The 55,294-nt window shown below is 69.8% G+C and carries 61 protein-coding genes (1 of these 61 cut by a window edge); 24 read left to right on the forward strand and 37 right to left on the reverse strand.

Annotated elements, in window-relative coordinates:
* Positions 1-132: 132 nt before the first annotated feature.
* From ABD52_RS07660 to ABD52_RS07685, 6 genes are all read left to right on the forward strand, one after another.
* A complete protein-coding gene (locus ABD52_RS07660; protein ID WP_047891337.1) occupies positions 133-753 on the forward strand; it encodes an RNA polymerase sigma factor in 621 nt (206 codons plus the stop codon).
* Positions 754-908: 155 nt separating this feature from the next.
* Positions 909-1,463 (forward strand): hypothetical protein, encoded by a 555-nt coding sequence (locus tag ABD52_RS37395; RefSeq protein WP_053065323.1) that lies wholly within the window; start codon positions 909-911, stop codon positions 1,461-1,463.
* The gene (locus tag ABD52_RS07670) at positions 1,460-1,879 is read left to right on the forward strand and encodes a hypothetical protein (protein ID WP_047891338.1); all 420 of its coding nucleotides are present in this window, start codon (positions 1,460-1,462) and stop codon (positions 1,877-1,879) included. Before ABD52_RS37395 ends, ABD52_RS07670 begins: the two co-directional genes overlap by 4 nt.
* Positions 1,872-2,471, forward strand: coding sequence for a hypothetical protein (locus ABD52_RS07675; RefSeq protein WP_047891339.1), 600 nt, complete (start codon positions 1,872-1,874; stop codon positions 2,469-2,471). The genes ABD52_RS07670 and ABD52_RS07675 overlap by 8 nt, the downstream gene beginning before the upstream one ends.
* A 151-nt stretch (positions 2,472-2,622) precedes the next feature.
* Positions 2,623-3,345 carry a GGDEF domain-containing protein gene (locus ABD52_RS07680; protein WP_053065324.1) on the forward strand — a complete coding sequence of 241 codons (723 nt, stop codon included), beginning with the start codon at positions 2,623-2,625 and terminating at the stop codon, positions 3,343-3,345.
* Positions 3,342-4,634 carry a hypothetical protein gene (locus ABD52_RS07685; protein WP_152748215.1) on the forward strand — a complete coding sequence of 431 codons (1,293 nt, stop codon included), beginning with the start codon at positions 3,342-3,344 and terminating at the stop codon, positions 4,632-4,634. Before ABD52_RS07680 ends, ABD52_RS07685 begins: the two co-directional genes overlap by 4 nt.
* A 161-nt stretch (positions 4,635-4,795) precedes the next feature.
* Here the strand turns inward: ABD52_RS07685 and ABD52_RS07690 are convergent, their stop codons facing one another.
* The 22 genes from ABD52_RS07690 to ABD52_RS07795 all read right to left on the reverse strand — a co-directional run bounded on the left by ABD52_RS07690 (position 4,796) and on the right by ABD52_RS07795 (position 23,819).
* On the reverse strand, positions 4,796-5,383 hold the full coding sequence (locus ABD52_RS07690) for a PIG-L deacetylase family protein (protein WP_047891375.1): 588 nt from the start codon (positions 5,381-5,383) through the stop codon (positions 4,796-4,798).
* 26 nt (positions 5,384-5,409) lie between these two features.
* A complete protein-coding gene (locus ABD52_RS07695; protein WP_047891341.1) occupies positions 5,410-6,282 on the reverse strand; it encodes a 5'-3' exonuclease H3TH domain-containing protein in 873 nt (290 codons plus the stop codon).
* Positions 6,282-7,379: a glycosyltransferase family 4 protein gene (locus ABD52_RS07700; protein ID WP_047891342.1), complete on the reverse strand. Its 1,098-nt coding sequence runs from the start codon at positions 7,377-7,379 to the stop codon at positions 6,282-6,284. Before ABD52_RS07700 ends, ABD52_RS07695 begins: the two co-directional genes overlap by 1 nt.
* A complete protein-coding gene (locus ABD52_RS07705; RefSeq protein WP_047891343.1) occupies positions 7,376-7,963 on the reverse strand; it encodes a phosphoribosyltransferase in 588 nt (195 codons plus the stop codon). Before ABD52_RS07705 ends, ABD52_RS07700 begins: the two co-directional genes overlap by 4 nt.
* Positions 7,960-8,892, reverse strand: coding sequence for a radical SAM protein (locus tag ABD52_RS07710; RefSeq protein ID WP_047891344.1), 933 nt, complete (start codon positions 8,890-8,892; stop codon positions 7,960-7,962). The genes ABD52_RS07705 and ABD52_RS07710 overlap by 4 nt, the downstream gene beginning before the upstream one ends.
* Positions 8,889-9,923, reverse strand: a complete 1,035-nt coding sequence (locus ABD52_RS07715; protein ID WP_235437394.1) for a glycosyltransferase family 2 protein — start codon at positions 9,921-9,923, stop codon at positions 8,889-8,891. Before ABD52_RS07715 ends, ABD52_RS07710 begins: the two co-directional genes overlap by 4 nt.
* A gap of 2 nt (positions 9,924-9,925) precedes the next feature.
* Positions 9,926-10,438: a DUF6884 domain-containing protein gene (locus ABD52_RS07720; protein ID WP_053065326.1), complete on the reverse strand. Its 513-nt coding sequence runs from the start codon at positions 10,436-10,438 to the stop codon at positions 9,926-9,928.
* Complete coding sequence (locus ABD52_RS07725) at positions 10,435-10,917, reverse strand: SUMF1/EgtB/PvdO family nonheme iron enzyme (RefSeq protein WP_235437395.1); 483 nt, start codon at positions 10,915-10,917, stop codon at positions 10,435-10,437. Before ABD52_RS07725 ends, ABD52_RS07720 begins: the two co-directional genes overlap by 4 nt.
* A gap of 119 nt (positions 10,918-11,036) precedes the next feature.
* Complete coding sequence (locus ABD52_RS07730; RefSeq protein WP_235437396.1) at positions 11,037-11,918, reverse strand: RNA-directed DNA polymerase (Reverse transcriptase); 882 nt, start codon at positions 11,916-11,918, stop codon at positions 11,037-11,039.
* 85 nt (positions 11,919-12,003) lie between these two features.
* On the reverse strand, positions 12,004-12,750 hold the full coding sequence (locus tag ABD52_RS07735) for a 7-carboxy-7-deazaguanine synthase QueE (RefSeq protein ID WP_047891347.1): 747 nt from the start codon (positions 12,748-12,750) through the stop codon (positions 12,004-12,006).
* Positions 12,747-13,127, reverse strand: coding sequence for a 6-carboxytetrahydropterin synthase (locus ABD52_RS07740; protein WP_047891348.1), 381 nt, complete (start codon positions 13,125-13,127; stop codon positions 12,747-12,749). The genes ABD52_RS07735 and ABD52_RS07740 overlap by 4 nt, the downstream gene beginning before the upstream one ends.
* Complete coding sequence (queC, locus tag ABD52_RS07745; RefSeq protein ID WP_235437397.1) at positions 13,128-13,850, reverse strand: 7-cyano-7-deazaguanine synthase QueC; 723 nt, start codon at positions 13,848-13,850, stop codon at positions 13,128-13,130.
* Positions 13,847-14,455, reverse strand: a complete 609-nt coding sequence (gene folE / locus ABD52_RS07750) for a GTP cyclohydrolase I (RefSeq protein ID WP_047891349.1) — start codon at positions 14,453-14,455, stop codon at positions 13,847-13,849. Before folE ends, queC begins: the two co-directional genes overlap by 4 nt.
* A 343-nt stretch (positions 14,456-14,798) precedes the next feature.
* Positions 14,799-15,593: a class I SAM-dependent methyltransferase gene (locus ABD52_RS07755; protein ID WP_047891350.1), complete on the reverse strand. Its 795-nt coding sequence runs from the start codon at positions 15,591-15,593 to the stop codon at positions 14,799-14,801.
* A gap of 4 nt (positions 15,594-15,597) precedes the next feature.
* Positions 15,598-16,545 (reverse strand): hypothetical protein, encoded by a 948-nt coding sequence (locus ABD52_RS07760; RefSeq protein WP_152748216.1) that lies wholly within the window; start codon positions 16,543-16,545, stop codon positions 15,598-15,600.
* Positions 16,546-16,565: 20 nt separating this feature from the next.
* Positions 16,566-17,702: a class II histone deacetylase gene (locus tag ABD52_RS07765; protein ID WP_047891352.1), complete on the reverse strand. Its 1,137-nt coding sequence runs from the start codon at positions 17,700-17,702 to the stop codon at positions 16,566-16,568.
* 39 nt (positions 17,703-17,741) lie between these two features.
* Positions 17,742-18,950 (reverse strand): histidine decarboxylase, encoded by a 1,209-nt coding sequence (locus ABD52_RS07770; RefSeq protein WP_047891353.1) that lies wholly within the window; start codon positions 18,948-18,950, stop codon positions 17,742-17,744.
* A complete protein-coding gene (locus tag ABD52_RS07775) occupies positions 18,947-19,798 on the reverse strand; it encodes a hypothetical protein (protein WP_235437398.1) in 852 nt (283 codons plus the stop codon). The genes ABD52_RS07770 and ABD52_RS07775 overlap by 4 nt, the downstream gene beginning before the upstream one ends.
* 211 nt (positions 19,799-20,009) lie before the next feature.
* The gene (locus ABD52_RS07780) at positions 20,010-21,455 is read right to left on the reverse strand and encodes an APC family permease (RefSeq protein ID WP_047891354.1); all 1,446 of its coding nucleotides are present in this window, start codon (positions 21,453-21,455) and stop codon (positions 20,010-20,012) included.
* A gap of 11 nt (positions 21,456-21,466) precedes the next feature.
* Entirely contained in the window at positions 21,467-21,847 is a 381-nt protein-coding gene (locus ABD52_RS07785; protein ID WP_152748217.1) for a hypothetical protein, read from the reverse strand.
* A gap of 98 nt (positions 21,848-21,945) precedes the next feature.
* Positions 21,946-22,629: a hypothetical protein gene (locus ABD52_RS07790; RefSeq protein ID WP_047891356.1), complete on the reverse strand. Its 684-nt coding sequence runs from the start codon at positions 22,627-22,629 to the stop codon at positions 21,946-21,948.
* Positions 22,626-23,819: an FAD-binding oxidoreductase gene (locus tag ABD52_RS07795; RefSeq protein ID WP_082171243.1), complete on the reverse strand. Its 1,194-nt coding sequence runs from the start codon at positions 23,817-23,819 to the stop codon at positions 22,626-22,628. Before ABD52_RS07795 ends, ABD52_RS07790 begins: the two co-directional genes overlap by 4 nt.
* Positions 23,820-24,169: 350 nt before the next feature.
* Between ABD52_RS07795 and ABD52_RS07800 the strand changes: the two genes are divergently transcribed.
* Positions 24,170-25,021: a helix-turn-helix transcriptional regulator gene (locus ABD52_RS07800; RefSeq protein ID WP_255352838.1), complete on the forward strand. Its 852-nt coding sequence runs from the start codon at positions 24,170-24,172 to the stop codon at positions 25,019-25,021.
* Positions 25,018-25,221 carry a DUF397 domain-containing protein gene (locus tag ABD52_RS07805; RefSeq protein WP_047891357.1) on the forward strand — a complete coding sequence of 68 codons (204 nt, stop codon included), beginning with the start codon at positions 25,018-25,020 and terminating at the stop codon, positions 25,219-25,221. The genes ABD52_RS07800 and ABD52_RS07805 overlap by 4 nt, the downstream gene beginning before the upstream one ends.
* Before the next feature lie 92 nt (positions 25,222-25,313).
* Here ABD52_RS07805 and ABD52_RS07810 read toward each other — a convergent pair whose 3' ends face one another.
* Positions 25,314-25,514: a DUF397 domain-containing protein gene (locus ABD52_RS07810; RefSeq protein ID WP_047891358.1), complete on the reverse strand. Its 201-nt coding sequence runs from the start codon at positions 25,512-25,514 to the stop codon at positions 25,314-25,316.
* 112 nt (positions 25,515-25,626) lie between these two features.
* Between ABD52_RS07810 and ABD52_RS07815 the strand changes: the two genes are divergently transcribed.
* The 5 genes from ABD52_RS07815 (at position 25,627) to ABD52_RS07840 (ending at position 33,906) form a co-directional block, all read left to right on the forward strand.
* On the forward strand, positions 25,627-26,163 hold the full coding sequence (locus ABD52_RS07815; RefSeq protein ID WP_047891359.1) for a DUF6879 family protein: 537 nt from the start codon (positions 25,627-25,629) through the stop codon (positions 26,161-26,163).
* Complete coding sequence (locus tag ABD52_RS07820; protein WP_047891360.1) at positions 26,160-27,026, forward strand: helix-turn-helix transcriptional regulator; 867 nt, start codon at positions 26,160-26,162, stop codon at positions 27,024-27,026. The genes ABD52_RS07815 and ABD52_RS07820 overlap by 4 nt, the downstream gene beginning before the upstream one ends.
* 394 nt (positions 27,027-27,420) lie before the next feature.
* Complete coding sequence (locus ABD52_RS38985) at positions 27,421-28,923, forward strand: YozE family protein (RefSeq protein WP_152748218.1); 1,503 nt, start codon at positions 27,421-27,423, stop codon at positions 28,921-28,923.
* Positions 28,920-31,004 (forward strand): DNA methyltransferase, encoded by a 2,085-nt coding sequence (locus tag ABD52_RS07830; protein WP_047891361.1) that lies wholly within the window; start codon positions 28,920-28,922, stop codon positions 31,002-31,004. Before ABD52_RS38985 ends, ABD52_RS07830 begins: the two co-directional genes overlap by 4 nt.
* 862 nt (positions 31,005-31,866) lie before the next feature.
* Complete coding sequence (locus tag ABD52_RS07840) at positions 31,867-33,906, forward strand: ATP-binding protein (RefSeq protein ID WP_047891383.1); 2,040 nt, start codon at positions 31,867-31,869, stop codon at positions 33,904-33,906.
* Positions 33,907-34,013: 107 nt separating this feature from the next.
* On the opposite strand, the gene ABD52_RS39740 is transcribed toward ABD52_RS07840, so the two are convergent.
* From ABD52_RS39740 to ABD52_RS07855, 5 genes are all read right to left on the reverse strand, one after another.
* Positions 34,014-34,157 carry a hypothetical protein gene (locus ABD52_RS39740; RefSeq protein ID WP_161801612.1) on the reverse strand — a complete coding sequence of 48 codons (144 nt, stop codon included), beginning with the start codon at positions 34,155-34,157 and terminating at the stop codon, positions 34,014-34,016.
* A 98-nt stretch (positions 34,158-34,255) separates the two neighbouring features.
* Entirely contained in the window at positions 34,256-34,876 is a 621-nt protein-coding gene (locus tag ABD52_RS38180) for an endonuclease domain-containing protein (protein ID WP_161801613.1), read from the reverse strand.
* Between the two features lie 446 nt (positions 34,877-35,322).
* Positions 35,323-35,985, reverse strand: coding sequence for a DUF6882 domain-containing protein (locus ABD52_RS07850; RefSeq protein WP_047891363.1), 663 nt, complete (start codon positions 35,983-35,985; stop codon positions 35,323-35,325).
* A 72-nt stretch (positions 35,986-36,057) separates the two neighbouring features.
* On the reverse strand, positions 36,058-36,231 hold the full coding sequence (locus ABD52_RS40125; RefSeq protein WP_013283846.1) for a hypothetical protein: 174 nt from the start codon (positions 36,229-36,231) through the stop codon (positions 36,058-36,060).
* Between the two features lie 316 nt (positions 36,232-36,547).
* Positions 36,548-36,892 (reverse strand): hypothetical protein, encoded by a 345-nt coding sequence (locus ABD52_RS07855; protein WP_047891364.1) that lies wholly within the window; start codon positions 36,890-36,892, stop codon positions 36,548-36,550.
* Between the two features lie 222 nt (positions 36,893-37,114).
* Here ABD52_RS07855 and ABD52_RS07860 point away from each other — a divergent pair, with 222 nt between their 5' ends.
* Both ABD52_RS07860 and ABD52_RS07865 read left to right on the forward strand, forming a co-directional pair.
* Entirely contained in the window at positions 37,115-37,891 is a 777-nt protein-coding gene (locus ABD52_RS07860; protein WP_030273674.1) for an HAD-IIB family hydrolase, read from the forward strand.
* Positions 37,892-38,011: 120 nt separating this feature from the next.
* Positions 38,012-39,799, forward strand: coding sequence for an adenylyl cyclase (locus ABD52_RS07865; protein ID WP_047891365.1), 1,788 nt, complete (start codon positions 38,012-38,014; stop codon positions 39,797-39,799).
* 47 nt (positions 39,800-39,846) lie between these two features.
* Here the strand turns inward: ABD52_RS07865 and ABD52_RS07870 are convergent, their stop codons facing one another.
* The gene (locus tag ABD52_RS07870) at positions 39,847-40,437 is read right to left on the reverse strand and encodes an ATP-dependent Clp protease proteolytic subunit (protein WP_013283850.1); all 591 of its coding nucleotides are present in this window, start codon (positions 40,435-40,437) and stop codon (positions 39,847-39,849) included.
* A 125-nt stretch (positions 40,438-40,562) separates the two neighbouring features.
* The gene (locus ABD52_RS07875) at positions 40,563-41,204 is read right to left on the reverse strand and encodes a helix-turn-helix domain-containing protein (RefSeq protein WP_030273673.1); all 642 of its coding nucleotides are present in this window, start codon (positions 41,202-41,204) and stop codon (positions 40,563-40,565) included.
* Between the two features lie 159 nt (positions 41,205-41,363).
* Between ABD52_RS07875 and ABD52_RS07880 the strand changes: the two genes are divergently transcribed.
* Positions 41,364-42,377 (forward strand): TrkA family potassium uptake protein, encoded by a 1,014-nt coding sequence (locus tag ABD52_RS07880; RefSeq protein WP_013473883.1) that lies wholly within the window; start codon positions 41,364-41,366, stop codon positions 42,375-42,377.
* A gap of 24 nt (positions 42,378-42,401) precedes the next feature.
* On the opposite strand, the gene ABD52_RS07885 is transcribed toward ABD52_RS07880, so the two are convergent.
* The gene (locus ABD52_RS07885; RefSeq protein ID WP_174361689.1) at positions 42,402-42,884 is read right to left on the reverse strand and encodes a MarR family winged helix-turn-helix transcriptional regulator; all 483 of its coding nucleotides are present in this window, start codon (positions 42,882-42,884) and stop codon (positions 42,402-42,404) included.
* Positions 42,885-42,967: 83 nt separating this feature from the next.
* Here ABD52_RS07885 and ABD52_RS07890 point away from each other — a divergent pair, with 83 nt between their 5' ends.
* Positions 42,968-43,615: an FMN-dependent NADH-azoreductase gene (locus ABD52_RS07890; protein ID WP_047891366.1), complete on the forward strand. Its 648-nt coding sequence runs from the start codon at positions 42,968-42,970 to the stop codon at positions 43,613-43,615.
* Positions 43,616-43,694: 79 nt separating this feature from the next.
* Here the strand turns inward: ABD52_RS07890 and ABD52_RS07895 are convergent, their stop codons facing one another.
* The 3 genes from ABD52_RS07895 to ABD52_RS07905 form a co-directional block, all read right to left on the reverse strand.
* Positions 43,695-44,729, reverse strand: coding sequence for a 2-oxoacid:ferredoxin oxidoreductase subunit beta (locus ABD52_RS07895; protein WP_013473885.1), 1,035 nt, complete (start codon positions 44,727-44,729; stop codon positions 43,695-43,697).
* Entirely contained in the window at positions 44,722-46,569 is a 1,848-nt protein-coding gene (locus tag ABD52_RS07900) for a 2-oxoacid:acceptor oxidoreductase subunit alpha (protein WP_047891367.1), read from the reverse strand. The genes ABD52_RS07895 and ABD52_RS07900 overlap by 8 nt, the downstream gene beginning before the upstream one ends.
* 196 nt (positions 46,570-46,765) lie before the next feature.
* Positions 46,766-48,187: a hypothetical protein gene (locus ABD52_RS07905; protein ID WP_047891368.1), complete on the reverse strand. Its 1,422-nt coding sequence runs from the start codon at positions 48,185-48,187 to the stop codon at positions 46,766-46,768.
* Positions 48,188-48,312: 125 nt separating this feature from the next.
* Between ABD52_RS07905 and ABD52_RS07910 the strand changes: the two genes are divergently transcribed.
* Positions 48,313-48,690: an NADH-quinone oxidoreductase subunit A gene (locus tag ABD52_RS07910; RefSeq protein ID WP_030273665.1), complete on the forward strand. Its 378-nt coding sequence runs from the start codon at positions 48,313-48,315 to the stop codon at positions 48,688-48,690.
* 17 nt (positions 48,691-48,707) lie between these two features.
* Here ABD52_RS07910 and folP read toward each other — a convergent pair whose 3' ends face one another.
* Entirely contained in the window at positions 48,708-49,577 is an 870-nt protein-coding gene (gene folP / locus ABD52_RS07915) for a dihydropteroate synthase (RefSeq protein WP_047891385.1), read from the reverse strand.
* 152 nt (positions 49,578-49,729) lie between these two features.
* Here folP and ABD52_RS07920 point away from each other — a divergent pair, with 152 nt between their 5' ends.
* Genes ABD52_RS07920 through ABD52_RS07935 form a run of 4 tightly spaced genes read left to right on the forward strand, consistent with a single transcriptional unit; the run spans position 49,730 to position 52,167 of the window.
* A complete protein-coding gene (locus ABD52_RS07920; protein WP_047891369.1) occupies positions 49,730-50,371 on the forward strand; it encodes a DivIVA domain-containing protein in 642 nt (213 codons plus the stop codon).
* Positions 50,368-50,868, forward strand: a complete 501-nt coding sequence (locus ABD52_RS07925; protein ID WP_030273661.1) for an SRPBCC family protein — start codon at positions 50,368-50,370, stop codon at positions 50,866-50,868. The genes ABD52_RS07920 and ABD52_RS07925 overlap by 4 nt, the downstream gene beginning before the upstream one ends.
* A gap of 54 nt (positions 50,869-50,922) precedes the next feature.
* Complete coding sequence (locus ABD52_RS07930; protein WP_041784439.1) at positions 50,923-51,507, forward strand: DNA-3-methyladenine glycosylase I; 585 nt, start codon at positions 50,923-50,925, stop codon at positions 51,505-51,507.
* Positions 51,508-51,543: 36 nt separating this feature from the next.
* The gene (locus tag ABD52_RS07935) at positions 51,544-52,167 is read left to right on the forward strand and encodes a hypothetical protein (protein ID WP_013283863.1); all 624 of its coding nucleotides are present in this window, start codon (positions 51,544-51,546) and stop codon (positions 52,165-52,167) included.
* 22 nt (positions 52,168-52,189) lie between these two features.
* Here the strand turns inward: ABD52_RS07935 and ABD52_RS07940 are convergent, their stop codons facing one another.
* Entirely contained in the window at positions 52,190-52,981 is a 792-nt protein-coding gene (locus ABD52_RS07940; protein ID WP_047891370.1) for an enoyl-CoA hydratase/isomerase family protein, read from the reverse strand.
* A 3-nt stretch (positions 52,982-52,984) separates the two neighbouring features.
* Positions 52,985-53,803 (reverse strand): PaaX family transcriptional regulator C-terminal domain-containing protein, encoded by an 819-nt coding sequence (locus tag ABD52_RS07945; RefSeq protein ID WP_013283865.1) that lies wholly within the window; start codon positions 53,801-53,803, stop codon positions 52,985-52,987.
* Positions 53,804-53,993: 190 nt separating this feature from the next.
* Between ABD52_RS07945 and ABD52_RS38185 the strand changes: the two genes are divergently transcribed.
* Together ABD52_RS38185 and ABD52_RS07950 are read left to right on the forward strand one after the other, a co-directional pair.
* A complete protein-coding gene (locus ABD52_RS38185; RefSeq protein WP_013283866.1) occupies positions 53,994-54,161 on the forward strand; it encodes a DUF3117 domain-containing protein in 168 nt (55 codons plus the stop codon).
* Between the two features lie 145 nt (positions 54,162-54,306).
* Positions 54,307-55,294, forward strand: the 5' portion of a protein-coding gene (locus tag ABD52_RS07950) for a M17 family metallopeptidase (protein ID WP_047891371.1). It continues 518 nt past the right edge of the window; only the first 988 of its 1,506 coding nucleotides appear in the window; the start codon lies at positions 54,307-54,309; its stop codon lies off the right edge, out of view.

Consider the following 55,294-nt stretch of genomic DNA (forward strand, 5'->3'; position numbering starts at 1 on the left):
GCCACCTGACCTGACTGTTCCGCACCGCACCACCACGGCCGTCGCCCGGCCGACCGCGCGAACCCGCGCACCCCCGGGCACGGCCGCACGGCCGTGCCCGGAGACCACCAGCGATCCGCATTGGAGGACTCCATGCACCGCCACACGACTGCCGTCGAGCGCCCCCTCCGTCCGGCCACCCGCCGGCGGCCCGAAGTCGCCCCGCACATCCTCGCCCTGCTGCACCAGGCCCAGCAGGGCGACCGCGACGCCTTCGCCGCCCTCTACCTGACCTACCGCGAACCGGTCACCCGCTACGTCGCGGTGCGGCTGCGCGGCCGGGACCGCGACCTGATCGCCGACCTCGTCCAGGAGACGTTCACCAACGCGCTGGCCGACCTCGGCTCGGCCCTGGCCGACGTGCGCGGCTGGCTGATCTGGCAGGCCGCGAAGGCATGCAACCAGCACGACTGGTCGCGCCGCCGCTACCTGCGCGCCGCGTACGCCGTGCGCGAAGACGCCGACCGCAGCCCGGCCGCCCAGGTCACCGCCGAGCCCGCCCCGACCCGGCTCGGGCGGCTGCCGTTCGTGCACGCGATGGCCCGGCTCACCCCCGACCAGCGCCGCGCGATCCAGCTGCGCTACCTCGACGGGTACCCGCGCGACGCCGCCGCACGGCTCATGGGCCGCAGCGTCTGGGCCGTGGGCGACCTGGAGCGGCGCGCGCTGCGCCGTATGCAGATCACGCTGACCACCCCGCCGGTGACCGCGTAACCCGGGTAGCCGCCAGGCGCGACCGCCTGACCGCCCGCCACGCGGCACCCGCACCACAGACCCGGCCGATGCCCGGCCGACCGCGCGAACCCGCGCACCCCGGGCACGGCCGCACGGCCGTGCCCGGATACACCAATCCGAACAGGGAGAATCCGTTGCACCCCAACGACCCGAGCCCCGGCATCCCGCCCCGGCTCCTCCACCGCCCCACCGTGGGCGGACTCGTCGTTCCCTACACCACCCTGCAACTGCCGGACGGCCGGTGGCGCTTCGGCGCGGTCGACGTCGATCGCCAGACCAAGGCGCTCAACGACCGGCTGTGCCAGACCTGCGGCACCGGCCTGGAGCGCCGGATCGTGTTCGCCATGCGCGACATGGACCTGGACGCGATGTCCGCCGACGAGCCGGGCATGCACCCCGAGTGCGCCGCATACACGGCCGCCGCCTGCCCGATGCTGGCCGGGCGGATGAGCCACCACCACACCCACTCGGTCGAGACGCAGCTGTCCGCGCTCGGCGTCGCCTTCCACGGCGACCTCACCACGCAGGCGCGGCTCGGTCGGCCGGCAGCGGCGTGGAGCCTGGCCTGGACAAGCGGCTACGAGGTCTACCTGCACCCGCGCACCGGGCGGTTGGCCGCGCGGATCGCTGCGGTCCAACTGCTGCGGGTCCGGCCGATCGTCACGGCGACGGCGGAGGGCCGGTCATGAGCCGGCACGTCGTCGCGATCTACCACAACACCGAGTCACGGTTCTTCCCGTACGAGGATGGCCACGAGCTGCGACAGGTGATCTCCCACTGGCGGCAGTGGCCCACCGGCACCGACCCGATCGAGATCGTCGACTGGGCCTGGCAGGTGTTCAACGCCGACCTCGACATGCTGGAGGCGCGCCGCGGTATGCCGCAAGGCGAGGCCGACTTCCTCATCGCCGCCGCGTACCGGCTCATGCGCCGCCGCTCGCTATCGGTGGGCGACGTCGTCTCGGTCACCGCCGAAGGCGTCGTCACATGGCTGGCGTGCGAGAACGACGGCTGGCGGCAGATCGCCGCCCCGGCCGCGACGACCGGCGCACCGCTGACCGCCGAGGCCGTCTACGGCTACGTCCGAGGCGGCAGCGATGACTAGCACGCATCCCTGCCTGGCCCACCGCCCCGGCCACCACGACGACACGTGCCTGCAGGGGCCGTGCGGCTACTGCGGCACCGACCTGCGCACGACCGCCTCCGGCGAATGCCGCTCGTGCCTGAAGATCGTCTGCGAGCAGTGCGACGCCGGATACGACCCCGACGCCGGGCCGATCTGCGCCCGATGCGCACAACCAGGCGACGGGCCCGGCCCGGCCGACTCGCCACCGGACGGCTGGCAGCTGCACCGCCTCGTGGTGTTCCTGCTGTGGCTGTCCTGCGGGCACCAGGTCAGCCTGTTCGTCAACGGGTGGTACCCGGTCGCCGTCGCCTGCTGCGAACGGCTCGGCGGCACCATCCAGAACGGCGTCTACGTCGCCTACGCATCCGAGGTGAACTACGTGCGGGTGATCAGCGAACGGTATGAGCACCGGCCGCCCGGCACACCGCCTGAGCCGTCCGAGCTGCGCGGCCGGTGGCCTCGCACCGACGACCCGTACCGCTCGCCACACCCCGGCACGGGACGCTACCCCGCCCGCGTCGGCGCCGTCTGGAGCTTCGACGGCTCCATCGCGCCGGCCACACCGAGCTAACCCGCCTGCCAGCCACGCCGCCATCACCGGCGGCTGAAACACGAAAAGACGGCCCGCCAGAAGGCGGGCCCTCTTCAACACCCAGGACCCGGGACGCACCGCCTGGAAACGAACGCGTCCCGGGTTCTCCAACTTGCATTGGAGGAGTCCAGTGTTCACCACAATCCTGGTGGCCGCCATCATCTACACGGCAGTCACCATCCTCGCCGGGGCCTGCGTCGGCTTCGGCGTGGGCTGCCTGGCCGCCCGACCCGCCATCGCGCAGCTGCGCGACGAGCTGGCCGACGCCGCCTGGCAACTGGCCCACGACCCGCTGACCGGCCTCTACAACCGGCGCGGCCTGCGCACCGCGTACGCGGCGTTCGCGGCCACCTTCCCCGGACAGCCGGTCGTCGCCGTCCTGCTCGACCTCGACGGGTTCAAAGAGATCAACGACGACCATGGACACGACGTCGGCGACGAGGTCCTGATCGAGATCGCCGAACGGCTCGCTCACGTCGCCACCATGTACGGCGGTGAGATCGCCCGGCACTCGGGCGATGAGTTCGCCGGAATCTTCCCCGTCCGCGAGCACGGCATCAGCCAGATCGCCGATGCGCTGCTGGCCGCCGTCGCCGCGCCGATCGACGTCCAGGCCGCCACCGGCCCGGCCGCCGTCGCTCTCTCCGCCAGCATCGGCGTCGCCGTGGTCGACAGCAACGACCCGCTGGAGGACGCGGCCCTGCACCGCGCCGACATCGCCATGTACCACGCCAAGCACGGCGGCCGGAACCAGCATCTGCTCTACACCCCGGGCATGACCATGCCGCCCAGCGAGGCCCGCCGCGGGCGGCGCCTGCGCGACCTCCACCAGCAGCGGGGGGTGACCGCATGACCGGCCCTCGTGAGGAAATGGCCTGCGCCACCTGCCTGACCCCGCTCAACACCCTCGACGACCAGTACATCCACCCCCCGTACCGCGACAACGACGGGCACCCGCCGGTGCCCGTCCCAACCAGCCAGCTCGACACGGTCAACCGGACCTGCGACTTCTGCGGCGACCAGCACCCGATGTGGACATTGATCGGCGGCAACGTCAGAGTACTGGCGACCAGCAGCCAAACCGGCCTGATGCAGGACATGGGCGAGACCTGGGCCGCCTGCGTACCCTGCATGGCAGACCTCGACGCCGGACGAGCGACGAAGGTGGTCGACCGCGCGGTACGACGCATGCACGTGCACGACATACCCTTCGCCCACGTCGAGACCAACAAGCTCCACCAGGCATTCCTGCGCCAGCGGCGACCCGGCCGCGTCCTGCTCACCACGACCGCTTGGCCAGACCTCGACTTGCGTCCCCGCGACCTTCCGAAAGTCCGTGACAGGCTGGCGTCGTTCTACCGCGGCCCCCAGGAGCTACCGACAACTCTCCGCATCAGCTACATGCGAACCCATCTGGCAGACAGTCTCGACCGCGCCCGGCTCTACTGGATCGACGACAGTTTCACCGAGCTGGCCGAACACGCCGCCTCGCAGCTGCCGGCGGTCACCACCAGCAAAGACCTCGCACCCTGCGACGACGGGCTACTCGTCTGGGCTCGCCCGGCGACAACACATCGGATCACCGCCGTCTCCTGGTCAACAGGCGACAACGTGATCGAGGCTGTCGTCTACCGCGCCATCGGTAGTGGTCTCGAGGACCAACCACTACAACACCTGCGCGAAGAGGTGGGCTGGCTGGTACCCGTGCGAACCTTCCAGTTACGGCACAATCAGTCCGCCGACAGCCCGCCGGACGGCCGGTCCGCGATACTGCTGGCCACCTGGCTACTCATCGCCCAGAGGGCGGCCGAGGACGTACCGGCAGAGATCGACAAGGCGATACGCAAGAAGTACGCCCGCGCCCAGCGACCGTTGCCCGACGTACGGATCGTGCGCATCCGTACCCACGGCCAACGAGACGACGAGGCCAAGACCACTGGAACCGGCGGCAGCCGGACCTACACCAGCCGCGTCTGGGTTACCGGGCACTGGCGAAACCAGGCATACGGGCCAGGCCGAACCCTACGCCGCCCGGTCTACATCCATCCGTTCCTACGCGGCCCTGAGGACGCGCCGATCAAGCTGAGCACCACAGTGCGTATCCTGAATCAGCGCCACGGCAACAAGGCCCAAGGCAACTGACGATGTCCCTGCGTGTGGTGGCGGCATTCCGCCGCCACCACACGCAGGCGATCGCCCTTTTCGTGCTTGACGAACTCTCTGAGCCCTCATTCCGACGCTCTACGAAATCGCCTCGAGCGCTGGTGCTACCGGTCTGCCTGCGTCGGCAAGATAGGCACTAGTCAAAGGTGGGTTGCTGGTGGTAGCCGGCCGAGGATCGGCATCGGGCGGAATGCTTCCGCGTACGCAGAGCTAATCCGGCGGCCGTGGAGCCTTCCGAGGGCCTCGGCCATCGGGCCGAAGTGATCGAGGATCGGCTGGGATGTGTGTGCTCGAAGGGCGTCGATCTTGGTGGGCCAGTGGGCGCTGACGTCGATGATGGTGGGCAGGTCGAGTGGGCGGCCATTCTGGTCGAGGTTGTTGTAGCCATCACTGTGGTAGGCCCGTTGCGGGTGGCCGGTGCTGATGACGACGTCGGGTAGGGCGCGGAGGACCGTTTCGGCGCATTGGCGGTGTTCGGGGTGGATGTCGCTGGTCGGGTGGGTGATCAGCACATCGGGACGGACTTCCCTGAGCACAGTGGCGGCGGCGGAGACGGAGAGCTGGTCCATGAGGTAGAGATCGGCCCCGAGGAGGCGTGCGCCGGCTGTGGCCTCAGCGTCGCGGACTGCGTCGTGGTGTGGGACGGCGATGACGGCCGTGCCTCCGTCGCTGACGTGGCGTGCGATGGTGCCGCCTGCCCATAGCTCGGCGTCGTCTGGGTGTGCCATGACGGTGAGCAGGACGGGAGCTGGCGTCACCACAGGCCGAGTTTCTCAACGACCTCCGCCGGTGGCGGCAGGAGTTGGCTCTGCTGGCCGGTGGGGGCGATAGGGACGTCGAGGTGGCGGTTGAGGCGGATCATGTCTCGCCATTTGCGGGCGAGGTCGAGTTGCTCACGGACGGTGCGGCCACGTCCGGTGTCTAGCCGTCCGGTGCTGGGCAGCTCGTCAAGTGTGATGCCGTCGGCGAGGAGGGTGGCCGCGGTTTTGGCACCGATGCCGTGGATGCCGGGGATGTTGTCGGCGGGGTCGCCGGTCAGTGCGCGGAAATCGACCCATTGTGCGGGTGTGACGTGATGACGGGCGAAGACGTCGGCGGGGCCGATGTAGCGCTTGCCGGGGCGCATTTTGGTGTTGAGGACGCGGACGCGGTCGGTGATGAGTTGGTAGTAGTCGCGGTCGCGGGACATGATCACGATTGGGCGGGGCGGCGGGGTGGTGCGGACGAGCGTGGCGATGACGTCGTCGGCCTCGGCGTGGTCGAGTTCAGTCCAGGCGATGCGGTGCTGGTCGAGGCCGCGCTTGACGTCCGGGAGGAACTGGATCGGTGCCAGTGCGGCTTCGTCGGTGGGCCGTTGGGCCTTGTAGGTGGGGTCGAGTTCTTTGCGGTCGCTGCCGCCGTACTGGCCGTCGAACACGACGATGACCTCGGGTTGGTCGATGAGGTCTTCGCGGATGGCGACGCGGAGTAGGGCGAAGAACGCGAAGACGCCGGTGAGAAGGCGGGTCTTGTCGCGGGAGCGGATTTCGGCGGGGAAGCCGAAAGTGGCGCCCCAGAGCAGGTTGTGTCCGTCGACAAGCAGGAGCGGGCAGGGTCGGGGTGCGGATGGCAGGACGGAGCCGCCCATCAGCTCACCACCTTCAAGAGTTGGTTAGCGACAAGGGCGGGCCAATAGTCCCGCGAGCGGTAGTACGCGGCCCGTGATGCTGCCGCGTAGCCTACCGGGTCGGTCAGCAGGTGCTGGGCGGCGCGCCACAGGCCGTCGGGGCCGGACCGGTAGGGCGCAATGATGCCGCCGTCGCCGATCAGGTGGGGTAGGTTTCCGACGTCGTAGGCGACCACCGGGGTACTTGCGGCCAGGGCTTCCAGTGCGACGAGGCCGAATGTCTCGGCCCGCGACGGCACGATCACGACGCTTGCGCCGACGAGCCAGGCCGAGACCTCGTGCCAGGCGAGGCCGGGCAGAAGGGTGACGCCGGGTGTTGCGGCGGCGAGGGCCTGGCACCTGCGGCGTACTTGTTCCTGGCTGCCGGCGGCCAACTCGAAGGGCGCGTCGGCGACCGCGACCTCGATGGGACGGTCGAGTACAGGGATGGGGTCGAGTAGCTCAGCGACGCCCTTCTCCGGTCCCAGGCGGGCGAGGACGCGAACGGGACCTATTGCCCAGAGCTGTTGACGGTCGCTGAGGGATTGAGGTTCCGGCACGGTGAGCAGGGTGTTCGGCACCACGCTCCAGCTGCCGCTGTCGTAGCCGCGGGCTGCTGCCTCGCTCAGCACGGTGGCCGAAGGGGCGATGATGGCGTCAGGGTTGCGGGCCAGCGCCGGTTGTAGGTCCGCGTCGTGGCCGACGACGTGCGCGGCGAGGATGTTGCGGACGCCGGGGTGGGTCGGCATTATCCGGCCGAGTCCCCACAGGGCGTCGACGTAGACGACGGCACGTACCTGGTGCCGTCGAAAGAGCCGTTTCAGTTCCGCGCAGATCGGCGCGGCAGACGCGTCGATGGCTTCGCGGAGGGTGGCGTCGTCGCAGGGAAACTGCACGTCGAGGCTGTGTAGCCGTTCGATGGGCACGTTGTGGTAGGTCGATGGCGCGGCCGGATCGGCGGTCACGATCACGGACCTGCCTTGGATCTGTTGGATGCCGGCGGCGTGCGCGATGACCGCGCGTTCCATGCCGGCTGGGATGTTAGGTCGCCAGGAGGCGAGGACGAAGGCGATGGTCATGGGGTCTGGACCCGGCTCGGGATGGGCAGGTCCTCGATCGGCGCGTCGGCGGCGGGTGGCTGTTCCCAGGGAAACGAGACCCAGTCGTCGACGGTCCAGATCCACAGGTCCGGGTTGAGCACGCTTCCGGCGTTGCGGCACAAGGCCACGGTGCGCAGGGCGACTTCTGGGCCGAGATATGCCGTGAGTTCGGGCAGCAGGGTGGTGAAGGTGGCGCCCGTGCCGCAGATGTCGTCAACGACCAGGACTTTGCCGGTGAGGCGGTGCCCGGCCAGTTCCCTGGTCAGGGGGTCGAGGTCGTAGGTGACGACGCCGGTCGCTTCGCTGTAGGTGGCATCGGTGGGGTTGTGCTTGGCGTTGACCCGGTAGGTCGGGACGTGCAGAAGTTCACTGACGCCTTGCGCTGGGGCGAGGCCGCCGTTGGCGATACCGATGGTGGCGGTGATCGGCGAGTGCCGCCGTCGGGCTGCGTCGGCCAGTACCTCGACCGCTCGATAGTAGGTGTCGAGTTGGATGCGGAGGATGCGTTGGCGACGGAACTGGCGCGGCTGAACTGGTGAGTGTCGAGGTGCTTGGCTGTTCATGCGTTGCCGTCCCGGGTGGTGAGGGCGAGGTCGGCGGCGCTGCGTAGGGGGTGCAGGCCGTCGATGTTCAGGGCGGTGCTGTCGTTGCGCCAGACTCGGCCGTCTGCGCGGATGACGGTGAAGTTGCCGGCGACGTCGCGGGTGCGCAGCCGCATGTGGAGCCGCTCGGGAACATTGAGCGCGGTGAACAGCTTCGTTGCGTCGTCGTCGCTGAGCAGTTCGTCGGGCAGGGCGGTGCCGGCGCCAATGGGTAGCATCTGCAGGGCGCTGAACCCGCAGGCCCCGAGTCCGGCGGCGAGGTTGACCATCTCTTGCAGGTAGCCCGCGGTGCGGCGCATGAGGACGGTCTGGATCTGCACGGGGATGCGCAGCGCGACGGCGGCCCGGATGCCTTCGACGGCTCTGGCGAAGCTGAGCGGTCCCCGGATGGCGTCGTGGCGGCCAGGGTCGGGGCCGTCGAGGCTTACCCGGATGGCGTCGGTGTGCTCGGCCAACTCGGCCGCGCGGCGGGCCAGGTGCCAGCCGTTGGTGGTGATGGACACGGCGCTGTGGCCTCCGCTGCGAACGGTTTCCAGCAGCTCGGGTAGGTCTCGCAGCAGCAGCGGCTCACCGCCGGAGATGTCAACCCCGAGAACATTGGTGTCGGCGAGGATGTGGGCGACGCGGCGCCGTTCAGAGAGGTTGGCCTCGCGCACGGTGGTGTCATCGAGGCACTGCGGGCAGTGCAGGTTGCAGCGAACGATCGGTGACCAACAGACACTGTCCGGGGTGGGCCGGTCGAGGTCGCTGGGTGCGACGACTGGCCAGGCCGTCACGGTGGTCTGGGCGAGGGTGATCCGGCCGCTGCCGATGGGGGTGGGTGCGCGGTGGGTCATCCCGGATGCGGGGTCGTGGACGAGGTCGCCGTCGGCGGCGAAGGTTCGCATCATCGCAGGGTCACTGCCTTCCGCAAGAGCTTGTCGGCGCGCTCGGCCAGATCCGCGGCGCGGCCGGTGGGTGCGGGCTGCTCGCAGAGCTGCCGGTGCAGGGCAATGCGGGGTGCGGCGCCGGTGAGTTTTGTCTTCCAGGCGGCGGCGGGATTGGGTGGGTCGATGTGCCAGCCTCGGGCTTGCCGCAGCGGGATGACGAGGCAACCGTGACTGATGAGGGCGGCTCCCAGATGGGTGTCTTCGGTGCTCCAGCCCATCGCGCCGAAGCTGGGGTGAAAGCCGCCGACGTCCAGCACCGCATGGCGAGGCGCGGCAACGAGGGCGGTGACGACCATGCGGGGCAGGTCCCAGTCGTAATACGTGCGGCCGTGGCCAAGGTCGATGAATTCCCGGGTGTCCTGCAGGGGCCTTCCGACGAACTCGTCTGGGTAGACCTGGCCGGTGTAGAACATCGGTACGCCTGCCGGCGGGGTCCATCGCACTCGATGGTCCGCGTCGAGGTCGGGCTCGCCGTGCGGCACGGCCGGGCAGCCGTCGGTGTCGGGCAGGTACGGGGTGTTGTGGCGGAACCCGACGAGGACGGTGTCGTGCCGGGCGCGGGCGGCGATGTCGGCCAGGACGTGATCGCGTACGACCATGTCGGCGTCGAGGAACACGATCGTGTCGCCGGTGGCGAGGTGGACGCCGACGTTGCGGGCCGCTCCCGCCCCTGAGCGGGAGTGCAGGCGGACGGCCCGATCGACGCGCGGATGCGCGGCGAGCAGTTCGGCGGTGGCGTCGGTGGACGCGTCGTCGACCGCGATCACCTCGACGGTCGCCGCGGTGCGTTGCTCGGCGAGCGCATCGAGGACCGGCGGAAGGCTGTAGGCGGTATCGCAGGCGGGGATGATCACGCTGAGGCGGGCTGTGTCGCCGAGCTGCGGCGGCGTCAGGGCGTGCCAGTCCAGGCCGGTTCGCTCGGTGAAGGCCGTGGTGACATGGCGGTGGTCGTTGGCGGTGGCGGCGAGCGCCTCGTTCAGGGTGGCGGGCACGCTCACCACCCCCACACGTCGAGGATCGCGGCGGCCTGCGGCCAGCCGTCCGCGTGGTCGGCGATCCAGTGAATCCGAGGCCGGTGGGAGTCGGCGAGGAGGTCAGCGAGCAGCACCAGATAGAGCGGTTCGGCGACAACGAGGATGTCATCGGGGATGTGGTCGCTGTGCAGGTCGGCTTGCAACTGTGCCCAGACTCGCGGCCGTAGCTCGGCGGCGCGGGCGGGGTCGAGGGGACGGTCGTAGGTGTGCAGGCGGGTATCAGCGGTGACGAGACCGTGCTCAGCGGACAGGAACCGGACCCGGCTGCGCTGATGCGGCAGGTGACCGACCCGGGCGCGCAGGTGCGGCACACAACCACCGTCGTAGAGGTCGAGGGCAGGCAGCGGCCTGAGCGTGGGCGTCTTTTCCGCCGAGCAGCCGACGATGACCAGCTCTGCCTGGCTGTGGGCTTCCGAAACGGTGTGGGCAATGGCCTTGGCGGGGTTCGCCAGTCGCGGGCGTCGAAGGTTCATGGGGTACGCACCGGCCTCACGGAGATGCCAGGGCTACGCCGTTCCACCGGCGCCGCATTGAGGAAGGTGGTGTGGGCATACAGCGGCGGGGAGGCGTATGAGCCACCCCGGATGATCTTTCCCTGGCCCATGGCGGTGCTGCTGGTCCATTCCCAGACGTTGCCCGCTAGATCCAGCACGCCCTGCGGTGTGGCACCCGCCGGGTGCCGCCCGACCGGCTGCGTGGCGCGTGGCGACTGTCCGGCACCGGTGAGCAGGGCACGGCCGGGGGTCCACGGTTCGTCGCCCCACGGGTACAGGCGGCGACTCGGTCCGGCGGCGATCCACTCCCACTCCACCGACGTGGGCAGGCGCCCGCCTGCTTCGGCGGCGAGCCGGACGGCGTCGTCGTAGCTGATGCCGGTGACCGGCAGATCGGTGCCGCCGACACCGCACTGCGCGTCGGTGAGCGGCGTCTGCGCGACGAGGAGAGCAGGCACAGGACGGGGTTTACGGGCGTCGCCATAGAGGCAGGTACCGGCAGGGACGTGTACCCAGCGCACGGTGCGACTGGCTGCCGGCGGCCTGGTCTGCGTAATGGTCATCGCAGGGGTTCCCTTCATCCGTCGATGAGGAAGAGGTCTTCGGTGTTGGCCTGGTGCGGCGGCCGAATGCGGCTCTTGCGCGGATGCGGTTGCATCTGCACCGTGGCGAGGGCGGCGGTGAGGGCGTCGAACGCGGCGACCGCGCCGAGCTCGTCCGCCGCGAAGATCAGGTAGTTGTCGGCGAACCGCACGATCGGCCAGTCAGCGAGCAGGGCGTCAACCTGGGACAGGCGCAGGTGAAACAGCACCGGCCACAGGCCGCTTCCCGGGACGAGTGGTGTCGGCAACGCCTCGACGGCGCGGCGAAACAGGCGCAGGAACGAGCCGTCGGCCACGTGGACGGCGAGCCAGTCCACGAACTGTTCGCTGCTGCCGCCCGCCGAGGCACCCGCCACATCGACATCGGCGACCCACTGCCGCCCGGCCGCCAGGTGCTGCTCGGCTTGCCGTAGGGCGGTGATCCGGTTGCGGCGCGGCCGGTACGCCGACACCCAGTCCGCCAAGACATGGCGCTCGAGGATCGGCTCCACCGCCCGGCGCATCGCCCGGTGCACGATGCGGTCCTCCACCGTCGGGATCACCGCGGGGAACACCTTGCCGGTGTACGAGGTGATCTCGATATGCCGCAACGGGCCCGGCTCCCATGTGCCTGCCCGTAGCCGGTCGGACAGCTCACCGAGACGTGCTCGCAGCCCGTGGCGGTAGCCGGCCCAGGTGAGCCCATCCGCACCCGGTGCGGCGGCACGCCGCATACCGAGCCGGGCCGCCGCTACCAGATGCGGCAGGTCCACCAGGAAGGGCATGAGGGAGTGCGCTCGGGGCTGCGCGGGTCGGGTTCGTTGCGCTATCGTGGGGCTCGCTTGGACGGCAGGAACGATCCCGCCGCCGACGATCACAGGGCCGCTACCCCACACGCGCGGCCTGTCGCGGCGGGAACGACGGCCCCGTCCAAGCCCATCTGACGGGCGTGAGCCCGGTGAATCAGCGGCCACGGGTGTCCTCCCACAGCAACACATGCAGGCGGCTGCTCAGGTGCCAACCTCTGGCCAGAACCGCGTCCGCGATGTCACGCATCCCGGTCAGGACCGCATCGCTGGTGGTGCCCTCCGGCATCACCCACACCGGGTCCAGCCCGAACCGGGCCTGGAGCTGGGCGATCTCGTCCAGCTCCGCCACGCGAGTGACGACGAACTTGAACACGGCCCGCCCGGAGGTTGCCAGCGCCGATAGGGCGACTGGGTTGAGTCGCCGAAGACCGTCCCGCGGTCCGGCGAAGTTGAGCAGCTTCGGAGACACGTTGAACGCGGCTGTCGTTGCCAGCAGATCCGGCAGGGGGATAACCGTGCCGTTGGTCTCGATTTCCACCCGTCGCCCCGCCTCGGTGACCCCCTTCACCACGGTCAGCAGCCGGTCTTGCTGCAACAGTGGCTCGCCGCCGGTGATCACGAGTAGCCGCGTGGGCTGCGTCAACACCCACCTGACGACGTCCTCGGCGGTGCGCTGGCTGGTGTGCGCGCGCAGATCGAACCGCGAGGTATCCCAGGTGTAGGGGGTGTCGCAGCGTGGACAGGACAGATTGCAGCGCGACAACCGCAAGAACAGCGCCTGCTGGCCGCTGCTTGGCCCTTCACCCTGCAACGTCGGTCCGAAGGTCTCCGCGACGAGCAACGGCAGCGTCGGCGGATCGGTCGGGGTCGCGGGTACGGCGGGCGTGGTCGGCGCGGTCATGGCAGGGCCGGCCCGTACTCGGCGAACGTGGATGCGGTTTCGGATACCCGGACTTTCTCGACCCGCACCGATTCAGGTAGCCGCAGGTGGTCGCAGCACCAGTGGTAGAAGTAGGCGGCGAGGTGCTCGCTCGTCGGTGGTGCGTCCAGGACGGTGTTGAGGTCGCGGTGGTCGAAGTGGTCGCGGACGTGCGCGCCGAACGGGGCGAGTTCGGCGAAGTCCACCACGAAGCCGGGCGGGTGCAGCTCTCCTTCGGAGACGAGATGCACCTCCACGGTGTAGCTGTGGCCGTGGACCCGGGAGCACTGGTGGCCCTCGGGCAGGTCGGGCAGCGAGTGCGCAGCCTCGAAGCGGAACTGTTTGCCGATGCGGTGCACCTAGCTCACCTCCGATGCGGTGGCGTAGTCGGTCGGGTCCGTCACGCCGGCCACGTCGAACGCCTCGCGCCGCTCGACGCAGGTGCCGCACGTGCCGCAGTGCTGTTGCCCGCCCTTGTAGCAGGACCAGGTGGTCGCGAAGGGCACACCGACGACGTCACCGAGCCGGGCGATGTCGGCCTTCGACCAGTCGATGAAGGGCGCGACGACGCGAAACCCTGCTGGCAGGAATCCTTCGTTCGCTATCCGCGCCATCGACTCGTACGAGGCGAGGAAGGCCGGACGGCAGTCGGGGTAGATCGGATGGTCACCCGCGTGGGCACCGAAGGCCACCGCGTCCGCACCGGCGGACACGGCGAGCGCCACGGCCACGTCGAGCATGATGGCGTTGCGGTTCGGCACCACCGTGGCGCGCATGGACACATCGGTGTAGTGCCCATCCGGCACATCGATGCCGGGGTCAGTGAGCGCCGAGCCCGACAGCACTGCCCCGAGGCCGGTCAAGTCGGCCACAAGGTGTGGCGCGCGCAGGGCCTCAGCGGTTCCTGCCGCGAAGTCCAGCTCGCGGCGGTGCCGCTGCCCGTAGTCGTACGACAGCAGCGTCACCCGCGACCCGGCGCGCTGCAGGGCATACGCCAGAACCGTGCTGTCCATGCCACCGGAGACGATGACGACGACGTGCGTGGGCACCGGAGTGACCAGCGGTAGTGCGAAGGCGCTCACGGTCGCCACCTCCGCCCGGCCAGGTTGAGAAACTCGGAACGCAATGTGGCGTCACGCTCCAGCCCGCCCAGCCAGGTCGAGGTCACCGTTGAGGCGCCCCGCGCCTTCGCGCCCCGCAGCGTCATGCACAGGTGCTCGGCCTCGACAATCACCCCGATGCCACCGTGGTCCGGGACGACCCGTTGCAGTCCGTCGGCGATCTGCTGCGTGACGTTCTCCTGGACCTGCAACCCGCGAGTGGCGCGTTCGACCAGCCGCGCCAACTTCGACAGCCCCAACAGCCGCGCGCCCGGAAGATAACCGACAGTCGCCGAGCCAACGAATGGCAGCAGGTGATGGGCGCAGATCGCAGCGAACGCCACATCCTGCACGATGACCAAGCCCTGATGCTTCGCGTCGTTGACGAAATCTGTCGCCTCGAACGGCGCCGGCGTCAGGACCTCGCCATATGACAGCACCATTCGTTCCGCCGTTCGCCGCAGGTGCTCTGCCTGGATGTCGACGCCGAGCGAAACCAGCATCTGCTCGGCGGCGGCAATTGCAGCGGCTACATCTGGGTTCTGCAACCGGTCCGGCTCCGGCGCTCGTGTTGCGATCACCGTCATGTGCCAACTCCTTTGTGAAGGTCCGCGCGCCCGGCGCTGCGGAGTCCAAACATGGGTTCACATTCGAGGCGTGCCGCGCCGCAGCGAGCACGACGCTGCTGAGGTCGCCCTGGACGTTGCGAAGCGGTACGGCCGTGTCCGACCCGATTGATGGCCGGCGGCAGCGGGACGGGGGATGCCCGCTACCGCCGGCCGTGGGACGAAGCCGCCGCGCCTAACCCAAGAACGGCGACCGGCCCCGGGCAGCCACCTTCGGGTAGCGGCTACCGGTGTGGGCTGAGGAGAGGTGACAGCTTCTCCACGGCCGGGTCTCTGTGCGGTTGCCACCTGACCTGCTTATGGGTCAGGCCGCCTTGCGGGCATGAATGGCCCTGCGTTCGTAGGAGCTGAGGACCACGGCCGGGTCGCGCATGAGTTTGATGAATCGGTCGAGGTCGTCGTGGCTGAGTTCGGGTTGGACCAGGTGGGGCCGCAGGTGCTCGGCGGCGTCGGCGAGGATGCGGCAGCCGGGGCCGCCGCCGGTCCAGGTTTCGACGCTTCGGTGAATGCACACGGGGCTCATGCCGTTGGCGAAAAGCAGCGCGGTAACGTCGTGCGGCCAGGTGGCGCGCCCATTGCCGGTAATGAGGCTGTAGATCCTCGCCACGAGGTGCTGCACCAGGTCGGCGTCCTCGCCGTCTGGTTGAAGCATCGCCGCAGCGTCCTCGCAGCGTGGGCGGAGCACCCGGGCGGGGGTGAACGGGAGGTCGGCCAGGATCAGCCAGCCGCCGGGCCGAAGCCGACCGATCATCTGCCCGATCTTCCCCTCCGGGTCGGCCAGCGGGCCGTGAAGCCACCGTGCGATGACGACGTCGATGGTGTCGGGCTGGCCGGGCATGTCGTCACCGTCGAGGTCGCGTCGGTAGACGTCGATGACGGCGGTCGGCGCGAGGTAGCTGGTGTCCTCGTCTACTGCGATGACTCTGCCCTTGGGGCCGACGAGGCGAGCTAGATGGGCGGTCAGCTCGCCGGTGCCGGCGCCGATCTCCAGTACGCGTTGGCCGGGCTGGATCGGGATGCGGTCCAGGTCGTGGCGGATGGCCGGGTCGAGCAGCTCCTGTAGGGGCGCGGACGACCGCGCGGCTTGTGTCCGTGTCATTGCTTCACTCCAGGTCGGTACGGTCGGTGAGGCAGGGCGGGTTGTGGTGGATCAGCCACACGCGCGCATGGCGCGGATGCACCTGCCGTTGCGCAGGGGCGGCGTTGGCGCTCGCGGCGGGTTCCCACCAGCGACGGGAGGCGTGGGTGCGGGTGAGCAGGAGGACGGACACCTGCGAACGCCATCCGCTCGCAGCGAGCGTCGCGGTTTCGTAGGCGAGGAGCTGTCCGGTGCCGGGGTCCAGGATCAGTAGGTGCCGGGTTCGGCCGTGCCTGCTGGTCGCGACGAGAGCGACACCGACGCGTCCGGCCCGGTCGAGCGCCGGGTGCGCGGTCAGGCCGCTGGCATCGGCGAGGACCCGCAGCGCGAGGCCCCGCTGCTGCCGGTCAGGGCTGTACCAGTGTGCCAGCGCCGCGAGGCCGTCCAGCAGGGCCGGGGTGTCGTCTCCCCATCCGTTGAGCTGGGCGCTGCTGATCAGCCAGGCGCTCGTCGTGTAGGCGTTGGTGAGGTTCCGCATCCAGAGGTCACCCGGTTGCCACCAGTCGTGGGCCACCTGCGGGCTCGGTGACCGTGTGGCCAACTCCGCACCGGAGTCGTCGGCGGCGTACCAGCGCACCGCTTGGGCTTCCTTCACACCGCCACTGGCGTTGTAGGTCCATCGGTGGTGGTGCACCACGTTGAAGCGGCCGGGTGTGGCATCGCAGGCAGTGGCGGTGATCCGCGCGGCCAGGTGCAGCAGCACCGGACGGGCCGGGCCGCCGGGACGCAGCCGCACCCCCGCCGACGACGCCGACGAGCCGGAATGTGGTGCCGGGTTTGGGACGGCGCAGCCGGCCCCGGCGTCCGGGTCAGCCACGATCGTAGACGTGGATGAAGGCTGAATGGTCAGCCCAGCCACCGCGACGAGCAGGGTCGCGGTGGTGGCGGCGACAGCCTTCGTGCTCGCGATCATCACGGGGATGTGGTCGTTTCTCAGGCGGACGGGACGGTGGTCTGGATGCGGGGCAGGAGTTGCGCGGCCTCGCCGATGACGGTTTGTTGTTGGGGGGTGAGGGGTTCGGTGGCGTAGCCGGCGACGACGGCCGCGAGGGGGTCGGTGACGTGGGTGGTGGTGCCGGCGAGTTCTTCGAGGAACGCCAGGGCGCAGTACGGGGTGTAGAAGGGGCTGTAGCCACCTTCGTGGGCGGCGATGAGCCGGCCGTGGCAGAGCCGGTCGGCGGCGCCGACCAGCAGCCGGGTCATGTGGCGGTAGGACGCGGCGGTGAGCATCTGCCGGGCGAGGGGGTCGAACACGCCCGCGTCGAAGCCGTTGGCGAGCAGGATCAGGTCCGGGGCGAAGCGGTCCAGCGCCGGCAGCACCACCTGGTCCATCGCGTGGAGGTAGGCGGCGTGGCCGCTGCCCGGCGGCAGGGGCACGTTGAGCGCGTACCCGGCTCCATTGCCGGTCCCGTTCTCGTGAGTCCACCCGGAGTCGGGTGGGAAACAGCCGGCCTGGTGCAGGCTGATGGTGAGCACGCTCGGGTCGTCGTCGAAGATGGCTTGGGTGCCGTTGCCGTGGTGGGCGTCCCAGTCCACGACCGCGACCCGGGCGAGCCCGAGTTCGGCCTGGGCGTGGCGGGCGGCGACGGCGATGTTGTTGAACAGGCAGAAGCCCATCCCGGCGTCGGCGGTGGCGTGGTGGCCGGGCGGGCGGACCAGGGCATAGCCGTTGGTGATGTCGCCATGGACGGCGGCGGTAACGAGTTCGATCAGCCCTCCGGCGGCGAGGCGAGCGATGTCGTAGCTACCGTGCCCGACCGGTGAGAAACCGTCTCCGGCATCACCACCGCCGCCGCGCAGCTCGCTCTGGGTCTTGATGTGATAGACGTAGGCGTCGGTGTGCACGCGCGTCAGTTCCGCGACGGTGGCCCGACGGGGCTCGATGACCATCAGATCACCCAGCAGACCGGATGCGTGGATCAGCTCGTGGACGCGTCGCTTCGCCTCGGGGTTCTCGACGTGCACGGCGGGTTGGATACCGGCGGTCGGGTTAGCGGGCAGCAGGCCGGCGCTGGTGCCGGTGTCGTGCCACAGGTACTCGGGGTGGAAGACGTAACCGGTGGTTGTCATGGTCGCCCTTCGTCAGTCGGGTGGCGGGTGCTGGTGTGGTCAGCGCACAGAGGAGCTGGTGGGAGATGCCGTCGCCGGCCTCGGTCGCGGGATCGGTCGGAATCGCGGTCGGGCGGCGGCGACGTCGGCGACGAAGGCGTCGACCTGGCCCGGGGTGATGCCGGGCATGCAGATGAGGTGGCTGGTGTCGCCGTCGGTGGCCAGGAGCCACTTTCGCCGTACGTGCTCAGGTGGGGTGGGGAAAACGACGGTGAAGGCGTGCGGGTGCCGCCAGGCAGGCCAGCCGGCGGCGTTGAGCTGCTCGACGGTGTAGGCGGCGAGCCGGCGGGCCTCGTCGGCCCGCCAGCGGTGCCCTTCCCGTCCGTGGGCGGCGATGGCGTGCCACAGCAGCGCGGCTGACAGGCCGCAGCGGGATCCGGTGATGGTGGTGTCCGCGGTGGCGGTGTAGGCAACGCGGCTGCCGGTGGTGCGCAGGTGATCGCGGATGAGCGCGATCCCGCACGGGGTCGGTGTGCCGAGGAACTTGTGGCCGCTGATCGCGACGCTGCCGATGCCGCTGGCGTCGTCGAGGGACAGCCGCCCGTCCAGCGCCAGGGGGATGCCGGACAGGGCCGCGTCGACGTGCAGGTGCCCGCCTGCGTGGTGTGCGTCGAGGACCGCGCGGATGCGGCTGGTGTCATCGACGGCCTCGGTCATGGTGGTTCCGGCGGTCGCGACGACGATGGCCGGGAAGCGGCGCCTCCTGTGGAGCTGCTCGGCGAGGTGCGCGTAGTCCATCTCCCCGTCGGGCTGCGCGCGGACAAGGACGCCGTGAGCGCCGAGCAGACGCACCACCTTGGCTACGGAGTAGTGGGCGGCAGTCGAGTAGTAGATCCGGGCCGTGGGGTCACGTCGGTGGGCGGCGTGTAGGGCGGACAGGTTTCCTTCCGTGCCGCCGCTGCTGACGTAGCCCCACCGGTCGTCGGCGGGCATGGTGAGCAGGTCGGCTACCCACGTGATGACCGCGCGTTCCAGCGCCCGCGTGTGCGCCACTCCGCCCTCGTCGGCGGGGTCGCCGATGTTGTTCCACAGCCTGCCGCCGAGGCGTGTCATGACCTCGGTGTGGTCGAGGTCCACGGCACCAGGGAACCCGATGCTCGTGGCCGCCGCGGCGTCGGCTTCACCGACGAGATGGTCAAGAACGGCCGTGATGTCGATCGGCGCGCGGCTCAGGTCCGCGGCGACGGCGAGGTTCAGGGTATGAGTCACGCCGGCCCCCCGCCGTGCAAGTGCGCGGTGAGAGTGTGGTGCAGCGCGCCGAGGTGCCGCCACACCGTTCGGGTGGCGTCGTCGCCGTCCTCGGTCAGGTTCTCGTGCCGGTTGTAGTAGGTGACGCGGTCCGGGTCGAGGGTGCGGTTGCAGCGGATGCCGTCCACGCCCAGGCGCGCGTGGGGGTCGCGGTCGATGTGCATGGCGGTGCCGTCGGTCAGCAGCACGTACGCCTGGCCTTTGAGGTCGAAGACCGACAGGCGATGCCCGCTGGCCGGTAGATCTCGAAGGGTGTGGGCGAGCTGGTACCAGCGGCCCTGGTCGGAGTCGAGGGTGCTGACCCCGGCACCGACGTAGGTCGCGTGCTCCGGCAGGCTCATGTCCCCGCCGTTGACCATCGAGCCCTCGGGGCCGAGGGGATGCCAGCGGCGCCGCGCGGAGGCCGCGCGGGCGATGTTGTCCCGGGCTACGCCGTCGAGGTCCGCCAGCAACCTCGGGAGGTCGTCGGAGTCTGGGGAGGCCAGCCACAGCCGGTAGGCGGTGTGCAGCCGGTAGCCGTGCGGCTCGCCGGGCGCGTCGGAGACGAAGAACAGCATCACTCCGTGCGGGCCGAGGGCCTCACGCCCACCGAACCGTTGATCGGCCTCGACCATGTGGCCGGTGTTGATCCGCTTGCACCGGTACCCGACCTGCTTGCGCAGGTCGGCCCAGCGGCGGACCTCCGGCGGCATCCTGTCCTCGACGGGCACGTACTCGTACGGCGAGGCCGACCCGGTCGGGTGCACGGGCTGCGCGGGCGGGGACGGGGGCGGCATGGTCTCCGGCGTTCGCGAGTAGTCGGCCGACATACGCGCCGTCCCGTAGCCGGGCCCCGGCGCGGGGGCGGTAAACCCCGGTGGGTGAGCGGCAGGCCCTGGCCCGTACGGCGGGTGTTCCATCGCAAGCGCGGGCGGTGCCGTCTGCGGGTGCTCCGGTCGCCATCCGGCTTCGGCGTGTTCGGCGCTGTAGTGCCTGCCCGGAGGCGGTGTGGCCGCGTGGGTCATCATCGTCGCCCCCTTGTCAGATCGCGACGCTGATCGCGTCGGGGACGGCGTGCGTGCTCGGGGTGCCACGGCCGATGCCGGCGTAGACGTCCGGACGGGATTGCCGCAGATGCCCTGCCCACACCCCGCCGAGGACGGCGGTGGCGGCGAGGATCATCGGCAGCAGGAACGGGTACAGCGATCCCGGCGCGGCACCGAGTAGGGAGCCGACGTTGCCGACCATCAGAGCCAGCAGCACCAGCCCGCCCAGGACGCCCAGCGCGGGTGCGAGTCGCCACTCCCACACCCCCGGCCTCGGGCCGCGCACGCTCGCCGGTGCGGTCATCGCCGCCACCGATGCGGCCAGCAGCAGGCTCAGCAGGCCCATCGCGCCCAGCGTCGAGAGCCACGTGAACATGACCGCGATCGGATCAGCGCCGGCCAGCGCGAACGCGATCACCACCACCGAGGCGATGCCCGTCTGCGTCAACGAGCCGCCGCGCGGAGCGCTGACCCGGGTCGTGCTGCCCGTGCGCGCGAGCCCAGAGGGCAGGACGCCTTCGCGCGCCAGGGCGAACACATAGCGGGCCACCACGTTGTGGAAGACGAGCTTCGAGGTGACGATCGCGAGGATCAGGACCAGCTCCGCCAGCGGAACCCACCAGCCGCCGAGGCGTTCCAGGACCGAGAACGGCAGCCCACCCGCCGGGTCGGCGGCCACCTCGCCGACGGCGGCGGGGCCGACGGCCACGCCCATCGCCCACGCCGCGAGCGCGTACACGCCGCCGAGGACGATCACCGCGCCGATCGTGGCCCGACCCACCGACCGGCGGTCCACGGCCTCTTCGACCATCGAACCCGGGGCGTCAACACCCATCAACGCCGCCACGCTGAACGCGACCGCGCCACCGACGCCGCCGACCGCCAGCCCGGAGATGTCGAAGGCAGCCCACGACAGCTGACGGTCCGCCGGTTCCGCGACACTGGTGAGGACGAACGCGGCGACGATCAGCAGTGACCCCACCAGCACGGCCAGCAAGACCCGGGTCGAGAGCACGATGGCCCGGATACCGAACGCTCCGACCACGGCCACGGCGATGCCCGCCCACACCCACCACACACCGCCGAGTTGCCCGGCCATCGTGGCACCGAGCAAGCCGTACAGGCTGATCTGAATCGAGTTGTAGGCAACCAGAGCGACCAGGCCGGCGGCGACGCCCCAGCCGCGCCCGAGGCTGTTGGCGAGGATGCCGTAGTAGGCCGCCGGGTGCCCGAGCTGGCGGGCCATCGCCGTGTACCCGACGGCCAGCAACGCGACGACCGCCGCGACGAGGACGAACACCAGCGGCAGCGCGGTTACCTGCGTGGTGGCGTAGGTGGCGACGATGCCTCCGGCGAGCACCACCATCGGTGCCGACGCCGCCGCCCCGAACACCCACAACCCGGTCGGCGTCAACGTCCGCCGCGCGAGCGCCACCTGCATGTGCGTTGACCTCACCACTGCCCCCGATCGGTCGAGTCCGGGCAGCACGAGCGGCGGCAGCCGTCCACCGGATGCCTGCTCACATCGGCGGCGTTCGCCGCGACGAGATACACCGCCGCCGGCCGTACCGGACCGCGACGCCAGTAACGCCGGTCCCGGTCCAGCCGCCGCCGGGCGGTGGCCGCGTCTGGGGTGAACCCGAACAGGTCGTGGGCCCCGTGGGGCCACTGCCGCCGGATCGCGTAGCCCCACGCGAACTCGTCCGACGTCACGTCTCCCGCGTCCGTGACGGCGGTGCTGGCGCAGGCGGCGGTCGAGCCTGCCTGCCACCGGCTGGCGTTGCGCCGCCGGGGTGGAGCCAATGCCCGTAAAAGGGTGATAGCGGACAGCATGAGGGGTGCCTCCTTCGAGTTCGGGGTGCAACGAGGTAGCCCGACAGGCGCGAGGTCAGCCGCCCGCAGGTGATCAACTTCCGGATGAATCTGAACGGTTAGGGGGACCGAGGCATCGCGATCACCCGTCCGTGAAACGGCATCGCGGCGCGGTGCAGCCGTACTCGGCGCGGTAGAGCGCTGAGCCGCTCGTCCGGTGCCGGCCGCCACATCCGCCACAGCATCGGCCCGCCCGGCTCCAGCAGGATCGGTGAGCGCGGTTCGTACCCGAGCCCAGCGAGCACACTCTCGCGGGGGTTGTCGCTGGCCACCTCCGCGTACGCCGGCAACCCCTCCTCGTCTGCCACCCGGTGATAACTGGCCAGCAACGCGCGCGCCGCCGCCTCCTGCCCAGGGCGAACCGCGAGGTGAGCGAGGTAGTGATGCGGCGTATGCGGGAGCACCGCGTCGACGTAGGCGTGCAGCAACGCAAACCGCGCCGCATCCGCGCCGAGGAACCGCTGCAGGTCATACATCCACTCGGCACCCGGCGTAGGCGGCTCACGCCGCGAGTACCAGATCGCCACGGCCGCGTGATCGTCGGTCGTATCAACCCGGCCGTACCGCACACCGCGCTTCAGCACCAGACGCGCGTAGCGCCACAAGACCCCCGGACGCCCCGCCGCAGCAGGCACCAGCCACGCCCCCAAGGGCCGACTCACCAGCCCCTGTGCCACAACCTCGGACAGTTCGCTCAGCTCCGCATCAGCGGCGCTGCGAACTGCCGGATCCGTCAGCTTCATGCCGAACCCCTCCGGTCGATGCCGCCGGCCGTCATGTCCACACCAGACGGGCTCGCGACGCGCGACGAGCGTTGGCGTGACACCCAAGGCACCGAATCCATGGCGCGCCGGAACGTCGTGGCCAGGTGCAGACTGTCGGCAGGGATCCCGGCAGCCGGCAGACGAACGCGCGCCGCCTCTATCAGCTTCGGGGACCCGCACACGTAGAACGCCTGCCCTCGCCGGTAGTGGTACAACGCCACGGTCAGCAGATCGCCCTGCGCCGCCGGTTCCACATCACCATCGTCGGAGAACGCCAACTCCACCGTCAGCCAGTCTCGATGCGCCTGCGCCAACTCGTCCAACGCCACCGCGTCGTACAGATCAAGCAGCGTCCGCGCCCCCACCACCAACGTCACCCGCCGCTTGACCGGCGAAGCGGCCACCTGCTCCACCAACGCGCGCAGCGGCGCGAGACCCGTACCACCGGCCGCCAACAGCACATCGGCCTCGCCCGCGGCCTCCAGCGACAACCCGACGTCGACCGCGGGACCCAGCCACAGCTCCTCGCCCAGCGCCACGCGCTCAACCAGCACGGGCGACACCACGCCCTCGCCGACCGCGCGGACGTGGAACTCCACCGTCCCATCCCGGCGAGGAGCATTCGCCGGCGAATACCACCGCCACAGCCCTGGCAGCCGAGGCGTACACACTGGCATCGCCTGACCAGGCAGGAAACGAAGACGACGCATCGGCCGAACAGTCAAGACCGCGACTCCATCAGCCGCCGCGTCGCACGCCACGACCTCGCCGACCGTGACATGAGGGCCGTCGCCCATCACCGTCGCCGCTCTCTCCGCCACCCGCAGCACCCGACGGCATCCCTGCTCCCAGCAACCGGCTAGTTCCGGCTCCCAGCTCGCACCCGCGAACCGCCGCACCGTGTCCACCACCGCCGCAGCAACGACAGTGCCGTGATACGGATACAGCCCAAACCGCCGATACATCCGACCCAACACCGCCAACCCGGCACGCCGACCCGCCCGGTCACCCTGACCAACCACCATCCGGCACACCGTTGAGAAGAACATCGGCGCACACCCCTGCGGAAGAAACCGCACGCTACGGTCCGCCATGAACGACCAGAAGTGATCAGCAGCGCGCTCATGCGCGGCAAGGGCGACCGTCAGCGAGGACCCGAGATCAGCCATCGCGTTTACACGTTCCCCGCGAACCAGCCATCCACGGCGCCGGCAACCTCAACCTGAAGCGCCCGACAGATCGATACGCCACATGGGGAGCCAGTTGATCAAGATCAGCGACCGCATCATCACCCCGTTGCCTACGGAGCTTGACCAGCTTGGCACCGGGAGGCAGTGCGGCGGGTCTCGTGGCTGGCACTGCTGAGCCCACGTGTCCTCCCGGTGTGGCGATCACTCATCGGACGGATCTCGACGCCCGTCTAGTCTTAGGCGGGCATCTAGTCTTACAGCCAAGACTAGATCCAGACAAGTTGTCTGAGTCAATTTCTGCACTTGCCCGGCTGTGTCATGCTGTCTCGGTGCCAAACTGGCCTACCTTGAGACGCAGACGGCTCGCCCGTGAGCTGGCCAACTTGCGTGAGTCCATCGGCATGACGATCGAGGAAGCTGCGGGGCATGCAGGGATTTCCCCCTCTCACCTCTCCCGCGTAGAGCGCGCGCTGGTAGGGGTGCGCGTGCCTGTAGTGCGAGCGTTGCTTGCTACGTACGGCGCGAGCCCCACGGTGACAACCAGCCTGGTGGAGGTAGCTCAGACGGCGACGCAACGTGGCTGGTGGCATCGATACGCGGGCAGCATCCCCGACGAGTACGCGACCTATATCGGGTTCGAGGCAGACGCCGCGCGGATCTGGAACTTCGAGCTGATCTCGATTCCGGGCCTGATGCAGACCGAGGGTTATACCCGATCGGTCCTACAAGGCGGCGTTGCCCGTCTCAGCGAGGAGGAGATCGAGCGCCGCCTTGAGGTCCGCATGCGCCGGCAAGCCCTGCTGCATCGTGAGGGTCCACCGGCTCTATGGGCAGTTCTCGATGAGAGCGCCATACGGCGGCAGGTAGGTGGCCCTGAGACGATGGCTGAGCAGCTCAACCACTTGGCGGCTATCGCGAATTTGCCGCACGTGGATGTGCAGGTGCTGCCGTTCGCGGCAGGCGCACATCCCGGCACCCCGGGTTCATTCGTCGTCCTTGGTTTTGCCGATCCCACTGATCGGGAGGTCGTTTACATCGAGACCATGGCTGGCGATCTCTACCCTGAGGGCGACGCGGACGTGCAGGGAGCCGTTCAGGCGTTTGATCGATTGAGAGCGATGGCACTCGCCCCGGACGAATCCGTGTCGATGATCCGTAACGTTGCAAAGGAGCTCGCGTGAACGACTTCAGTCGCGCGAAGTGGCGGAAGAGCACTAAGACCCAGCAGAGTGGCCAATGTGTCGAAGTGGCGAGGGTGGGCGAGGTCGTCGGGGTGCGAGATTCCAAGGACCCAACCGGACCCGTACTGCTGTTCACGACCGGCGAGTTTGCCGCCTTCCTCGACGGCGCGGCCAAGGGTGAGTTCGACGATCTCCTTTAGCCAGGGCTAGCGCAGATTCGTAGATGCCCGGCTCGGTGGCACCGAGCCGGGCATCTAGGCTTCGCTCGCGGCCCCAAACCGACGCCCCATGATCACAGGTCGTTGAACTCGCCCTGGTTCGCGCCGCGCAGGAATGCCCGCCACTCTGAGCGCGAGAACGTGAGCTTCGCGCCTTCGGGGTTCTTCGAGTCCCGGACGGCCACGCCGTCGGGCAGCGACGCCACCTCCACACAGTCGCCGTTGAGGCTCTCTGAGCTCTTCCGCCAGGTCAGGCCCGCGAACGCGTCCGACATGTTGACTCCCTTCACTGCGTTAGGATCGAGACTGCCACAAGGCTGCCAGGAGGACTAGTCTTCGGGCGCGACTAAACTTGATCGGCAGGTGGCCACAGAACGGGACAATCGGATGCAGATGGACGAGTTGCAGCGCATGCTGCGAAGGGTGGAGCGATCGGTGTTCCGTCTGGAGACACTGGATTGCTACACGGCACCGGGTGAGGAAGACCTGCTGCGCGACTTCCATGCGGGGCGCGCTCTCCCACCACGCAGCCCGGACCATGATCCCTGGTTGCGGATGGTGGCGGACAGCGTGAACGCCGGCAGGCGCTGGGGCAGGGTCCACGTCCTGAACCGCCCGCTGTCGGACTATCTCCGCTTCGAACTCCTCGGCTATCAGGGAAACTTGCTTGCGGGCGAGGACGTTCGCATCGCTGATCGGGCGGTGGCTCCAGACAAGCTAGGCGAACTGACGTCTGATTTTTGGCTGCTCGATGACGTGCTTGCCGTGAAGATTGAGTATGACCAAAAAGGCCGGCGCTTGGCCATGCGGCCGACCAGCCATGTAGCGCCCTACGTCGAACAACGCGACCTCGCAATGAGGTACGCCGTGCCGCTTCGGGCATATCTGCCGTCGGTGCAGCATGAGTTGCGTAGATCCTGGTGACCCCAGCGGTGGATGACCGATCTGTCCTTGTGGCCCGGCTGCGGGAACTCCGCGAGGAGGCTGGCCTGTCGACCACGCGACTCGCGGCGGCATTGGGCTGGTCGCAGTCAAAGGTCTCCAAGATCGAGAACCGACGCACGAAACCATCTGTCGCCGATGTCCAAGCGTGGGCAGTCGCAACCCAAGCGCCGAGCGATGTGACGGCCGAACTCGTGGATGCTGCCGAATCTATTCAAGTGGCGTCAATCATTTGGGACAGGACGCTCAGCGGCGGACGCGCTGAACATCAACGGACCATTGGTCGACTGCTCCATGACGCCGAGCAGGTGCAGGTATTCCAGCATGCAGTTGTACCCGGATTGCTTCAAACCGCTGAGTACGCGCGCAACGTCCTTACTCTTTCGGACGTGTTCGGAGTCGGCGACACGTCCCGGGCAACGGCGGCGCGCATTGAGCGGCAGGTAGTGCTCTACGAACAGGATAGAACGTTCGATTTCCTCATCTCCGAAACCGCTTTGCGGTTTCGCGCGGCACCGCCTGGGGCGCTCGCTGCACAGTATGAAAAGATTCTTTCTGTCTCCACGCTACCCGCCGTGAGCATCGCCATCCTGCCAGTTGATCTCCGGCCGTCGATGGTCCATGCCCACCCGTTCGTCTTATATACCCTGCCCGACAATACACGCCTCGTCACGATCGAAACCTACACCCGTGAAATGACGCTGACTGATCCCGAAGAAGTGGACGTCTACTCGCGGGTGTATCGGTCGCTACTGGCAGATGCGCTAACGGGAGAATCGGCACGTCGTTTCTTGACTGAGCTTCGTTCCGAGGCGTTGCGTTTGATGGTGCCGCGGCACGACTAGTGCCTCGTCACGCAGCCTTCGACGGGTATCGGGTGGCGGATCTTGGAGTTGGTGGTCTTGGTGGCCCTGCCACGTCACTCCGCGTTCGTCCAGGATCCGGCGGACGGTCTCGACGCTGATCGTGCTGACGCGGCCGGCGGTGGTGAGGTGGTCACGCAGTTGACAAGTGACCAGCAGGAGAGCGGCTGGCCGATGAAGCGGGGGTCGCACCGGGCGATGACGCAGATCCAATCTTGGGTCTGTTCATCGATCCGTCTCGGTGCGCCCCCGCTTCATTTTGGGTCCACGGCGTCGAACCCGATGACGTCGTCTCTCGGCGCGTACCGTCGCGGAGTTTCCGCCGATCCGGCATGCTGACCCTGGCAAACCGAGCCACCAGCACTTAGGAAATACCGTGACCGCAGACCAGCCCAGTCAAGCCGACCTCACCCGGGTCATGGATGCCCACCCTATGCTCTGCGACTACGGTTACGGCAAGTACACGGCGGCTGGCTTTGACCACGCTGCCGACCGGGCAGCTCTCGCTGACAATCTCGACCAGGTGCGCACCGCATACGCCTGGCTGGGCACACTTCATCCCGCTAGCGACCGGCCCTGGCCCACCTCGTACGGGTTAAAGCACGCCGGGGAACACGCCGGGATCGGGTACGTCACCAACGGCGCCATGATTGCCGCTGCCTACCTCGCTGGCGTGAGTGTGCGGGTACGCCCCGACTGCCCCAACCCCGAGCTCGGCGTCGCCCTCACCCCACCCAAGACGCCCGCGCCGGACGGCAGTTTCACCGCGTGGCTCGCCGGCCACGCCAATGCCAACCACCCGATCGGTGGCTTGGCCCGCGACGTCGCCGGCGACGACTGCTGGCCTGCCACCGGCACGGATTACCGTCAGTTTGCCGACCACCTCGCCGAGCACTTCGCCTATGAACCAGCTTGGATGAGCCTGCGGGAGGCATGGGAGGCGTACAGCGGGCACCCCGCTCCCTCGGACGACGAGAATGAAGAGTATGCCCGAGGCGGAAGCGTGACACGACGATCGCCGGCGTCGGGCCCTCCGCCCGTACTGTCGGATGCTGTCGGTAGCCTGAGAACATCGCTCGTTTACGAGCATGAACAGCAAGTCGAGCAGAGGGTGACAGTGACCGCAGTCGAGCAGGTGTTCTTGGAGTGCGAGCGAGCCCGAGCTGACGGTGACTTGATCAAGCGGGTCTCGGCCAGTGACAAGGAGTACCACTTCCAGAACTGGGTGCAGGCCCGCATCGAAGCCTGCGCGCTGAATTACGACGATCCGGGGCGGAACACCTACCCCGACTTCCGGCTGGTCGACCACCCGGAGGGCTACGAGGTCAAGGGCCTGGAGTTCCCGGGCCGTGAGGCCGACTACGACTCCAACTCGCAGGTGCCGATGGGCAGGCACAACGGCCGCGAGGTCTTCTACGTGTTCGGCCGCTACCCGAAGTCTGAACGCGGTGTCGATGAGTACCCGGTCGTCGACCTGGTGGTCTGCCACGGCAGCTTCCTTAACGCCGACCACGAGTACGTTCACAAGAACAAGTCGTTCCGCGGATTCGGCTCCTACGGCGATATCCTCGTCCGCGACCGCAAGATGTACGTCGTGCCGACCCCCTTCGCTCTCGCCTCGGGCACCGCCGGTCTTGCCACGCTCATCCTCCCGGCCAGCTACGAGATCCAGTCCGACCAACTCGTCCAGGTTGGCGACCTCGACCGCGTTGAGGTCGACGAGGTGCTCGTGTCCTACGAGTTCAATATGCAGACCAACGAGATGGTCACGCACAAGGAGCCGAACCCGAACGCCGGCACGGTTCACCGGTTCCGCGCTTACCGGTCGCGCGGGGCGGGTGACTCCAAGAAGGTCACGCTGAACGGATCCCGCTCGTGACCTCTGTCGTGCCAGCGCAGACCAGCTTGGAGTCGATGTTCCCGGCCGCGATGCTCAGCGCCGTCGGTACCAAGGAGTCCTGGCGCAAGGAGGTCCACCGCCCGGCCACCAGCACGCACAAGTGGTGGGCTAAGCGGCTGGGTACCGTCTTTCGCGGCATCCTCGCCTCTGCTGTCACCCCCGACGGCGATGACGCTGCGTCCGCATACGGCTCGGCGGTCGACCTGGCGGGTGCCGTGGTGCTCGACCCGTTCTCGGGGTCGGGCGTGACGGGCGTTGAGGTGCTGAAGCTCGGTGGCCGAGCCGTCTGCTTCGACATCAACCCTGTGGCGACCCTGGTCCAGCGCCAGGCAATGCAGCCTTGGGACATGCAGGCTCTGACATCCGCGTATGCCGCGGTCGAGGCGGCTTGCCGCGAGGAGGTCGATCGCCTCCACCGGACCGATGACGGCCGGACGGTCCTGTACTACTTCTGGGTCGCGACCGTCGAGTGCCCCGACTGCTCGGACCGCGTGCGCCTGTTCGACTCACCGGTCTTTTCCAAGAACGCCTACCCGAAGCGGGTTCCGAAGGCTCAGATCGTCTGTCCGGAGTGCCTGGCGGTCCAGGAGAGCCGCTACGACTTCGAGACCGCCACCTGTCCGAACGGACACGCGATCACCCAGCGCGGGGCCGTCCGTGGCCAGGTGGCGATCTGCCGGCACGGCCACAGCTTCAAGATCCTGTCGGCGCTCAACGGCAGCCGGCCGGAGTACGAGATGTACGCGAAGATGGTCGCGAACCGGGACGGGTCGAAGGTCTACGAGGCCATCACTGACTGGGATCGTGACCTCTACGACGAGTGCGTGGAGTTGCTCGCGGGTCTGCCTGACACGGCTGTCCTCCCGCGAGGCGAACTCGCGCGCGGCAACAACACTGACCAGGCGCTGAAGTGGAACTTCCGCCAGTGGCGCGACTTCTTCAACGCCCGTCAGCTGGTCTCGCTCTCGATGATCGCGACTGCGATCCGTGACCTGCCGGGTCCGGCCGCCGAACGTGAGGCGCTCTGCGCACTCTTCTCGGGCACCCTCGAGTTCAACAACCTGTTCACGTCTTTCAAGGGCGAGGGCACCGGCGCTGTCCGCCACATGTTCAGCCACCACATCCTCAAGCCGGAGCGGACGCCGCTCGAAGCCCACCCATGGGGGACGCCCCAGTCGTCGGGGGCGTTCTCGACGCTCTACAAGAGCCGTCTGCAGCGTGCCCACGAGTACAAGGCGGAGCCGGCCGACCTCGTCGACGACGGCACCGATATCAACCGCGTCACCGGACTCTCCGAGCCGTTGGCGGCGACGATCGCCGACTCCTGGGACTCGTTCTCGGCCAGCACTGTCCAGGCCGCCTACGTCTCCACCAGGAACTCGGCGGACACCGACCTCCCGGAGGCGTCCGTCGATCTGGTCATCACCGACCCGCCATACATGGACAACGTCCACTACGCCGAGCTCGCCGACTTCTTCCACGCCTGGCTCCAGGCGATGCAGCCGTACGAGGGGTACGCCCAGACGCCCACGACCCGTCGGGCGGGCGAGGTCCAGCACGCGGACCCGGCCGAATTCGGCAAGGCGATCGAGGCCGTCTGGACGGAGTGCGCCCGGGTCCTGAAGCCTGGCGGACTGCTCGCCTTCACCTTCCACCAAGCCCGGATCAGCGGATGGGTCCAGGTGGTCGAGTCGCTGCGGCGGTCCGGCTTCGTGGTGACCGCCGTCCAGCCGGTCAAGGGCGAGATGACGACGAGCATCGTCAAAGCCGGCGCGCGGGAGCCCTCGAACCTGGACAGCGTCGTGGTCTGCCGGCGGGCCGTCGACGGCGCGACCAACCCAAACCGCTCGATCGAGGAAGCGCTCGCCACCGCGCAGAAGGAGCTGGCCGCTCTGCGGGACGCCGGCGTCGACGTCGGCGCGGGCGATGTCCGTTCGGTCGTGCGCGGATCCTTGCTGGCATATTTCGCGTCCGTGGGCACATCCCTGGACGACGCCGTCACTACTCAGGTCGACGACCTGGCGACGGGGGCCATCATCGCGCTGCGCGCCGCAGCCTGACCCCGCACCTCCTCGACCTCCGCTGTCGAAGCCGTGGCAGAGGATGGGTCCATGCCTCGATCCGCGTCATTGGACGCAGAGTGCCGCTGGCGCGCTGGCGCTTTGCACGCCGGATCGCGCCGGTCAGCTCTGCGCCTGGCGACGGTTGGACGGGTGGACGAGTGCCGCAGAGATCTGCTCCAGCTCCTTCTGCGACAAAAGATAGTCTCGGCGGCTGGACCCCCGCTCTCGGCCGTCCATGATGCGACGGAACTCGGAACGTGGGGATGTCGCCTACCACCAGCCGAGCCGGCTCGGCGACCTGCTGTTCATCGACTGAGCCACCCTCCGCGCGCACCATGCGGCAGATGTGCGCGCGAGAACCCTAGGCTTTCGCTATGCCGAGTCGCTTCTACCGCCGTCGCTGGGATGAGCCACGAGGCGACGGGTTCGACGGTTGGGGATACTCCGTCTGGTACTTCGAGGTTGGTGAGGATGGCTGGCCCGTTCGGCAGATTGAGGCGTACGACAACGGGCCGGTCCTCCGCTACGGGCCCGGACATGAGGAAGATCAGTACGGAGGCATGGGGCAGGCGAGCCTCAATGACCCAGACGAGGACTGGAACCCCTACATCATTACGCGAGACGCGTTCGAGCGTGTCTGGGACTCGGCAGGCGAGTAGGAACCGACGTCTCGGCTGGAACACCGTCAACGAGAGGACCACGCGCTTCGCGGCATGAGCGTGTTTTTTTCCGCTTTGCCTGGCTGGACGCAGCGTGACGGGATTCTGACGTTTCCGGTGCGGAGTACGGCGTAGCTGCCGAAGGCAGGTCGCAGGGCCCCGATAGAGTTGTGACGTCCAACCGTCCAAAAGGGGGCATGATGGCGCTCACCACGTCTCTGGCGGGTCGGGTTCGGAACACAAGCCTCCCGAAGAGTCACTCCCTGCTCCCGCTGCTAGAGGCTATCGTCAACGGCCTCCAAGCGATCGATGCACGCTTCGGCACGAATACCGGGCAGGGACGCCTGCGGATCACGATCGAACGGAGCGGCCAGGAAGAGGTCGACTTCGGTCACTCTGGTCCTGGCCGCGCAGCACTGAGGCCGATCGTTGGCTTCGCCGTCGAGGACAACGGCGTGGGATTCACCCCGGATAACATGGACTCGTTCGAGACGCTGGACAGCGACTACAAAGCCGGCATGGGTTGCCGTGGGGTGGGCCGTCTCCTCTGGCTCAAGGCGTTCGAGAGGATCTCGATCCGCAGCGCGTACAAGAATGAGGGCGGCGATCTCTGCACAAGACAGTTCAGGTTCTCGGTAGACCGCGAGGTCGAGCATATTGAGCCGCCAGGCGGTTTTAGTGACACCGGGACCGTTGTGCATCTGGACGGGTTTAGGAACAGTTTCCAAAGGAACGCGCCGAAGAGCGTCGAAGCCATCGCCCGCGAAGTGTTCGAGCACTGCATCTGGTACTTCCTCCGACCCGGCGGAGCGCCTGAAGTGGTGGTCGTCGATGAAGAGGTCGTCTCTCTCAACAAGTTGATGGAGGACTTTGTCTTCTCCGGGTTGCCGACGAGCACCATCGCCGTCAAGGGCAGGAAGTTCGAGATGGTCAACCTCTGCCTCAAGTCCTCGACACGCAATCCCATGCCTCGGTTGCTCTGGTGCGCTGCGAGCCGCGTCGTCGTCGAGGAAAACCTCACCGGCAAGATACCCGGACTGTATGGCCGACTGAAGGACGACGCCGCGACCGAGTTCACGTACGTCTGCTACCTGTCGTCCGACTATCTTGACAGGCACGTCCGCGCCGACCGCACTGCCTTCGACATTGATGAACGGGTGGTTGGCACGACGCTGAATGATGACATCTCACTCGAAGACATCCGTTCGGCCGTGCTGCAAGAGGTGGAACGACTCCTTTCCGACCCGCTCGCCGCAGCCCGCGACGAGGGCAAGGCGCGAGTCAACGAGTTCGTAAGCAAGCGCGCGCCTCGGTATCGCCCGGTCCTATCCCGGCTCGAGTCACTCGGAGTGACCGTGGATCCGTCAATTAAGGACCCGGATCTTGAACTCCTGCTGCATCGTAACCTGCAGAAGCTGGAGGCCGAGGCCATCGCCGAGGGGCAGGCGGTATTCGCGGAGGCTGGCTCCACCCCCTTGGAGGACTACCAGGAGCGATTGAACCGGTACCTTGACGCCGTAAAGGACATCAATCAGTCTGACTTGGCGGCGTACGTCTCCCGTCGTAGGGTGATTCTCGATATCTTGTTCAAGATCATCAGAGCGAATGAGCAGGGCAGGTATTCCCGAGAGGACGCTATTCACTCGTTAATCATGCCGATGCGGACTGACTCGGGTGAGATTGGGACTGATGCATCGAATCTGTGGATTATCGACGAGCGACTCGCCTTCCATGACTACCTCGCCTCCGACAAGACTCTCAAGAGCATGCCGATCACCGGTTCCGAATCGACGAGAGAGCCAGACCTACTCTCAACGCGGCTCGTCGACACGCCCGTGCTGACAGCGGAGGGCGAGGCTCTGCCGCTGTCCTCGATTGTCGTGGTCGAGATTAAGAGGCCGATGCGGAACGACGCATCGGAGGACAGGGACCCAATTCTTCAGTCGCTCGACTACGTAAAGCGAGTGCGCAGCGGTGGCGTGTTGACGGCTTCGGGACGACCAATCCCAGCGTCCCAGGATTCGCCGGCGTTCTGTTACGTCCTAGCGGACCTTACGCCAACATTGGTGAGCAGGTGTGAGTACGCTAATCTCCGGCGGACTCATGACGGCCTCGGATACTTCGGATTTAATGAGCCAGCGAAGGCGTACATTGAGGTCATGTCTTTCGATAGGCTCATCAATTCCGCCACGGAGCGCAACCGGGCGTTCTTCGACAAGCTGGGACTACCGTCGAGCTAGTACTTAGAAAGATGCCCGCTTAGCTCAGAGACTGTTATCCTCGAAATCCATCGACCCACATGCACTCTTCTCGGCCGGATCCGGACACCACTGGGGCTCGGTAAATGTCACTGCGGGTAGTCGATGATCTCTGTGTGCTGGCGGCGTCTCGGCCGGGTCAGCCCGCCGCTGTGCTTGCGGATGTCGATTGCCGTTGTGTACTCGTTGGCGTACGCGGTTCTGCGCTGCAGCCCGTACGCCGACACCTGCACGTCGTCGACCTCAGCTGCCAGAAGACCTCTGATTCACCGTCGCTGCCCTTACCAGCTGCCGGCGACACACCCGTCGCGACGTCGTGGTCCGGATTGGGTCAGAATTCGTCGTCGAAGTTCAGCCCAAGCTCGTTGGCCTTCGCTCGCTGTCGCGCGGTCCGCCGGATGATCTCGTCCCACACCGGTTGACCGGTGGTGATTGCCGCAGCGATCCATCCGCCCGAGCCGTTCGGGTCACCGGTGCAGTGGTAGCAGCGGCAGTCCATCCCGTCTCTGATCCGCCTGTCGCGGTGAATGCGTCCGCCAGTGGCGAACCGGTCCGGTTCCCATGGGTTGACCCCGGCGCGTGTCAGGTAGGCGCGGGCGGCCTCGATCCACCGTCCTGGCCTCAGCATTGCGTTGCCGTGCAGCTCGACCAGGCCGAGGAACCCGTTGCAGCCGGCACAGAGCAGACCCCGGACACACTGGCCGCACGACTCCCGGCCGGGACAGCACAGGTGGTCGTGGTCGATCGGCAGGGGGACCAGCCCGACTGGTTCACGCCACGCAGGGCCGCCGCAGATCCCGCACCCACCGTCCTGCGTACATAGCAATTCCCGGTACCGCGCTGCAGTAATTCGGTGCCGCAGCAGCGCCTTCCTCGGCGCGTCAAGGCAGCACACCTGGAAGGTGCGATAGGTGGGAATCAACCCGAGCAGGCGAGCATCGCCGATGACCACCTGCCAGATTCTGAAGGCCGGGTACGACAACCACCGTCGTGAAGACTCAGGTGGCGGAGGACACAACCCGCAGGCGGAAGGCGGTAGCCGCCAGGGTTTGATCAAGTTCCGTGGGCGTCCCGGTTGGTGGTGCCCAGGATGGGGTGTGCTCGTTGGGGTTCATCATGGATAGCCCGTTTGACCTTTGCTGCAGCAGGCGGAAGGGTGTCCAGATTCTGTTAGTGCCTGTCGGGAGCGGCCTCGCCATGTCGCCCCGGAGACACCGAGGAGAGCACGCCGCCGCACCCTCCTCGGTTGCCGCCGGTCACCTTGAGGGGCGATGAGCCGCGACACGATCTCGCGCGTTACGGCCCACCAGCATCGATCGGCCAGGTCACCGACACAACGGCAACGTCATCGACCCGTTCCCATGTTCGACGGGACCCGCCGGGGGCACCACATTCCGCCTAGGGGCTGACCGTTCCCGACAGGTTGCTGACCCGACCCATCGCGTCGAAGTCGACACGCAGGACCGACCCGCCCCGATCCTGCGCCGTCACCGACATCGGCGCCCGATCCAACCGCCACCCCTGCTGGTGCAGGAACGACTCGACGGCGACGCGGTGCTCCACCGGGAAGGACTGAAGGACCTGCGTCAGGACGGTCAGCGCCCGCTCGGGCCGGACCGGCGCGGTGATCTGCGGTGGGGCGTCGTCGAGGTGGAAGAAGACGGCGCCGCCGTCGTACGGCCCGCGGTAGTAGCAGCGGCCGGTCAGGCCGGACGCCAGCAGGGCGAGGCGGTGTCCGTCGGCGCGCTGAAGCGGGAACGTGGGTTCGGTGAGTTCGGCGACCCGTTGGCGGTGCCCGTACTCGCGAAGCCAGCCGGCCAGATGCAGCAACGCCGGCGGGAGGTTGCTGGCGTCGTTGGCCCAGGCCCACAGCCAGGTGCCGTTGTCGTGGCTCTCGGTGCCGAGGAGCTGGACGCGGTACCGCAGGTCGGTCCCGAACGTCGCGATGCCGTCGGGCACGTCGAGCTGCCAGTCGCGCTCGCCGAGCAGGTCGGCCAGCGCCATCTGGCGGGCCAGGCCGGTGCCGACATGTTCGGCGAAGAGTCGATCAAACGTCGGCATCGCCGCAGTGTGCCAGACCTTTCAGCGGGACGGCCCCGCGTCCGGCCGGAGCCGGAGCGCGGGGCCGGCGGGTCAGCGGACCAGCGCTGCCACCAGCGTCCCGATGCAGGCGACGACGGCGGCGATGATCGGACTGAGCGTCTTGATGTACGCCAGGATGAGCCGGTGCCGGTCGGTCGGCTCGGCAACGGTTTCGTCCTCGTCCTCTGGTGTCTCGAAGTCTGACCCGTGAGGGATTACAGTCAACGTGACTCCTTCCGTTGCAGCGGTGGAGTCGAATGCGGCGTCCGGTGGCAGCCGGGCGCCGCCCTCTGTGTGAGGCGACGCAGTGCCGTTCGACCGTTCGAGCATCCTCCCGGCGGACAGCTAGCACAAGAGTGGGCAATTCACTGTCGGGTACCTGACAAGCAGATGCATCGCATCGAGAAAATTTCGGTGCCATCTCTTGCCAAATGCAATTTTCCGTGAAGCAGTTCAACTCGGCGTGACCAAGCAAAAGCACATGGTGAGCAGTAGTGTCGTCAGACGCGCCAGGCCGCGGGACCGGGCCGCGGCACGCCGGCTACGAGAGGAGGAAGCCGGTGGAGGAGCGGGTCAGGACGCCGGTCATCGGGAAGCGGGCGGAGCCGTTCCACCAGTGCCACGCCACGGCCCAGGCGCCCGGACCGGATGGCAGGGCGTCGTGCGAGGCGCAGTCGGCCATGCCGACGCTGTTGCCGGAGCCGTGGACCAGGACCGGTACGTACAGCCTGCCGGTCGCGCCGCAGCGCGCGCCGGTCCCGGCGCCGACAGTTGAGGTGACGTAGGAGCCGTCCTTCGCCAGCAGGGTGTCCGGGTCGGCCAGCGGGAAGGTGGACGAACCCGCCGGCGTGGACATGTCGTCGGCGGGCGCGGCGGCGACCGGCACTCCTCCATCGATGAAGGTGTTTGTCGGCCGAACGCTATCGACGCCGACGATCCCGTCGACGGGGGGAGCGCTGACGCCGGGAGCGGGAAGCGGGGCTGCCCGGAGACCTGCCGGGTTACGCTCCGTCGAGGGGACGTGTCACCCGCCGGGCCCTCAGGCCGGTGCCAGGACCCGTCGGTACCCTGGCAGGTCCTGGCCTGTCCGCGACGACATGAGGTATTCGTGAACGATCTTCGAGTGGTGGCGTTCGATCTCGACGACACCCTGGCGATTTCCAAGTCCCAGATCGATCGTCGGATGGCGGAGTTGCTCGGCCACCTGCTCACCGAGGTGGACGTGCTGGTCATCTCCGGTGGCCGGTTCGAGCAGTTCCAGTCGCAGGTGCTCGCCCACCTCGACCTCACCGAGGAGCAGCGCGACCGGCTGCACCTGATGCCGACCTGCGGCACCCGCTACTACCGCTGGTCCGACGGGGACTGGCGGCAGGTCTACGCGGAGGACCTGACCGAGGCCGACAAGGCCCGTGTCGTCGCCGCGCTGACCGAGTCGGCGCAGGCGCTGGGTTTGTGGGAGGCGAAGACCTGGGGCGACATCATCGAGGACCGGGGCAGCCAGATCACGTTCTCCGCGCTGGGGCAGTCCGCCCCGCCGGCCGAGAAGTACGGCTGGGATCCGGACGGCGACAAGAAGCGGCGGCTGCGGGACGCGGTCGCGGCGAAGCTGCCCGACCTGGAGGTGCGTGGCGGCGGCTCGACCTCGATCGACGTCACCCGCAAGGGCGTCGACAAGGCGTACGGCATGCGGAAGCTGCTGGAACACCTGGACCTGAAGATCGACAACGTGCTCTTCGTGGGTGACCGCCTGGACGTGGGTGGCAACGACTACCCGGTCAAGGCGATGGGCATCCGCTGCGTCGCGGTCACCCGCTGGGAGGAGACCGCCGACTACGTCGAGAAGCTCGTCGACGACCTGGTGCAGCAGCGCGCCGAGCGCGCCTGAGCACAGCCCGCAGCAGAGCCCGCCGGTTCCGGAACCGGCGGGCTCTGGCGGTATCGACGGTGATGAGGTAGGAACAGCCGAGAGAGCGCTCTCCCGTCCCATCACCGAACAGGCAGGCAGATGCGATCACCCGACCCCTCCCGCCGCCGTTTCCTCACGCTCACCGCCTCCGCGGCCTCGCTCACCGCCCTCGGCCTCCCGGCCGGCGCCGCGGCTGCGTCCCCGGCCGCGCGCCCCGGTCGCGAGCCCGACTTCGGCCCGAACGTCTTCGTGTACGACCCCAGCACGCCGGTCGAGGAGATCCAGTCCACGCTGGACCGGCTGTTCACCGCTCAGGAACGCAACGAGATGGGCTTCGACAGGTACGCCGTGCTGTTCAAGCCCGGCCGCTACGAGGTGGACGCCCGGCTCGGCTACTACACGACTGTGGCCGGTCTCGGCGCCCACCCGGACGACGTGGAGATCCACGGCGCGGTCCGGGTGGTCGGGCAGCCGGACCCGAACTCGCCCGCCGGCATCTCCGCGCTCACCAACTTCTGGCGCTCGGCGGAGAACCTCGCTGTCACCCCGACCGACTGGTCGAACCAATGGGCCGTCTCGCAGGCGTCACCGATGCGGCGGGTGCACGTCAAGGGCGTGCTGTGGCTGGAACCCGGCAACGGCGGTTACTCCAGCGGCGGCTACATCGCCGACTCCAAGGTGGACGGCATCACCATCAACGGTTCCCAGCAGCAGTGGCTCACCCGGGACAGCGAACTCGGCGGCGAGTGGACGAACGGCGTGTGGAACCAGGTCTTCTCCGGCGTCATCGGCGCGCCCGCGCAGGGCTTCCCCGACCCGCCGTACACCACGCTGCCGACCAGCCCGGTCACCCGGGAGAAGCCGTACCTGTTCGTCGACGCCCGCGGGGCCTGGCGGGTCGCCGTACCGCGCCTGCGCCGCGACACCGCCGGCACCACCTGGGCCACCGGCGGCGCGCCGGTGCCGTCGCTGCCGCTGTCCGCGTTCTTCCTGGCCCGGCCCACCGACTCGGCCAAGCGCATCAACGCCGAACTGGCCCGGGGCCGGCACCTGCTGCTCACCCCCGGCGTCTACCACCTGGACCGGGCCCTGCGGGTACGCCGCCCGGACACCGTCGTGCTCGGCCTCGGCATGCCCAGCCTGGTGCCGGACCGCGGGGACGCGGCGCTGCGGATCGAGGACGTGGACGGGGTCCGCATCGCCGGGGTGCTCGTGGACGCCGGGCCGGTCGAGTCGCCGGTGCTGGTCGAGGTCGGTACGCGGCACTGCCACCGTTCGCACGCCACGAACCCGATCTCGCTGCAGGACGTCTTCTTCCGCATCGGCGGCCCGTACGCCGGGCGGGCGGTGACGAGTCTGGTGGTGCACAGCCGGCACACGCTCATCGACAACATCTGGGCCTGGCGCGGCGACCACGGCCGGGCCGGCACGATCGGCTGGACCGTGAACACCGCTGCCACCGGCGTGATCGTCAACGGCGACGACGTGACCGCGTACGGGCTGTTCGTCGAGCACTACCAGCGCTGGCAGACGATCTGGAACGGCGAGCGCGGCCGGACCGTGTTCTACCAGAGCGAACTGCCCTACGACCCGCCGAGCCAGGCGGCCTGGCGCAGCCCGACCGGCAACGGCTGGGCGTCGTACAAGGTGGCCGACCACGTCCGCACGCACGAGGCGTGGGGACTGGGCGTGTACTCGTACTTCAACCAGGGCGTGGACATCCGCTGCGACCGGGGGATCGAGGCGCCGCGCCGGGCCGGGGTGCGGTTCCACGACGCGATCACCGTGTTCCTGGACGGCAGCGGCGGCATCGAGCGCACGATCAACGAGATCGGCACGCCTGTCGTCGGGTCGTACGGCACCAGCACAGTGGTCACCTACCCCTGACCTCGAGGGCGGCCCGGCCGGTGCGGGACCGGCCGGGCCGCGCCCGCTCACGCCGCGAGCTGGTCGACGCGGGTGAGCACCTGGTCGACGAGGCCGTACTCGCGGGCCTGCTCGGCGGTGAACCAGCGGTCGCGGTCCCAGTCGCGCTGGATCTCCTCCAGCGTCCGCCCGCTGTGCTGGGCGATCAGCTCCTGCATGGTGCGCTTCACGTGCAGCATGTTCTCGGCCTGGATGGTGATGTCCGCGGCGGTGCCGCCCATCCCGCCGGACGGCTGGTGCATCATGATCCGCGAGTGCGGCAGCGCGAACCGCTTGCCCGCCGCCCCGGCGCAGAGCAGGAACTGGCCCATCGAGCCGGCCATCCCGAGCGCCAGCGTCGCCACGTCGTTCTTGACGTACCGCATGGTGTCGTAGACGGCCATGCCGGCGCTGACCGAACCACCCGGCGAGTTGATGTAGAGGAAGATGTCGCGCTCCGCGTCCTCGGCCGCGAGGAGCAGGATCTGCGCGCAGATCTGGTTGGCCGACGCGTCGGTGACCTCGGTGCCGAGGAAGATGATCCGCTCCTTCAGCAGCCGCTCGAAGACCCGGTCGCCGAACGCCGGCTGTCCCTCGTCGAGCATCCAGATGCCACCCATCGCCGCCCACCTCCGTACGCCGGTGGGCGGGGGACCGCCCGGGAACCCGGCGGTCTCCAGCGTCCGCCGGGCGCACCCGTGCGGCCCAGGCTTTCTGCCGGCGGCAGATTCGCCCTGGGCAGAAGCTACGCGGCGACCGGCCGCCGCCGGCCCGCGCGGGCCCGCCGCCGGGCGACAGTGACGGAGGTACGCGGACGGGGGCGGACGGCCGGGGCGGAGGGAGCCGGCCAGATCCGGATGCCGCCGGCGAACCCGATCGGCGTGGCGGCGTCGAGGGGCGCACCGAGCGGCGCCGGCACCAGGCCGAAGGGCCGCAGCGCGCCGCCCAGCAGCGGCGTGGCGGTGACCGGGCGGCGGGCGACGTGCGGCCGGAGCGAGACGGCAGGTCGCCGGGTCACTGGTGGGCGGGGCGACACGGCCGGGCGGCGCGTGACGGACAGCCGCGGCGGGCCGACCCGCAGCTGTGGCCCGGTGCGGGCGGTCGGCACCCGGTCGAAGCGGGCCGCCGAGACCCCGGGGCCGACCGGGGCCGGACGCTCCCGGCGCAGCTCGTCGCGGGCCTCTTCGAGCAGGTCGGCGAGGTGGATGCCGAGCGCGCGGCAGATCGCGGCCAGCACCTCGGAGGAGGCCTCCTTGCGGCCGCGTTCGACCTCGGAGAGGTAGGGCAGGGAGACGCCGGCGGCCAGGGCCACCTCGCGCAGCGTGCGGCCCTGGCGCAGGCGGATGCGCCGGAGCACCCCGCCGATCACGCGTCGCAGCAACGACATGCCGGCCTCCTCGCGGTCGCCGTCCCGGACGTCCCCATCATGCCCCGTCCACGCCCCCGGAAGCGCCCCGGCCGTTCCGTTCGGCACCCGGCGGGCCGAATCCCCACGTACCCGTTATCTTGTGGGCGTGCAGGCGACGGTGGCGGAGCAGGGCCGACGGTGATCCATTTTCCCGCGCAACGGCGGGGGCCGCTGAGCGCGCTGAGTCTGCGCCTGCTCGCCGCCCTCGGCCTGGTCTTCGCCACGGTGGCGGTGGTCTGGCTCGACCGCGACGGCTACCGCGACGTGGACGAGAGCGGCCTGAGCCTGCTCGACTGCTTCTACTACGTGGTGGTCTCGCTCTCCACCACCGGGTACGGCGACATCACCCCGGTCAGTTCGTCGGCGCGGCTGGCGAACGTCCTGTTCATCACCCCCGCCCGGGTGCTGTTCCTGATCATCCTGGTCGGCACCACCCTGGAAGTCCTGACCGAGCAGTACCGCACCGGCCGTCGCCTGTCGCGGTGGAGGAGAACCGTGAAGGACCACGTCATCATCTGCGGCTACGGCACCAAGGGCCGCAGCGCGGTCTCCGCCCTGCTGGAGAACGGCACGGACAAGTCCAAGATCGTGGTGGTCGAGCGGAGCGGGCCGGCGCTGCGGCAGGCCACCTCCAACGGGCTGGTGACGATCGAGGGTTCGGCGACCCGCTCGTCGGTGCTGGAGCAGGCGCACGTCCGTACCGCGAAGTCGGTCATCATCGCGACGGACAGCGACGACGCGTCGGTGCTGGTGGCGCTCACGGTCCGGCAGCTCACCGCCGGTCAGGTACGCATCATCGCGGCGGTCCGGGAGGCGGAGAACGCGCCGCTGCTCAAGCAGAGCGGCGCGCACCACGTGATCGTCTCGTCGGCCACGGCCGGGCGGCTGCTCGGCCTGTCCACCTCGGCCCCGCCCCTGATCGACGTGGTGGAGGACCTGCTCACCCCGGGTCAGGGCATGGCGCTGGCCATGCGGTCGGCCGAGCGCGACGAGGTAGGGCGCTCCCCGCGTGAGCTGGAGTCGCTGGTCATCGCGCTGGTCCGCCGGGGCAAGGTGGTCACGCTCAACGACCGCGCCGGCGCGGTGATCGAGACCGGCGACATGCTCGTCCACGTCCGGGACGACCGTCCGCAGGCCACCACCGCGATCTGACCCGGCCCCGCTGAGCGCCAGCGGTCAGCAGGCGCCCGGGCCGCCCTCCGCGATCACTTCGCCGCAGGTCGACGACCGGCCCTGGGTGGCCCGTCGCAGCAGGTCGTAGAGCAGGTCCCGCTCGCCCGGAGCCAGCGCGCCGAGGACCTCCTCCTCCGCCCCGGCGAGCGCGCACTCCGCCTCGCGCAGTCGCTTCGTGCCCGCCTCGGTGAGGCGTACCTCGTGCCGGCGGCGGTCCTCCGGGGAGCGGCGGCGCTCGGCCAGGCCGTCCGCCTCCAGGTCGTTGAGCAGGCCGACCACGTTCGTGCTGTCGATCTGGAGCGTGCCGGCGAGCGCCTGCTGGCTGATTCCGCCGGCGTCGCGCAGCACGGTGAGCGCCACCAGGTGGCGGGGGCGCAGGCCCAGCGGGGCGAGCACCGACTCCGAGCGCAGCCGCATCCGCCGGGCCAGGTGGTCGAGCAAAGGCCCGGAGCGGCGCTCGGACTCCTCGACCGGTGCGGCGGACATGTGACCCAGTTTACGCGGCCCGGGGAACATCGACCTGCTATAAATAGTTGGTCCTACACGAACGATCGATGGAGGAGGAAGAAATGGCTCACCTGTTGCACATCGACTCGAGCATCACCGGGGAGCGTTCGGTCAGCCGGCGGCTCACCGCCCGCGCCGCCGCCGCGTGGCGCGCCGCCCATCCGGACGGCACCGTCACCTACCGCGACCTGGGTCAGAATCCGCTTCCGCACCTCGACACGGCGAGCGGCCTCGCGCGCATGGTGCCGCCGGATCAGCACACGCCCGAGCAGCAGGCGTCCTGGCGGCTGACCGAGGAGGTCGTGGCCGAGGTGAAGCGGGCCGACACGGTCCTGCTCGGGCTCCCGCTCTACAACTACGGCCCGCCCAGCAGCGTGAAGTCCTGGGTCGACCACCTGATCGCCCCCGGCATCGCGTACGACCCGGTCACGAACGCCGGGCTGCTCGGCGACCGCCAGTTCGTCGTCCTGGTCAGCCGCGGCGGCGGGTACGGCGCGGGCACCCCGCGGGAGGGCTGGGACCACGCCGAGCCGTGGCTGCCGCACGGCCTCTCCCTGACCGGGCTGGAGCCGCGGTTCATCTGCGCCGAGCTGACCCTGGCCCCGGTCAACCCGGCCATGGCCGAGCTGATCCCGCTGTTCGAGCAGAGCCTCGCCGCGGCCGAGCGGGCCGTCGACGAGCTGTGGGTGCCCGCCTCGGCGGCCGCCTGACCGGGCCGCGTCACACGTGAAGGGCGGGCCGTTCCGCGGGGGAACGGCCCGCCCTTCGGCGTGACGGGTCAGCGGCGGATCAGAGGATCGTCCAGGTGTCGCCGCTGCCGAGCAGCGCGGAGAGCTGCTGCTCCGGGGTCTGGTCGACGGTGGCCTTGGCGGCCGCGACCTGCTCCTGCACCACGCTGTCGTAGGAGGGACGGTCCACCGACCGGAACACGCCGATCGGGGTGTTGCTCAGGTCCAGGCCGGGCAGGCGGGACAGCGCGAACGCGTACGCGGGGTCGGCCACGCCCGCGTCGTGCACGACGATCTCCTCGGCCGGCGTGTTCGCGGTCTCCCGGACCTCCAGCCCGAAGCCACCGGGCGGGTGGACGACGCAGAACTGCCCGTCCTTGCCGAACGTGATCGGCTGCCCGTGCTCCAGCCGGATCAGGAAGTCGTCCCGGGTGGCCGGCTCCTTCAGCGGGTCGAACGCGCCGTCGTTGAAGATGTTGCAGTTCTGGTAGATCTCCACGAACGCCGAACCCTCGTGCTGGGCGGCGGCCCGCAGCACCGACTGGAGGTGCTTGCGGTCCGAGTCGATCGTCCGGGCCACGAACGTGGCCTCGGCGCCGAGCGCCAGGGACAGCGGGTTGAACGGGGCGTCCGCCGAGCCGACCGGCGTCGATTTGGTGATCTTGCCGACCTCGGAGGTGGGCGAGTACTGGCCCTTGGTCAGCCCGTAGATCCGGTTGTTGAACAGCAGGATCTTGAGGTTCACGTTGCGGCGCAGCGCGTGGATCAGGTGGTTGCCGCCGATGGAGAGCGCGTCGCCGTCACCGGTGACCACCCAGACCGACAGGTCCGGCCGGGACACCGACAGGCCGGTGGCGATCGCCGGGGCGCGGCCGTGGATCGAGTGCATCCCGTACGTGTTCATGTAGTACGGGAAGCGCGACGAGCAGCCGATGCCCGAGACGAAGACGATGTTCTCCCGGGGGATGTTCAGCTCCGGCATGAAGCCCTGTACGGCCGCCAGGATGGCGTAGTCACCGCAACCGGGGCACCAGCGCACCTCCTGGTCGGACTTGAAGTCCTTGGCGGTGAGCTTGAGGGCGACGGGCTCAGGCATTCTTCAGGACCTCTTCCAGCATCGTCTCCAGCTCGGCGGCCGTGAACGGCAGGCCGCGGACCTGGTTGTAGCCGATCGCGTCGACCAGGTACTTCGCCCGGATCACGTGGGCGAGCTGGCCGAGGTTCATCTCCGGTACGACCACCTTGTCGTAGCGGCCCAGCACCTCGCCGAGGTTCGCCGGCATCGGGGCCAGGTGCCGCAGGTGGGCCTGGGCCACCGAGAGCCCGCGCTGGCGCAGGCCACGGCAGGCGGCGCCGATCGGCCCGTACGTCGAGCCCCAGCCCAGCACCAGCACCCGGGCGTCGCCGTCCGGGTCCTCCACCTCGACGTCCGGCACCGGGATGGTCTCGATGCGGGCCGCCCGGGTCCGCACCATGAAGTCGTGGTTCGCCGGGTCGTACGAGATGTCGCCGGTCTTGTCGGCCTTCTCCAGGCCGCCGATCCGGTGCTCCAGACCGGCCGTGCCGGGCACCGCCCACGGGCGGGCCAGCGTCTGCGGATCCCGCAGGTACGGCAGGAACGTGGTGCGGTCCTCGCCGTTGGGCTTCGTGGCGAACTCGACCCGCAGGTCGGGCAGCGACTCCACGTCGGGCAGCAGCCACGGCTCGGAGCCGTTGGCGACGTAGTTGTCCGACAGCAGGATCACCGGGGTGCGGTAGGTCAGCGCGATCCGGGCCGCCTCCAGCGCCGCGTGGAAGCAGTCCGACGGCGACTTCGGCGCGATCACCGCGACCGGCGCCTCGCCGTGCCGGCCGTACAGGGCCATGTTCAGGTCGGCCTGCTCGGTCTTGGTGGGCATGCCGGTGGACGGGCCGGCCCGCTGCACGTCGACGATGACCAGCGGCAGTTCCAGCGCCACCGCCAGGGAGATCGTCTCGCTCTTGAGCGCCACACCCGGACCGCTCGTGGTGGTCACGCCGAGTGAGCCGCCGTACGACGCGCCGAGCGCCGCACCGACCGCGGCGATCTCGTCCTCGGCCTGCATGGTGACCACGCCGAACTTCTTGTGCTTGCTCAGCTCGTGCAGGATGTCCGAGGCCGGCGTGATCGGGTACGCGCCGAGGAACACCGGCAGCCCGGAGCGCACCCCGGCGGCCACCAGGCCCAGCGACAGCGCCGCGTTGCCGGTGATGTTCCGGTAGGTGCCCGGCAGCATCTTGGCCGGCTTGACCTCGTACCGGACGGAGAAGTCCTCGGTGGTCTCGCCGAAGTTCCAGCCGGCCCGGAACGCGGCCACGTTCGCCGCCACCAGCTCGGGGCGGGCCGCGAACTTGCGCTCCAGGAAGCGCAGCGTGGACTCGTACGGACGGGAGTACATCCAGCTCAGCAGCCCGAGCGCGAACATGTTCTTGGCCCGCTCGGCGTCCTTCTTGGACACGTCGTGCTCGGCCAGCGCGCCGATCGTCATCGAGGTGAGCGCCACCGGGTGCACCGCGTACCCGGCGAGCGAGTCGTCGTCGAGCGGGCTGGCCGCGTAGCCGACCTTCGCCAGGTTGCGCCGGGTGAACTCGTCGGTGTTGACGATGATGTCGGCCCCGCGCGGCAGGTCGGCCAGGTTGGCCTTCAGCGCGGCCGGGTTCATCGCCACCAGCACGTTCGGGGCGTCACCCGGGGTCAGGATGTCGTAGTCGGCGAAGTGCACCTGGAAGCTCGACACGCCGGGCAGAGTCCCGGCGGGAGCGCGGATCTCGGCGGGGAAGTTGGGCAACGTGGAGATGTCGTTGCCCAGTTGCGCCGTCTCCGAGGTGAACCGGTCGCCGGTGAGCTGCATGCCGTCGCCGGAGTCACCGGCGAACCGGATGACCACCCGGTCCAGCTGACGGATCTGCTTGGTCACACCCGCACCTCGCTTAACTGAGCGCCGTCGCCCTCGCCGGCCCGGCCCGCTCCGATTCTCACGTCAGAGCCTACGTCGCCACGTTAGGGCCACCTTGGTCGAGGTCCGACGTATGGGACTGGATCGGGCCGCTGTATGCCCTGCTTTGCAGCGTTTAGTACCTGGGCCCGTAACCCAGATCACCACATATCCATGATCACCGGTCGGTGATCGGACGCTCCGGCACGGTGATGTCGCTGCGGCGGCGCAGCGAACGGGTCGCCAGAGTCAGTGCGAGCACGACCAGGAGACCGGACACTGCGATCAACGCGACGGCGGTCCCCCGGACCGAGGTGTCGTCGCCGTCCCGTTCGCCGGCGGCGACGAGCACGCCCTGCGAGCCGGTCGGGGCCGGCGCCCCGCCGGGCGGGACGGCGTCCGCCGCCGCCGCGCTGATCCGGAAGCTCATCTGCACCTGCCGGTCGCGCCCGCTACGCGGGTCGAGCCGGCCGATCACCGCGCCGGACAGGGGCGCCCGTCGCTGCGCCTCCGCCGAGGCCGCCAGCGTCAGCCGTACGGTCGTGGTCCGCCCGGCCGCCAGCGTGCCCAGTTCGCAGCGCGTCCGGTCGGCCGACACCGGGGCGCAGCCGCTCTCGGTGCCGGCCACTGTCACCCCTTCGGGCAGGAGCACCTCGATCCGGCCCGCCGCGTCGACCTTGCCGGTGTTGCCCAGCCGGACGGTGAGCGTGCTGGGCGCGCCGCTGATGTCGAACAGCACCTCGTCGGCGCGCAGCGAGATGCCGGGCACCGGCGGCCCGGGCGGGAACAGCACCGCGAAGCCCTCGTCGTCGTACGCCGCGCCGGTCACACCGGGCGCGACGGCGGTGACCTGGACCGATCCGGCCAGCGGCATGGTCCGCCAGGCGTCGCCGTCGACCCGGACCCGGATGGTCGCGCTGAACCGGGCGCCCGGCTCCGCGTCCCACCCGACGCAGCGGTGGTTGCCGCCGCCGGAGGGCTCGCAGCCCGGGGTGCCCGCGTCGGTCAGGCCGGGCGGCAGCGTGTAGCCCAGGCTGATCCGCTCCGCCCGCCCGCCGGTGTTGGTCACCGTCACCCGCAGCGTGGCCACCGTGGCGTCGGCGTTCCAGTAGGCCGGCGGGAGGGCCACGTCCTCGGTGTTCACGCGTACCCCCAGGGGCCCGCCGGCCGGCTGCGCCGGCGGTGGCGGCGGGGTCTTGACCGGCGGCACGACCGGCGGGGGTGCCGGTGCCGTGGTGGCCGGCGCGGCGGTGGTCGGCGCCGGTTCGGCGGGCGCGCTCGTCGGCGGGGCCGGCGAGGTGGTGACCGGCGCCGGGGGCGTGGTCGGAGGCGGCGGTGGCTCGGTGGGCGGCGGAGCCGTCGCGGTGGTCGTCGGCTCGCCGGTGGGCGCGGGCTCGGTCGGCTCGCCGCCGGGCTCACCGCCGGGCTCGCCGCCCGGCTCCACCGGCTCGATCGCCCGGAGCGCGGCGGCCGGCCCCGGGTGGGCGTCGGCCCCGGCCGGCGCCACCGCCACCAGCGCCGCGACGAGCGCGGGCGCCAGGAGCGCGAGGGTACGGCGGAGCGCTACCCGCCGAACGGGCGCAACGCGGGGGCGGGCCATCTGTCCTCCGGGACGATCAATGAGATCCCATTATTCGGTGATACTTGCCATCAAGCACTAGTCCTGCGAGGAAACGAATTCGTAACGTGTCCGGGACATCTGGACGGGACCGGTACGCTCCGGTCGTGACCGGATATCTCGGCTCGTACGCCACGCTCGGTCTGCTGCTGCTCGCCGCCGTGCTCTTCTTCGTGACGGCGTTCTCCGCGAACCGGGTGTTACGTCCGAGCCGTCCGGCCGAGCCGTGGGGCAAGCGGGCCTCGTACGAGTGCGGTCTCGACCCGGTCGGCGGCGACTGGGCCCAGATGCAGATCCGGTACTACGTCTACGCGTATCTCTACGTGCTCTTCGCGGTCGAGGCGGTGTTCCTGTTCCCGTGGGCGCTGGTCTTCGACCGGCCCGGCTTCGGCGCCACCACCGTCGTGGAGATGGGCGTCTTCGTGGCGATCGTCGCGCTCGGCATCCTCTACGCCTGGCGGCGCGGCGTCCTGCGCTGGACCTGACGCGCCGGACCGGCCCGTCAGGCCAGCCCGCGGCGGGTCACCGCCGGCGGCCGGTCGCCCCGGATCGACGCCACCATGTCCAGCACCCGGCGGGTCTCGCGGACCTGGTGGGCGCGGAACACCCGGGCGCCGAGCCAGGCCGAGACCGCCGTGGCGGCGAGCGTCCCCTCCAGCCGCTCGGGCACCGGCAGGTCGAGCGTCTCGCCGATGAAGTCCTTGTTCGACAGGGCCACCAGCAGCGGCCAGCCGGTGTCGGTCAGCTCCGCCAGCCGCCTGGTGATCTCCAGCGAGTGCCGGGTGTTCTTGCCGAAGTCGTGCGCCGGGTCGATCAGGATGCCGTCCCGGCGCACACCCAGCCCGACCGCGCGCTCGGCCAGCCCGGTCACGGTGCCGACCACGTCGGCCACCACGTCGTCGAAGGCGGCCCGGTGCGGCCGGGTACGCGGGGCGAGCCCGCCCGCGTGCGAGCAGACCAGCCCGGCGCCGGTCGCCGCGGCGACCCGGGCCAGCGCGGGGTCCGCCCCCGACCAGGTGTCGTTGAGCAGGTCCGCACCGGCCGCGACCGCCTCCACGGCCACCTCGGCACGCCAGGTGTCGATGGAGATGACCACATCCGGGAAGGCGGACCGGACCGCCGCGATGGTGTCCACCGTCCGGCGGATCTCCTCGGCCACGTCCACCTCGTCGCCCGGCCCGGCCTTCACCCCGCCGATGTCGATGATCTCGGCGCCCTCGTCCACCGCGCGTTCCACCGCGCGAAGCGCGCTGTCCTGGGCGAATGTGGCGCCGCGGTCGAAGAACGAGTCCGGGGTGCGGTTGACGATCGCCATCACCACCAGCTCACCGGGGCCGAACGCCCGTCCGCCCAGCCGCAACGCCCCGGTCATGCCCGCCTCCTCGCCGCCGGACCGCACCGGCCGGTCCGACGCTATCCGGTCCCGCCCGCGCCGCCCGTGCCGGTCCCGTGCGCCGGACGCATTTACCGACCGGACGTCCCGGAGGGCTCGCCCGATCCCGGCCCGCATGCCACGATCTGTGCATGGGTGAGGTTCTGCTCCTCTTGGTCGTCGCGCTGACCGTCGCGGCTGTGGTGTTCGGGGTGACGGTGCTCGTCTCCGGCAAGGATCCGGGCCTCACGCCGGCCGAGCCGGACGGGCGGGCCGTGCCCCTGCCCGGCAGCCGTCCGCTCGACGAGTCGGACGTGTCCGACGTCCGCTTCGACACGGCGCTGCGCGGCTACCGGATGAGCCAGGTCGACGCGGCGCTGCGCCGGGCGGCGTACGACATCGGCTACAAGACCGAGCTGATCGGCGTCCTGGAGGCGGAGAACGCGGCCCTGCGGGACGGGCGTACCGAGGACGCCGACGCGCTGCGCCGGGCGCGCGAGGAGGCCGCCGCGACCCGTCCCGAGACCGAGCAGGCACCCGACCCGTCCACCCCCGAGCCGGTGGTGATCGACCTGTCCGCGCCCGAGCCGCCGGCCCGGACCGACACCGACGGGCAGCCGGGCCGCACCGACGCCGACGGCCGGCCCGGACGCGCCCCGGCCGAGGCGGGCGTGGCGGAGGCCCCCGCCGCGGCGGCGACCGAGGACACCGTCTCCCCGGCGAACGGGATCGCGGCCGGTCCGGCCGACGACGACCGGGAGCGCGGTTCGGTGGTCCGCTCGGAGTCGGCGTGACCGGCGCCGGCCGGCCGGCCGACGACTTCACCGAGGCGTCCCGCCGGGGCGCCGCCGAGGTCACCGCCACGGTGATCGTCGAGGCCCCGGCCGACCGGGTGTTCGCCGCGCTCACCGCATGGGAGCGGCAGTCGGACTGGATCCCGCTGACCCGGGTCCGGGTGGTCGAGGGCGACGGCGGCGAGGGGAGCCTGGTCGAGGCGGTCACCGCGCTCGGTCCGGCCGTACTCCGCGACGAGATGCGTGTGGTCCGGGTCGACGCGCCGTACGAGGTCGGCGTGGTGCACTGCGGCAAACTGCTGCGCGGCCCCGGCGTGCTGCGCTGCACCCCGATGGACCGCGACCGCACGCAGGTGGTCTGGCACGAGTGGTTCCACCTGCCGGGCGGGGCGGCCGGCCGGGTGGCGTGGCCGGTGCTCTGGCCCGGCTCGAAGTTCAGCCTCACCCAGGCGCTGAAGAAGTTCGCCCGGCTGGTCGAGCAGGGCCGCCTGCCCTGACGGGCGGTCGTTGGCGCGGCGGGGCTGTCGGTGGCCCGGCCTATCGTGGACGCCGTGACTGACCTGGTGACCGGCGCCGACGGGCTGCCGCGCTGCGCGTGGGGGGCGAGCACCCCCGACTACGCCGTCTACCACGACGAGGAGTGGGGCCGGCCGCTGCGCGGCGACGACGCGCTCTACGAGCGGCTGACGCTGGAGGCGTTCCAGTCCGGCCTGTCCTGGCTGACCATCCTGCGCAAGCGGCAGGCGTTCCGGGACGCCTTCGCCGGCTTCCGGATCGAGTCGGTGGCCCGCTACGGCGAGGCCGACGTGACCCGGCTGATGGCCGACGCGGGGATCGTCCGCAACCGGGCCAAGATCGAGGCGGCGATCGCGAACGCCCGGGCCGCGTCGGAGCTGCCCGAGGGCCTCTCCGCGCTGCTCTGGTCCTTCGCGCCCCCGCCCCGGGCCGCGCGTCCCCGGTCCTTCGCCGAGGTGCCGGCCACCAGCCCGGAGTCCGTGGCGATGGCCAAGGCGCTCAAGAAGCGGGGCTTCCGGTTCGTCGGCCCCACGACCGCCTACGCGCTGATGCAGGCCACCGGCATGGTCGACGACCACCTGGCCGACTGCCACGTGAGCGGTGACCGGGCCGGGGTGTGACGGAGCGCGCCACCTCCGGCGTGATGGGATTGGGGCATGACCGACACCGAGCCGCGTACGAGCGGGACGACAGACGGTGCGACCACGACCGGAGCCTGGGCGGTGCTGCTGCCCGCCGAGCGCTTCGAGGCCGAGCGGCTCGTGCACCACGACGCGCTGGAGCTGACCGGGCTGTCCGAGGCGGCCCGCCCCCGGCCCGGTGACCGGGTGGCAGTGCTCGTCGACGAGCCGCTGCGCCTGGTCGCGCTCGGCCGGGTCGCGCTCGCATCGTCCGAGACCCGGGAGGACCCGGACGATCCGCAGTCCGACGCGGTGGCCGGGTCGCTCGTGGTCACGTACACCCGGCGGGTGCTCGACGAGCCGGTGCCGGTCGACGGCCCGGCGCCGGACGGACCGGTCGTGGCGCTCGACCCGGCCCGCTGGCGGTCGTTGGCCGACCGGCTCGGCCCGCCGCCCGCCCGCAGCACCTGGCTGGTCAGCCTGGACCTGCCGATCGAGGCCGCGTCGCGCGCCGAGGCGGTGCGGATCTTCTGGTCCTACGTGCAGGAGCTGGGCCCGCGGGAACTGCCGGCGTTCGTCTCGCCGTACGGCGACGAGCTGGCCATGCAGGCATTCGTGCTCGGCGTCGAGGCCAACCAGGATCCGGAAGAGGACGACTGACCTCCGGGGCCGACCGGGGCGGTCAGCGTCCCTCGAAGACCGGCTTCTGCTTGGCGACGAACGCCGTCGTGGCGGCCCGGTGGTCGGCGGTGGCGCCGCAGATCGCCTGGGCCTGCGCCTCGGCGGCCAGCGCGTCGGCGAGCGTGCCCGCGTCGGCGATGGAGAGCTGACGCTTGATCGCCCCGTACGCGACGGTCGGGCCGGCGGCGAGCCGGGCGGCCAGTTCCTGCGCGGTCGGGAGCACCTGCTCGTCGTCGTCCACCAGCTTGGTCAGCAGGCCCAGCCGGCAGGCCTCCTCGGCGCCGACCGGCTCGGCGAGCATCAGCAGCTCGACGGCCTTGGCGTGACCGACCAGGCGGGGCAGCGTCCAGGAGGCGCCGGTGTCGGCGGCGAGGCCCACCCCGGCGAACGCCATCAGGAACCGGGTCTTCGGGCCGCCGATGCGGAAGTCGGCCAGGAACGCCAGCGAGGCGCCGGCCCCGGCGGCCATCCCGCGCACCGCGGCGACCACCGGCTTGGGCAGGTTGGCCAGCCGGGCGGCGATCGGGTTGTAGTGCGTCCGGACCGTGGCCAGCGGGTCGGCGTCCGAGGTCTCCAGCGTCCGCACGTGCTCGCGCAGGTCCTGCCCAGCGCTGAACGAGCCGCCCGCGCCGGCGAGCACGACCGCCCGGCAGGACCGGTCGGTCTCCAGCTCGGCCAGGGTGTCCCGGAGCGCCTCCTTGAGCGCCACGTCGAGCGAGTTCATCGCCGTCGGGCGGTTCAGCGTCAGGGTGACGACGGCGTCGGTGCGGTCGACGAGCAGCGGCTCGGTCACGTTCTAACGACCCTTCTGTCGGGCGAGGCGGTTGCCGGTGTCGAGGCACTGCTCGACGTACCGGTCGGCGGCCGGCCGGAGCCGGGCCGCGTGCCGGTCGAAGAAGCTGGCCGCGCTGGTGCCCGGCCAGCGCTCGGGCAGCAGTGCCGGGGGCAGTTGCGGATCCCGGAACAGGAACGTACGCCATGCGTGCACGAGCCGGAATCGGGCCGCGTACGCGTCCTCGTCGCTGCTGCGCACAGTGACGCCGGAGAGCAGCGGCTTCTGCTCGGCGACGAACCGCTCGTACGCCCGCCCGATCTCGGCCAGGTCCCAGGCGCGGCGGACCACGCCCATCGCGCCGGGGGTGCCGGCCGCGTGCGCTGCGGTGAACCGCTCGTAGCGCACGCCCGCCTCGTCGAGCAGCAGGTCGACGTCCTCACCCGGGCGGGTGGCCACCCAGGTGCAGTCGTCGAGCGTGCCGTAGCCGAGGAAGGCGAGGTTCGCGGCGAGCCGCTGCCGGTCCCGGCGGGACGAGGGCGCGGTGAGCACCAGGAGATCGAACCGTCCGTCCCAGCTGTGCCGCCCGGTCCGGTAGATCCGGGACGCCGCCTCGTCGAGTCGACGTGCCGCCTTCGGGGTGATCGAATATCCCGGTCCGGACGCCAGACGGAGCGGTTCCAGCCAGCCCTGACGGACCATCCGGGAGACCGCGGTGCGTACCGCCGGTGGGGCGATCCCGAGCGGGGCGAGCAGCTTGACCAGGGCGGCAACCGGTGCGCGGCCACCCCGGGCCCGGAGGTGGTCGCCGTACAGGTCGAAGAGTGCCGACCGTGCCTGCATGACCGCACATTGTGACAGGCCTATCCAAGATAAGCTAGATGCTGTTACATCAATGCTGCTTCGGTTTGGGTCCGGCGGTGTTCATCAGGGAAAATCGTTGGTCGAGCCTTCCGCGATGGTTGCGGATGGCGATGGCGAAGTGGCTGTGGGGCAACTCACCGACCCTGGTGTAGGTCTGAGGGGAGACAACATGGCGGCGATGAAGCCGCGGACGGGCGACGGTCCGCTGGAAGTCACCAAGGAGGGCCGGGGCATCGTCATGCGAGTCCCGCTGGAGGGTGGTGGCCGGCTCGTCGTCGAGATGACTCCCGACGAGGCCACCGCGCTCGGTGACGCGCTGAAGGCGGCCGCGGGCTGATTCGAGGAGTGTCCCGCACGGCGTCCGCCGTGCGGGCGGTTCGTCCTGCCCTGAGCCACCGGCATGCCCGGTGGCTCAGGGTCTTTCCTCGACGGCTGCGTGGGGGAATGTGCCCGTTCAACCCATTTCGGAGGTACGGTCCAGCGTGCTGGTCATTCGTCTGGTGAGTGGGCCCGCAGGGCCCGACGCTCTCGTCCTGCCCGTCCGTCCCGGAGGGCCGGACTCCCCGGACTCCCTGGCCTCGCCGGACCCCACGGTCTCGCCGGCCTCCACGGCCCGCCTGGTCCCGACCGCCGTGCCGCTCGGCGACGACGTCCCTGCCGAGGCCGCAGCCGTCCTGCCCGCCACCCGGCTCACCGGCGCGGCCGGCGAGGTACGCGAGCACCTGCGTCCCGGTGGCTCCCCGGCGCGGCTGTGGCTTCTGGGCGTCGGCGAGGGCGACGAGCGCGACTGGCGCACCGCCGGAGCGGCGCTGGCCCGCGCGGCGAAGGATGAGACGCAGATCACCATCGCACTTCCCGGCGAGGCGACGGCGGCGCTGCGTGGCCTCGCCGAAGGGCTGCTGCTCGGCTCGTACCGATTCCGTCTCACCGAGGCCGGCAAGCGTCCCGCCCTGGCCGAGGTGTCGGTGCTCGTCGACGACCCGGACGCTCTTGCCGGCACGCTCGACGCCGCCCGGGCCACCGCCGAGACGACCCGGCTCGCCCGGGACCTGACCAACATGCCCTCGTCCACCAAGAACCCGGAGTGGTTCGCCGCGCAGGTGGCCGAGGCCGCGTCCGGGCGCCCCGGCCTGCACCTGCGGGTACGCGGCCCGGAGGAACTGGCGGCCGAGGGCTTCGGCGGTCTCCTCGCCGTCGGCGGCGGCTCCGCGAGCGGCCCGCGCCTGGTGGAGCTGGACTGGCGGCCCGACGGCGCGCGTACCCACGTGGTGCTCGTCGGCAAGGGGATCACGTTCGACACCGGCGGCATCTCGATCAAGCCGGTGCCGGCCATGAAGCTCATGCGCAAGGACATGGCCGGTGCCGCCGCCGTGATCGCCGCGACGCTCGGCGCCGCCGAACTGCGCCTGCCGGTCCGGGTCACCACGCTCGCCCCGCTCGCCGAGAACATGGTCAGCGGCTCGGCGTTCC

The sequence above is a fragment of the Micromonospora sp. RV43 genome (assembly GCF_001029515.1).
Lineage (GTDB): Bacteria > Actinomycetota > Actinomycetes > Mycobacteriales > Micromonosporaceae > Micromonospora > Micromonospora aurantiaca.

Coding starts and splice junctions, on each gene's coding strand:
- ABD52_RS07670 (WP_047891338.1), top strand. CDS start 1,460: ATGAGCCGGCACGTCGTCGCGATCTACCACAACACCGAGTCACGGTTC.
- ABD52_RS07765 (WP_047891352.1), bottom strand. CDS start 17,702: ATGACAACCACCGGTTACGTCTTCCACCCCGAGTACCTGTGGCACGAC.
- ABD52_RS07705 (WP_047891343.1), bottom strand. CDS start 7,963: ATGAACAGCCAAGCACCTCGACACTCACCAGTTCAGCCGCGCCAGTTC.
- ABD52_RS07850 (WP_047891363.1), bottom strand. CDS start 35,985: ATGCCGACGTTTGATCGACTCTTCGCCGAACATGTCGGCACCGGCCTG.
- ABD52_RS07690 (WP_047891375.1), bottom strand. CDS start 5,383: ATGGCACACCCAGACGACGCCGAGCTATGGGCAGGCGGCACCATCGCA.
- ABD52_RS07675 (WP_047891339.1), top strand. CDS start 1,872: ATGACTAGCACGCATCCCTGCCTGGCCCACCGCCCCGGCCACCACGAC.
- ABD52_RS07875 (WP_030273673.1), bottom strand. CDS start 41,204: ATGTCGTTGCTGCGACGCGTGATCGGCGGGGTGCTCCGGCGCATCCGC.
- ABD52_RS07795 (WP_082171243.1), bottom strand. CDS start 23,819: ATGGCTGATCTCGGGTCCTCGCTGACGGTCGCCCTTGCCGCGCATGAG.
- ABD52_RS07810 (WP_047891358.1), bottom strand. CDS start 25,514: ATGTCGGACGCGTTCGCGGGCCTGACCTGGCGGAAGAGCTCAGAGAGC.
- ABD52_RS07785 (WP_152748217.1), bottom strand. CDS start 21,847: ATGCTGTCCGCTATCACCCTTTTACGGGCATTGGCTCCACCCCGGCGG.
- ABD52_RS07780 (WP_047891354.1), bottom strand. CDS start 21,455: ATGCAGGTGGCGCTCGCGCGGCGGACGTTGACGCCGACCGGGTTGTGG.
- ABD52_RS07700 (WP_047891342.1), bottom strand. CDS start 7,379: ATGACCATCGCCTTCGTCCTCGCCTCCTGGCGACCTAACATCCCAGCC.
- ABD52_RS07885 (WP_174361689.1), bottom strand. CDS start 42,884: ATGTCCGCCGCACCGGTCGAGGAGTCCGAGCGCCGCTCCGGGCCTTTG.
- folP (WP_047891385.1), bottom strand. CDS start 49,577: ATGACCGGGGCGTTGCGGCTGGGCGGACGGGCGTTCGGCCCCGGTGAG.
- ABD52_RS07890 (WP_047891366.1), top strand. CDS start 42,968: ATGGCTCACCTGTTGCACATCGACTCGAGCATCACCGGGGAGCGTTCG.
- ABD52_RS07865 (WP_047891365.1), top strand. CDS start 38,012: ATGCGATCACCCGACCCCTCCCGCCGCCGTTTCCTCACGCTCACCGCC.
- ABD52_RS07870 (WP_013283850.1), bottom strand. CDS start 40,437: ATGGGTGGCATCTGGATGCTCGACGAGGGACAGCCGGCGTTCGGCGAC.
- ABD52_RS07760 (WP_152748216.1), bottom strand. CDS start 16,545: ATGATCGCGAGCACGAAGGCTGTCGCCGCCACCACCGCGACCCTGCTC.
- ABD52_RS07935 (WP_013283863.1), top strand. CDS start 51,544: ATGACCGACACCGAGCCGCGTACGAGCGGGACGACAGACGGTGCGACC.
- ABD52_RS07840 (WP_047891383.1), top strand. CDS start 31,867: ATGGCGCTCACCACGTCTCTGGCGGGTCGGGTTCGGAACACAAGCCTC.
- ABD52_RS07735 (WP_047891347.1), bottom strand. CDS start 12,750: ATGACCGCGCCGACCACGCCCGCCGTACCCGCGACCCCGACCGATCCG.
- ABD52_RS07710 (WP_047891344.1), bottom strand. CDS start 8,892: ATGATGCGAACCTTCGCCGCCGACGGCGACCTCGTCCACGACCCCGCA.
- ABD52_RS07685 (WP_152748215.1), top strand. CDS start 3,342: ATGACCGGCCCTCGTGAGGAAATGGCCTGCGCCACCTGCCTGACCCCG.
- folE (WP_047891349.1), bottom strand. CDS start 14,455: ATGACGGTGATCGCAACACGAGCGCCGGAGCCGGACCGGTTGCAGAAC.
- ABD52_RS07755 (WP_047891350.1), bottom strand. CDS start 15,593: ATGACACGGACACAAGCCGCGCGGTCGTCCGCGCCCCTACAGGAGCTG.
- ABD52_RS07945 (WP_013283865.1), bottom strand. CDS start 53,803: ATGCAGGCACGGTCGGCACTCTTCGACCTGTACGGCGACCACCTCCGG.
- ABD52_RS07895 (WP_013473885.1), bottom strand. CDS start 44,729: ATGCCTGAGCCCGTCGCCCTCAAGCTCACCGCCAAGGACTTCAAGTCC.
- ABD52_RS07775 (WP_235437398.1), bottom strand. CDS start 19,798: ATGTCGGCCGACTACTCGCGAACGCCGGAGACCATGCCGCCCCCGTCC.
- ABD52_RS07660 (WP_047891337.1), top strand. CDS start 133: ATGCACCGCCACACGACTGCCGTCGAGCGCCCCCTCCGTCCGGCCACC.
- ABD52_RS07920 (WP_047891369.1), top strand. CDS start 49,730: ATGGGTGAGGTTCTGCTCCTCTTGGTCGTCGCGCTGACCGTCGCGGCT.
- ABD52_RS38185 (WP_013283866.1), top strand. CDS start 53,994: ATGGCGGCGATGAAGCCGCGGACGGGCGACGGTCCGCTGGAAGTCACC.
- ABD52_RS07695 (WP_047891341.1), bottom strand. CDS start 6,282: ATGGGCGGCTCCGTCCTGCCATCCGCACCCCGACCCTGCCCGCTCCTG.
- ABD52_RS07720 (WP_053065326.1), bottom strand. CDS start 10,438: ATGAACCTTCGACGCCCGCGACTGGCGAACCCCGCCAAGGCCATTGCC.
- ABD52_RS07790 (WP_047891356.1), bottom strand. CDS start 22,629: ATGAAGCTGACGGATCCGGCAGTTCGCAGCGCCGCTGATGCGGAGCTG.
- ABD52_RS07905 (WP_047891368.1), bottom strand. CDS start 48,187: ATGGCCCGCCCCCGCGTTGCGCCCGTTCGGCGGGTAGCGCTCCGCCGT.
- ABD52_RS07815 (WP_047891359.1), top strand. CDS start 25,627: ATGCAGATGGACGAGTTGCAGCGCATGCTGCGAAGGGTGGAGCGATCG.